At 61.8% G+C, this 51,753-nt stretch carries 43 protein-coding genes; 19 read left to right on the top strand and 24 right to left on the bottom strand.

Translation table 11 applies throughout. From position 1 onward, the window contains the following. Window positions 1-267: 267 nt before the first annotated feature. Together lpdA and HZC36_02310 are read right to left on the bottom strand one after the other, a co-directional pair. Window positions 268-1,890, bottom strand: a complete 1,623-nt coding sequence (gene lpdA, locus HZC36_02315) for a dihydrolipoyl dehydrogenase (protein MBI5705803.1) — start codon at window positions 1,888-1,890, stop codon at window positions 268-270. A 73-nt stretch (window positions 1,891-1,963) separates the two neighbouring features. Next, the gene (locus HZC36_02310) at window positions 1,964-3,898 is read right to left on the bottom strand and encodes a PAS domain S-box protein (protein MBI5705802.1); all 1,935 of its coding nucleotides are present in this window, start codon (window positions 3,896-3,898) and stop codon (window positions 1,964-1,966) included. A gap of 220 nt (window positions 3,899-4,118) precedes the next feature. Here HZC36_02310 and HZC36_02305 point away from each other — a divergent pair, with 220 nt between their 5' ends. Next, the gene (locus tag HZC36_02305; GenBank protein ID MBI5705801.1) at window positions 4,119-6,209 is read left to right on the top strand and encodes a RecQ family ATP-dependent DNA helicase; all 2,091 of its coding nucleotides are present in this window, start codon (window positions 4,119-4,121) and stop codon (window positions 6,207-6,209) included. Beyond that, window positions 6,206-7,126 carry a DNA-protecting protein DprA gene (locus HZC36_02300; protein MBI5705800.1) on the top strand — a complete coding sequence of 307 codons (921 nt, stop codon included), beginning with the start codon at window positions 6,206-6,208 and terminating at the stop codon, window positions 7,124-7,126. Before HZC36_02305 ends, HZC36_02300 begins: the two co-directional genes overlap by 4 nt. Before the next feature lie 64 nt (window positions 7,127-7,190). On the opposite strand, the gene HZC36_02295 is transcribed toward HZC36_02300, so the two are convergent. From HZC36_02295 to HZC36_02285, 3 genes are all read right to left on the bottom strand, one after another. Then, window positions 7,191-7,829: a PEP-CTERM sorting domain-containing protein gene (locus HZC36_02295; protein ID MBI5705799.1), complete on the bottom strand. Its 639-nt coding sequence runs from the start codon at window positions 7,827-7,829 to the stop codon at window positions 7,191-7,193. A 194-nt stretch (window positions 7,830-8,023) separates the two neighbouring features. Continuing rightward, a complete protein-coding gene (locus HZC36_02290; GenBank protein MBI5705798.1) occupies window positions 8,024-8,206 on the bottom strand; it encodes a hypothetical protein in 183 nt (60 codons plus the stop codon). Between the two features lie 160 nt (window positions 8,207-8,366). Further along, the gene (locus tag HZC36_02285; protein ID MBI5705797.1) at window positions 8,367-9,017 is read right to left on the bottom strand and encodes a PEP-CTERM sorting domain-containing protein; all 651 of its coding nucleotides are present in this window, start codon (window positions 9,015-9,017) and stop codon (window positions 8,367-8,369) included. A gap of 201 nt (window positions 9,018-9,218) precedes the next feature. Here HZC36_02285 and HZC36_02280 point away from each other — a divergent pair, with 201 nt between their 5' ends. Next, window positions 9,219-12,422 carry a PD40 domain-containing protein gene (locus tag HZC36_02280; GenBank protein MBI5705796.1) on the top strand — a complete coding sequence of 1,068 codons (3,204 nt, stop codon included), beginning with the start codon at window positions 9,219-9,221 and terminating at the stop codon, window positions 12,420-12,422. A gap of 390 nt (window positions 12,423-12,812) precedes the next feature. Next, window positions 12,813-13,136, top strand: coding sequence for a hypothetical protein (locus HZC36_02275; protein ID MBI5705795.1), 324 nt, complete (start codon window positions 12,813-12,815; stop codon window positions 13,134-13,136). Here the strand turns inward: HZC36_02275 and HZC36_02270 are convergent. Then, window positions 13,133-13,939, bottom strand: coding sequence for a hypothetical protein (locus HZC36_02270; protein ID MBI5705794.1), 807 nt, complete (start codon window positions 13,937-13,939; stop codon window positions 13,133-13,135). The two genes, HZC36_02275 and HZC36_02270, sit on opposite strands and share 4 nt — an antisense overlap. A 248-nt stretch (window positions 13,940-14,187) precedes the next feature. Then, window positions 14,188-14,940, bottom strand: coding sequence for a ThuA domain-containing protein (locus HZC36_02265; protein ID MBI5705793.1), 753 nt, complete (start codon window positions 14,938-14,940; stop codon window positions 14,188-14,190). Between the two features lie 260 nt (window positions 14,941-15,200). Here HZC36_02265 and HZC36_02260 point away from each other — a divergent pair, with 260 nt between their 5' ends. The 8 genes from HZC36_02260 (at window position 15,201) to HZC36_02225 (ending at window position 24,655) form a co-directional block, all read left to right on the top strand. Then, a complete protein-coding gene (locus HZC36_02260; protein ID MBI5705792.1) occupies window positions 15,201-15,791 on the top strand; it encodes a hypothetical protein in 591 nt (196 codons plus the stop codon). Beyond that, window positions 15,788-16,495, top strand: coding sequence for a L,D-transpeptidase family protein (locus HZC36_02255; protein ID MBI5705791.1), 708 nt, complete (start codon window positions 15,788-15,790; stop codon window positions 16,493-16,495). Before HZC36_02260 ends, HZC36_02255 begins: the two co-directional genes overlap by 4 nt. A gap of 374 nt (window positions 16,496-16,869) precedes the next feature. Then, window positions 16,870-19,578 carry a bifunctional acetate--CoA ligase family protein/GNAT family N-acetyltransferase gene (locus HZC36_02250; protein ID MBI5705790.1) on the top strand — a complete coding sequence of 903 codons (2,709 nt, stop codon included), beginning with the start codon at window positions 16,870-16,872 and terminating at the stop codon, window positions 19,576-19,578. Between the two features lie 171 nt (window positions 19,579-19,749). Further along, the gene (locus tag HZC36_02245; GenBank protein ID MBI5705789.1) at window positions 19,750-21,048 is read left to right on the top strand and encodes a hypothetical protein; all 1,299 of its coding nucleotides are present in this window, start codon (window positions 19,750-19,752) and stop codon (window positions 21,046-21,048) included. Between the two features lie 242 nt (window positions 21,049-21,290). Further along, entirely contained in the window at window positions 21,291-21,884 is a 594-nt protein-coding gene (locus tag HZC36_02240) for a nucleotide exchange factor GrpE (GenBank protein MBI5705788.1), read from the top strand. Next, on the top strand, window positions 21,881-23,263 hold the full coding sequence (gene glmM, locus HZC36_02235) for a phosphoglucosamine mutase (protein ID MBI5705787.1): 1,383 nt from the start codon (window positions 21,881-21,883) through the stop codon (window positions 23,261-23,263). The genes HZC36_02240 and glmM overlap by 4 nt, the downstream gene beginning before the upstream one ends. Further along, entirely contained in the window at window positions 23,247-24,005 is a 759-nt protein-coding gene (locus HZC36_02230; GenBank protein ID MBI5705786.1) for a type III pantothenate kinase, read from the top strand. Before glmM ends, HZC36_02230 begins: the two co-directional genes overlap by 17 nt. Continuing rightward, the gene (locus tag HZC36_02225) at window positions 24,005-24,655 is read left to right on the top strand and encodes an N-acetylmuramoyl-L-alanine amidase (protein ID MBI5705785.1); all 651 of its coding nucleotides are present in this window, start codon (window positions 24,005-24,007) and stop codon (window positions 24,653-24,655) included. Before HZC36_02230 ends, HZC36_02225 begins: the two co-directional genes overlap by 1 nt. A 60-nt stretch (window positions 24,656-24,715) precedes the next feature. On the opposite strand, the gene HZC36_02220 is transcribed toward HZC36_02225, so the two are convergent. The 12 genes from HZC36_02220 to HZC36_02165 form a co-directional block, all read right to left on the bottom strand. Continuing rightward, window positions 24,716-25,150, bottom strand: a complete 435-nt coding sequence (locus HZC36_02220) for a prepilin-type N-terminal cleavage/methylation domain-containing protein (GenBank protein ID MBI5705784.1) — start codon at window positions 25,148-25,150, stop codon at window positions 24,716-24,718. A 73-nt stretch (window positions 25,151-25,223) separates the two neighbouring features. Further along, window positions 25,224-26,450, bottom strand: coding sequence for a type II secretion system F family protein (locus HZC36_02215; protein ID MBI5705783.1), 1,227 nt, complete (start codon window positions 26,448-26,450; stop codon window positions 25,224-25,226). A 9-nt stretch (window positions 26,451-26,459) separates the two neighbouring features. Then, on the bottom strand, window positions 26,460-28,178 hold the full coding sequence (gene tadA, locus HZC36_02210) for a Flp pilus assembly complex ATPase component TadA (GenBank protein MBI5705782.1): 1,719 nt from the start codon (window positions 28,176-28,178) through the stop codon (window positions 26,460-26,462). Next, entirely contained in the window at window positions 28,175-29,821 is a 1,647-nt protein-coding gene (locus HZC36_02205; GenBank protein MBI5705781.1) for a hypothetical protein, read from the bottom strand. Before HZC36_02205 ends, tadA begins: the two co-directional genes overlap by 4 nt. Beyond that, window positions 29,818-30,426 (bottom strand): hypothetical protein, encoded by a 609-nt coding sequence (locus HZC36_02200; GenBank protein MBI5705780.1) that lies wholly within the window; start codon window positions 30,424-30,426, stop codon window positions 29,818-29,820. Before HZC36_02200 ends, HZC36_02205 begins: the two co-directional genes overlap by 4 nt. Beyond that, window positions 30,423-31,004, bottom strand: coding sequence for a hypothetical protein (locus tag HZC36_02195; protein ID MBI5705779.1), 582 nt, complete (start codon window positions 31,002-31,004; stop codon window positions 30,423-30,425). Before HZC36_02195 ends, HZC36_02200 begins: the two co-directional genes overlap by 4 nt. Further along, a complete protein-coding gene (locus tag HZC36_02190; protein ID MBI5705778.1) occupies window positions 31,001-31,603 on the bottom strand; it encodes a hypothetical protein in 603 nt (200 codons plus the stop codon). The genes HZC36_02195 and HZC36_02190 overlap by 4 nt, the downstream gene beginning before the upstream one ends. Then, window positions 31,572-32,735, bottom strand: coding sequence for a type IV pilus assembly protein PilM (gene pilM / locus HZC36_02185; protein ID MBI5705777.1), 1,164 nt, complete (start codon window positions 32,733-32,735; stop codon window positions 31,572-31,574). Before pilM ends, HZC36_02190 begins: the two co-directional genes overlap by 32 nt. Before the next feature lie 8 nt (window positions 32,736-32,743). After that, window positions 32,744-34,396 carry an HD domain-containing protein gene (locus tag HZC36_02180; GenBank protein ID MBI5705776.1) on the bottom strand — a complete coding sequence of 551 codons (1,653 nt, stop codon included), beginning with the start codon at window positions 34,394-34,396 and terminating at the stop codon, window positions 32,744-32,746. Beyond that, window positions 34,393-35,439: a hypothetical protein gene (locus tag HZC36_02175; protein MBI5705775.1), complete on the bottom strand. Its 1,047-nt coding sequence runs from the start codon at window positions 35,437-35,439 to the stop codon at window positions 34,393-34,395. The genes HZC36_02180 and HZC36_02175 overlap by 4 nt, the downstream gene beginning before the upstream one ends. Continuing rightward, complete coding sequence (locus HZC36_02170; GenBank protein ID MBI5705774.1) at window positions 35,436-36,110, bottom strand: hypothetical protein; 675 nt, start codon at window positions 36,108-36,110, stop codon at window positions 35,436-35,438. The genes HZC36_02175 and HZC36_02170 overlap by 4 nt, the downstream gene beginning before the upstream one ends. Continuing rightward, window positions 36,103-36,570, bottom strand: coding sequence for a hypothetical protein (locus tag HZC36_02165; protein MBI5705773.1), 468 nt, complete (start codon window positions 36,568-36,570; stop codon window positions 36,103-36,105). The genes HZC36_02170 and HZC36_02165 overlap by 8 nt, the downstream gene beginning before the upstream one ends. Window positions 36,571-36,709: 139 nt before the next feature. On the opposite strand from HZC36_02165, the gene HZC36_02160 reads away from it, so the two are divergent. Together HZC36_02160 and HZC36_02155 are read left to right on the top strand one after the other, a co-directional pair. Next, entirely contained in the window at window positions 36,710-37,456 is a 747-nt protein-coding gene (locus HZC36_02160; protein ID MBI5705772.1) for an ATP-binding cassette domain-containing protein, read from the top strand. After that, complete coding sequence (locus HZC36_02155) at window positions 37,453-38,646, top strand: ABC transporter permease (GenBank protein ID MBI5705771.1); 1,194 nt, start codon at window positions 37,453-37,455, stop codon at window positions 38,644-38,646. The genes HZC36_02160 and HZC36_02155 overlap by 4 nt, the downstream gene beginning before the upstream one ends. 221 nt (window positions 38,647-38,867) lie before the next feature. Here HZC36_02155 and fliD read toward each other — a convergent pair whose 3' ends face one another. Further along, entirely contained in the window at window positions 38,868-41,111 is a 2,244-nt protein-coding gene (gene fliD / locus HZC36_02150; GenBank protein ID MBI5705770.1) for a flagellar filament capping protein FliD, read from the bottom strand. A 26-nt stretch (window positions 41,112-41,137) separates the two neighbouring features. Continuing rightward, entirely contained in the window at window positions 41,138-42,112 is a 975-nt protein-coding gene (locus HZC36_02145) for an HDOD domain-containing protein (GenBank protein MBI5705769.1), read from the bottom strand. A gap of 395 nt (window positions 42,113-42,507) precedes the next feature. Here HZC36_02145 and HZC36_02140 point away from each other — a divergent pair, with 395 nt between their 5' ends. From HZC36_02140 to HZC36_02125, 4 genes are all read left to right on the top strand, one after another. Beyond that, window positions 42,508-43,497, top strand: a complete 990-nt coding sequence (locus HZC36_02140) for a hypothetical protein (protein MBI5705768.1) — start codon at window positions 42,508-42,510, stop codon at window positions 43,495-43,497. 19 nt (window positions 43,498-43,516) lie between these two features. Continuing rightward, window positions 43,517-44,659: a hypothetical protein gene (locus HZC36_02135; GenBank protein ID MBI5705767.1), complete on the top strand. Its 1,143-nt coding sequence runs from the start codon at window positions 43,517-43,519 to the stop codon at window positions 44,657-44,659. A 12-nt stretch (window positions 44,660-44,671) separates the two neighbouring features. Further along, a complete protein-coding gene (locus HZC36_02130; protein ID MBI5705766.1) occupies window positions 44,672-46,015 on the top strand; it encodes a caspase family protein in 1,344 nt (447 codons plus the stop codon). An 81-nt stretch (window positions 46,016-46,096) separates the two neighbouring features. Next, complete coding sequence (locus HZC36_02125) at window positions 46,097-46,954, top strand: hypothetical protein (GenBank protein ID MBI5705765.1); 858 nt, start codon at window positions 46,097-46,099, stop codon at window positions 46,952-46,954. Here the strand turns inward: HZC36_02125 and HZC36_02120 are convergent. From HZC36_02120 to HZC36_02110, 3 genes are read right to left on the bottom strand one after another with little or no spacing between them, the layout of a single operon-like run. After that, the gene (locus HZC36_02120; GenBank protein MBI5705764.1) at window positions 46,944-48,554 is read right to left on the bottom strand and encodes a methylcrotonoyl-CoA carboxylase; all 1,611 of its coding nucleotides are present in this window, start codon (window positions 48,552-48,554) and stop codon (window positions 46,944-46,946) included. The two genes, HZC36_02125 and HZC36_02120, sit on opposite strands and share 11 nt — an antisense overlap. A 12-nt stretch (window positions 48,555-48,566) precedes the next feature. Next, the gene (locus HZC36_02115) at window positions 48,567-50,261 is read right to left on the bottom strand and encodes a HAMP domain-containing protein (protein MBI5705763.1); all 1,695 of its coding nucleotides are present in this window, start codon (window positions 50,259-50,261) and stop codon (window positions 48,567-48,569) included. Then, complete coding sequence (locus HZC36_02110) at window positions 50,258-50,941, bottom strand: response regulator transcription factor (protein MBI5705762.1); 684 nt, start codon at window positions 50,939-50,941, stop codon at window positions 50,258-50,260. The genes HZC36_02115 and HZC36_02110 overlap by 4 nt, the downstream gene beginning before the upstream one ends. Before the next feature lie 158 nt (window positions 50,942-51,099). Between HZC36_02110 and HZC36_02105 the strand changes: the two genes are divergently transcribed. Beyond that, the coding region (locus tag HZC36_02105) for a hypothetical protein (protein MBI5705761.1) at window positions 51,100-51,753 on the top strand (654 nt) is incomplete at its 3' end.

The following is a 51,753-nucleotide window of genomic DNA, read 5'->3' as shown; positions in this document are numbered from 1 at the left end:
GCCCCCTCACCCGGTTCGCTGCGCTCACCGACCTCTCCCACGAGGGGCGAGGTGGTTCCGGAACTACAGACCTGAGAACCTACGAACTCCAGCGCAGGCACGGAACCGGCGGCTACCGGTCCGCCCTCCAACCGACAGACCTACTGACCGACTCAAGGGGCAAGGTGATTCCGGTCCCAAACCCTGAAACCCTGAAAACCTGAAGACCTGAGAACCTGAGAACCTGAGAACCTGAAAACCCAGACCCTCCGACCTCGGACCTCGCTCCTACGCTTTATGGATGGCATGCCCCATGGCGTCTTCGTAGGCCTCCAGCATCGCCTCGGCCATCGTGGGATGCGCGTGGATCGTCTCCGCCATCACCTCCAACGTGGCTTCCATCTTGATGGCGGCAACCCCGGCGGCGATCATATCGGTCACGTGAGCCCCAATCATGTGCACGCCCAGCACCTCGCCGTACTGTTTGTCTGCTACCACCTTGACAAAGCCATCCTGCTCGGCGATCGCCATGGCCTTGCCCAGGGGGCGGAACAGAAACTTGCCGACCGTCACGTCGCGGCCCTGCGCCTCCGCCTCGCTTTGGGTGAGCCCCACGCTGGCGACCTCGGGCACGGTGTAGACGCAGCTTGGAACGGCCCGGTAATCGAACTGCTTGTCTGCCCCCGTGAGGATGTTGGTCACAGCGTGGATGCCCTCGGCGCTCGCCACGTGGGCAAGCTGGATGCGCCCGGTCACGTCGCCGATGGCGTAAACGTTTGGGCAGTGGGTTTTTAGGCTGTCGTCCACCACTTCGACCCCGCGCCGGTGCAGCTTGACGCCGATTTTCTCCAGGTCCATGCCCTCGGTGTTGGCCTTCCGCCCGACACCCAGCAGCACCACCTGCACCTCGATCTCTTCGACCTCCGTGCCCTTCTTGACGGTGCACTTCCAGCCGTCCTTGGTCTTCTCGGCCCTCTCGAGGGTGGCCCCGGTGTGGACCTTGATGCCCTGTCGTCCCAGGAGCTTGCCCAGTTCGACGCCAAGGTCCGTGTCCATGGTGGGAATCAGGTTCGGCATCATTTCGACCACGGTGACCTTGCTGCCCAGGCCGTTGAACACGTAGCCGAACTCCACGCCGACCGCGCCGCCGCCGAGGATGAGCATGGAGGTGGGCACGAATGGAGCGGTCACGGCGTCGTCGGAGGTCCAGACGCCTTCCTCGCGGCCGCCTTCGAGGCCGGGGATGTTCAGGCGAATGCACGACGAGCCCATGGCGAGGACGAAGTTCTTGGCGGAGAGGCGCTGCTGCGTGGTGTTAGGTGTTGGGTTCTGGGTGTTAGGTTCGGAGGGTCCTTTGTCCCCTTGTCCCTCCGGTCCTCGGACCTCAGACCTCGGACCTTCCCACGGGCCGATCTCGATCGTATGAGCATCGACGAACTTGGCGAAGCCCTCGATGTGCCGGATGTTGTTCTTCTTGAAGAGGATGCCGATGCCGCCGCGCTGAGTCTGAACGATCTTGTCTCGCCGCGCCGAGAACTTCTCGAAGTTCACTTTGGCGCCGTCGGGCACTTCGACCGCGAGCTTGTCGGCGTGCTGGATGTGCTGCAAGCGCTCGACGCTGGCGATCATCGCCTTACTGGGGATGCAGCCCCAGTTCAGGCATGTGCCCCCCAGATATTCCTTCTCGACGACGACGACTTTGGCTCCAAGTTGGGCGGCGCGGATCGCGGCGACATAGCCGCCGGGTCCGGCGCCGATGACGCAGACGTCGCAATCGAAACTGTCGTTGGGCATGGGTTGAAGCTGCTCCTCAGGCGTGGGAATGCGCTCGATTTCCGACACGAGGGTGGCCATCGCCGATGCGGACCCTGCGGTGGAGGTCAGGATGTTCTGCGGCTTGGGTCGGCTCATTCGCAAAGTTGCGCCGCGGCGGCGCCGAGGCCATTTTACCTTTGCGTTCCGGGACCCCCTGCTCCAGAGGGGCTCAGGCGGCCAACAGATCGCTCTCGTCGTTACGATCTTTTCTATCGGCGAGCATCTGGAGGATAAGCTGGATTCTCGACCGGTTGGCCACAAAGAGCTTGGCCAGATGGGGGTCGAAGTGCGTGCCCGCACAGCGTTCGATTTCGGCCATGGCCTCGCCAAACGGCCAAGCGCGCTTGTAGGGCCTCTCCGAGGTGAGCGCGTCGAACACATCGCAGATAGCGACGATTCGGCCCACGAGGGGGATGTCCTTACCCTTCAGGCCGGCGGGGTATCCGCTGCCATCCCACTTCTCGTGGTGGGTGCGTGCGATGACCTCTGCCTGTTCGAGAATCGGGCCACGCCCGCCTTCGAGCATCTTGGCTCCCAGCGCCGCATGGGTCTGCATGACGGCGTATTCTTCTTCCGTGAGCTTGCCTCGCTTCAGAAGGATGGAGTCCGGAATCGCAAGCTTGCCGATATCGTGGAGCGCCGAGGCCCAGCTAAGGGTCTCGCACTCCATTTCGCTTAACCCGCATGCCTCGCCCAGTGCAGCAGCGAAATAGCCAATCCGCTGCACATGGGCTCCGGTGTCGTCATCGCGAAACTCTGTGGCGAGAGCGAGGCGTTTGACCACTTCAAGGTGGCTTGCCTCGATCTCCTCCTGGGCTTGTTTTTGGGCCGTAATATCGATTTTGACGGCCACAAAGCTTATGATTTCGCCGTGATCATCCTGGATGCCGGAGATCGACGCATGCTCCCAGAAGAGCTCGCCGCTCTTCTTCCGATTGCACAGTTCGCCTTTCCACTCTCCCCCTGACGCTATGGCACGCCACATCCCTTCGTAGATCTCATCTTCGGTCTTCCCCGATTTTAGGACCCGTGGGTTCTTTCCGAGAACCTCCTTTAGGGTGTAGCCTGTAACCTCTTCAAACGTTGGGTTCACGTATTGGATCGCGCCGTCCCGGTCGGTGATCACGACAGAAGCCGGGCTTTGCCATACGGCTCGCGAAAACTGGACCAGCTCTTCCTCGCCACGCTTCCGTTCCGAAATATCGATGATCATCCCAACCGACCGGAGGAGATTGCCCGATGCGTCGAACTCGGGAACGACGGTCCAGTCGAGCCAGCAAGCTCGGCCATCGTCATCCTTGATCGGAACTTCCTGATGAAAGGCACGTCCGGCGAGAATCTCAGTGCTGATCGCAGAAAATGCCGTTGCCTGGCCGGGGCTGCATTGAAGGTCTAGGGGAGTCTTTCCGATCACGTCTTCAAGCGAAAGTCCCCGCATGTCCAGAAACTTCTGGTTTGCGTGGCGGATTTTGAACTGTGGGTCCATGACGATTGTTGCGGCATGGTAATCCAGAGCCCTCAGAAGGAACCCTGACTCCAGGTTGGCGGCCCGGAGCTCTTCTTCTGTATCCATGAGAGCCGTGATGGCTTGCTGAATCTCCTTTGTTCGACTCGCGACGGCTTCTTCCAGGTTCCGGTTGAGCTCAGCCAGGCTGGCTTCCGCTTGTCTTGCGCGGTCGAGGGCTTCGCCAAGTTCTTCTGAGTGCCTGCGCTCAAGCGCCAGTTTCTCGTCGATCGATCGAAGGACGGTTCGCCTTAGCGATCCGGCGGAGAACACCATCGGGAGCGAGAGAAAAATAACCACACCGTCGGCAAAGCCTTCCGATGAAAATTGCCATTCCGGATCGGCTATGGCCCCCAATCCAAGGGTGAGGGCGGCAATGGCAGCCGAGATGAGGCCGGCAAGAGTTCCCCGATGAAAGGCGGCGAAAGCGATCGAGACGATGAGCAAGTGGTCGATCTGATGATCGTAGACCGTATGCTTGGACGCTACCGTACAGATGCACACGCCGATCGTGATCAACGCTCCGATCCAGTCCGTGAAGAAGCGCAAGATAGAGCTAAGTGTTTTTCGACTGAATTCCAGATTGCCCAAGGCTTTCATCGATGCCCCATTTGCGGCCGCACAGCAAGATTGATTATCGACAGAGCTATGGGTGTTCTTTACCTAGCTTGGTTCTAAAATACTGTACCAAATCACAGAAGTACGGTGCGATCGCCACATCAACGAGCTGCTGCACCGTTGCAACCTTGGAGAGATAGATCACTTGATGAGCTTTCTATGGGCCTGGAGAGCGACCCCCAATGTTGTATAATGCGGACAATTGTCTACTACAAGGGGTGGTGATGAATTTGGCCTGTTGAAGGCCGCGTCTCAGCAACTGCTGCGCGCATCGCTGGGGCCAGACGCCTCGTTTCGGCCGGGCCAATGGGAGGCTATCGAGGCGCTGCTTTCGGGCGGAAAGCGCTTGTTGGTGGTCCAGCGGACCGGTTGGGGCAAGAGCCTGGTGTACTTCATTGCCACGAAGCTCCTGCGCGAGCGCGGCGCCGGGCCAACGCTTCTCATCAGCCCCTTGCTTGCGCTCATGCGCAACCAGATCGCCATGGCACAAAGCCTGGGCTTGCGGGCGGAGTCCATCAACAGCACCAACAACCAAGATCGAGAGAGCATCGAATCGGCGCTGATCGGGGGCAAGGTGGATCTGCTCCTGGTGTCACCGGAGAGGCTCGCCGACCCGACGTTTCGTCGTGACCTCTTGCCCTTGTTTCTCGATCGTGCCAGCTTGGTGGTCGTGGACGAGGCGCATTGCATCAGCGACTGGGGACACGATTTCCGGCCCAATTACCGGCGCATCGTGAGGGTCCTGCGGGACCTGAACCGTGGGTCGTCGGTGCTGGCGACCACGGCCACGGCCAACAACCGGGTGATTGCCGACATCGAGGAGCAATTGGGCCCGGGCCTCACGGTCCACCGAGGCGGGCTCGCGCGGGAGAGCCTCCGGCTGAGCGTGTTTCGCACGTCCGAGCCCGCCGAGCGGCTGGCCTGGCTCGCGCGCTATCTGCCCAAGTTCCCGGGGACGGGAGTGGTGTACGTGTTGACGATCAACGAAGCCGAGAAAACGGCCCTTTGGCTTAGGGAGTCTGGAATCGAGGCCCACGCCTACCACAGCGACCTGGACAACGAACGGCGGGTGGAGCTCGAAAGCGAGTTCATGGCGAACGGCTTGAAGGCGCTCGTGGCCACCTCCGCTCTCGGCATGGGCTACGACAAGACCGACGTTGGATTTGTGGTCCACGCGGGTCTTCCGGGCTCGCCCATCGCCTATTACCAGCAGATTGGGCGGGCCGGCAGGTCGTTGCCCGTGGCCTATGCCGCTCTGATCTGGATGGAGGACGACGCGTCCACTTCGGTCCATTTTGCGGAGACGGCGCTGCCGGCACGGTGGCTGTTTGAGGGAATCTTGCAGGCCGCTGGGGAGTCGCCCAAAGCCCTCTCCGAACTCACGGCGCTTTTCCCAAAGACGCCCATCACGGCAATCCGTCAGGCGCTGGAGATCCTGGATGCCGAAGCGCTGATCGAGCGGACTTCTGAAGGCTGGTCCAAGGTACCGGGCGCGGGGAACCTCGATTGGGAACGCGTCGAGGCCATTCGCGCGGAGAGGTTTCACGAGCTCGAACAGATGAAGCTCTATGCCCGGTATGAAGGCTGCCGGATGCAGCTCCTGCTCGGAATGCTTGATGAAGAAGACCCACAGCCTTGCGGCCACTGCGATCGGTGCCACCCGCACGCGGAAGTCCACTTGTCGCAGGAACTGATCGATCGTGCCCGCCGCTTCCTTCACGGCACGACCTACCGGATCCAGGCAATCACGAAGCTGCCCTCCGGTGTCGATCTAGGGAGGCCCAAGAACCTCGGACCCTATGAGCAGCTCTTGGACGGTATTGCGCTGAGCTCCTACAACGAGCCTGGCTGGGGGCAGTTGGTCAAAGAGGGCAAGTATGAGTTCTTGGACTTCTCCGATGAGCTTGTTGGGGCGTCTGCCCAGGCGATTCGGGCCACCGGTCTGGGCTTTGGGTGGCTGACCTGGGTCCCCAGCTCCCAACACGGGAGCGCGTTGGAGCGCTTCGCGCGACGTCTGGCGGCGGCTTTGGGGATCGAGGCAGTGGAGGGCGTCCGCCGAAAGACGCCCAGGCCGCCGCAGAAGGCGATGGACACGAAACAGGCGCAATGCATGAACGCTTGGGGAGCGTTTGCAGCTGTGGAGGTGCGCCACGGCATCGGGCTGTTGGTCGACGACGTGGTGGATTCAGGCTGGACGCTGGCGGCAATCGGAGTCGAGCTGCGGGCCAAGGGCAGCGGCCCGATCATGCCGTTTGCGCTGGCTACGGCGAGGCCCCGGAGGTTCGTCTCGTGAAGTGCCTCCTGGTAGCCGCGCTGTCCAGCCACTTGATCGAGGGCCTGCCGACGCTCCCACCAAAGGTGCTCCGGGAACTGGTGGGTGTTGTTGCCTCGGGCGGCGACGAAGTAGACCTGCGCGGGGCCGTTCGGGGCTATGGTGCAGAAGCTAAAACAACCCTGGCCAAGAGACTAGACTCCCTAACTCTCTATGAGCATGAGATTCAGAGCCTTGGCGAATGCGGGGTGGTTCCCGTGTGCTCGTTCGACCCGTCGTTCCCCGCCAAATGGTCTGAGCGCCTTGGCACTCGTGGGCCTGCGATGATCTTTGCATCGGGGAACCTAGCGATTCTCAACAAGGCGAGCGTCGGTGTGGTGGGTTCCAGGAATGTGGATGAAGTTGGCCGAGACTTCGCTTCGGATGTGGCTCGCGGGATAGCAGAGGCAGGCTGGACCCTTGTTTCGGGGGGCGCAAAGGGGGTCGACTCCACGGCGATGCACTCCGCTCTTACGAGTGGAGGCACAGTGCTAGGAATCCTAGCTGACTCTCTCTCGCGGACCATGAAAGACCGCGACGTGGCCGATCGTCTGGAGGAAGGACGGCTTTGTCTCTGCACCCCCTATGCGCCGAGCGCGGGCTTCTCCGCAGGCAACGCCATGGGGCGCAACAAACTCATCTATGCGCATGCTCAAGCGACCGTGGTGGTTTCCTCTGATCTGGGAACTGGGGGGACATGGACAGGGGCGGTCGAGGCGCTGCGGATGGGGCTCGGTGGACTCATGGTCAGAAGTGGAGAGGAGATGCCGCCAGGAAACCGAGCTCTGATCGGAAAGGGAGCATCTCCCATTTGGTCGGCGGGTGAACTCCTGGAGTCTTTGAAGGGGCACGGTGTGCACCAACAATCCCTATTTGGCAGTGGTCAGGAACAGCCGTAGCGAAGGATCCGCTCCTTCGCTACGGCTCTTGATGTGTCCCATCTCCAGTGCAGCCAGTCAGAGTTCAGCTGCGACGACGACGCAACAGCGCCAGGCCGCCGAGGCTCAGGGTCACCAGCGATGTGGGCTCCGGGACGATACCGACGGTGATACCGTGCCAGCCTTCATCAGGCGAAACCTCCCAGATAATCGAGGAGACCGCTCCGGAGAACTGGATGGTTCCGTGGCCCTCCCTTCCCTCAAGCACGTTGCCACCCAAGTCCGTAAGCGTTCCCGATCCCCAATATCCGGAGCCATAGCTGAGAATAGTGAAGGACTGGTTAAACGAATACGTGACTGGCAGTCCGGGCTGGCCCATGCTGCAGATGGCCATGATGGGGTTCATCACGGGAGAATCGAAGTCGATCCGGTTAACGCCCGAGACGCTCTGTCCGATGATGTCTGTCGTTCCCGGCCCGTTCGACACCGTCGCGCTCGTGTATGGCGGCGGGGAGTACTGGGTCCAGTAGTAGACACCCGTGTTGTTAAGGTTGGCGAAGTAGACCTCGCCGGTGTAGTGGACGCCGATGCCTGCGATCGTCCCGTCAACATGGCCGCCGTCAGGTTGGCTGCTCCAGTTGGCGTAGGTGTAGACGGCTGCCGCAGCCTGCACCGAAAGCGCGCACAAGACCGCTGCCAGCGTGGAAAGGCGATTCACTCTCATTTCAAGCTCCCTTGAGGCCTCAGCCCAATTGACAGAGGACCCTGAATAGAGTTGTCCCGGACGCTGGGGTCTGTGACGGCTCAGAGGAGATCTAGTAGATTTGCGGGTCCTTGGAGCGCCAATGCAGCAGGGGCACACGTCGGGAAGGACGTGTGCCCCCTCAAATGGCCCAAGGCAAATGGTAGCTGGCTGCCTCAGTTCATCGCATCGGCCGACTTCGCCTTGCGCATCCTGCTCGTCTTGGGCATCGGCTCTTCGGAAAAGCTCCCTGAGCTCGATTTGTGAAAAGGTTTCCAGCCCTTCTTCTTCGCCAGGAAGAGCGCGCCCGCGGCCGCAGCCAAGGCCGATCCTGCCATCAAATAGGTCTTCTTGTTCATGATCTGGTGCCTCCTAATTCTGTTGGACGCCGTCCAGCGCCAGATCAGCTGATTCCATGGGAGTAAGGTCCCACAGCTATAGACAATCGCCAGGTTCGATTGCGGCTTGCCGCGAAGACACACCCGCAGGCACCAGGATTGGAGGCAACGGCTCGTAGCCCTATCGCGTTAGGCGCAGCCTCCCAGCTACCGCAACCCCGAGGCACAAGCCGAGGAGTGAGCTCGGCTCTGGAACGGGAGGCACGGCGCCAATCGTGAATCCATGCCAGAACTCGGCGACGTCTACCGTCCATTCGATGGACGACACATTGCCGGAGAACATGATCGTCCCGTGCCCTTCCCGCCCCTCAAGGATGTTCCCGCTTGGGTTCGTGAGCGTCCCGTTTCCGAAATACCCCTGGCCCTCGCTAAGGATCGTGAACGGCTGGTTGAAGGTGTAGCGGACCGGACCGCCATTGCGGCCCAGGCTGAGAACGTCCATGATCGGATTCCCGACCGGCGAATCGAACTCGATTCGATTGAGTGACGACACGGCTCGCAACCGGATGACGTCTCGGGTGGCAGGCCCATTGGAGACCTGGGCGCTGGTGTACGGCGGCGGCGACCCCTGGGTCCAATAGTAGGTTCCCGTGTTGTTGAGTTGGGCATCCATGTACACCCCGGCAAAGTGCAAGCCAATGCCCATCACGGTCCCGTTGACGTGAGTTGCGTCAGGAGTGTCGGTCCAGGTTGCGTAGTTGTAGATCGCACAGGATGCGATCGCAGACCCTGACAGAAATGCGCCGGCTACTCCGAGTCTCGTCGGATTCATGCTGTTTCTCCTCGGAAGCGCGCCGAGTGTGGCCCGACGGCTTCCGATAAGTATTGAAGTAATAGCTGCCAATTGTGACGATAGATGTGTGAAAGTTAGAATACAAAAATGTAGTGAATATAGTTCTCAAGAAAGTAATGATTTGATGCGAATGCGCCTGACATGAGTCCGGTTTGCTGATATGGAGGTAAACATGCCTTCATGCGACGACACCCCTTCCGCATCGTTGTCCTTGCCTGTGGACTCATCGCAACATCTGTTTCGCAGGCCCAGCTCACCGAGGCTCCCGCACGCAACCTGGTCGGCGCTCGGAACCTGGCACTCAGCCCCGACGGATCGAAGCTAGCCTTCACCTATCGAGGCGACATTTGGGTCGTTTCCAGCAAGGGCGGGAAGGCCGTGCCGCTGACCAACCATATCGAAATGGAGGACAACGCGGTCTGGTCGCCGGACGGTAAGTGGATCGCCTTTGCGAGCAACCGGTACGGAAACAACGACATCTTCGCGGTCCCCGCCGAGGGCGGTGCGGTCCAGCGCCTCACCTGGTTCTCCGGCAGCGAGGTCCCGAGCGATTGGTCGCCAGATGGCAAACGGATTGCCTTTCGCGGCACTCGCGATGCATCGGAAAACGGAATTTACGAGCTTGCCGTGAAGACCCTCAAGTTCAAGCCGCTATTCCTCGACATGATGCCCGTGAACTACCCGAGGTATTCGCTGGACGGAAAGTCGGTGCTCTACACCCGGCTCATGCAGATTCCATGGAACCGCCCGCGTTACGAAGGCTCTGGCGCAGCCCAAGTGTGGAAGTTTGATATCGCCTCCGGCAACCGGTCCAAGGTTCGCGCGAACGGGTTCCAGCATCTGTGGGTCAGCCCAGCCCCCGGTGTCGAAGCCTACTGCGTCACCGTGACCGACAAGACCCCCAGCAGCAGCTATGTCGGCAAACCGATCCCGAGGAACGTGGACACTGCCGCCAAAACGCCCAACGTTTATGCACTCGACGCCAACGGCCGCGTGAAGCGCCAAACCGAACTGGTCGGGGCTCCCGCGCGGTTTCTGACGGCGGCGACCAAGGCACCTATCATGGCCTTCGAGTCGGATGGCTCGGTCTACAGCTTGGCTCCCGGAGGCAAACCGGAGAAGCTCTCGATTACCGCGATAATCGACGACAAGACCACCAATGAAGAGCGTTTGGTGCTGACGGCGGGCGCCGAGGACCTGAGCCTTTCCCCAAAGAACGACGCGTTCGTCTTTCAGGTGCGTGGCGAGCTGTGGTCCGTCCCTGTAAAGCAGGAAAAGGGCCCAAACGCCTCGGACGCAACCCAGCTCACCGATTGGGCGGGCCTGGACGAGCAGCCATTCTATGCCCCCGACGGCAAGTCGCTGTTCTTTGTAAGCGACCGCGAGAACGCCCGCTCCCTCTACCTCCTGAACCTGGAGACCAAAGCGGCGAAGCGGCTAACGCCCAGCGACAACGACGTGTTCGCACTGCAATTCACCCCCGACAAGAAGAAGCTGAGCTTCTGGCTGGCAGGAAAGACCGGCGGCGTGTACACGATCAGCGCCGACGGCAGCGGCGCACCGGAACTGGTGCTCTCCAAGCCCGGCAATGGCCCTGGCGCCTACGCTTGGAGCCCCGATGGGCGTTGGGTCGCCTATGCCAAGGCGCTCGACCGAAGCGGTTACTACTATTGGGAGTCGGGGACCAACATCTGGGTCTACGACACCCAAGAGAAGAAGGAGTACAACGTCACCCAGGAGAACATGCCGAACGGCAACCCATCATGGTCCGCCGACGGCAAGTACCTCTATTATCGTTCCGACCGCTCAGCAGGTGGCGGCGGAGGGCGGTTTGGCGCGGCGAGCGGCGCGGCGCTCTACATTCTTCCGCTGACGAAGGAGGATGTTCGCAGCGAAGAACTTCAGCTCAAGTACGAAAAGCCGGGGACAACCCCGAAGGTCACGATCGACTTCGACGGCATCGAGAACCGCGCCAGGAGGTTCATTGGGCAGGCTCCGCAGAGCAAGGTGCTGATGGACCCCGAGAAGGGCGACCTTTACTTCTTGAGCGAGGGCGATCTATGGAAGGCCGCCTATGACGGAAACGACCTGAAGCGGATGACTTCGGGCGGAGGCGTGGCCGGGTTTGACTTCAGCCAGGACGGCAAGCAGATCTTCTACCTGAAGGCTGGCACGCTGAACATCTTGGATTTTGGCAAGCCGAACACCCCCACGACGACTGTGCCCTACAGGGCGGACTGGACCCGCGACGTGCGCAAAGAGCGCGGGGCGGCGTTCAACCAGTTCTGGCGCGAGTACAACCGGAGTTTCTACGATGGCAACTTCCACGGAAGGGATTGGGCGGCGATCAAGAAGCGCTACGAGCCACTGCTGGATTCGGTCGGCCACCGGAACGAAATGGCGACGCTGCTGAACATGATGGTCGGCGAGCTGGAGAGCAGCCACTCGGAAGCGGGCCCCGGCGCGGGCAACCCGGGCGGCTCGACCTCGGCGCATCTGGGTTTCACGGCGGACTACCGCTACGATGGCCCCGGCATCAAGATCAAGGAAGTACCCAAAGGCGTGCCCGGCAGCTTCACCAAGACGATGCTGAAAGCCGGCGAGATCGTGCTGCAGGTGAACGGAAAGGACGGGTCGATGGATGAGGCGCTCTACCGCGACGTGCTGAACGACCAAACCGGCCGCGAGATCACGCTGCTGGTGAATGCTACAGCCAGCAAGGAGGGCGCCCGGACCGTGAAATATCGAGCGATATCATCGGGCGAATACTCCGGGATCGTGCGCCGCAACCTGCTGGAATGGCGACGCAAGTTCGTCGAAGAGAAAACGGGTGGGAAGCTCACTTATGTGCACATCGCCGGCATGGGTGGCGGCAACTTCGACGAGTTCCAGCGCGACTTCTGGCAGGCGACGCAAGGCAAGAAGGGCGTGATTATCGACGTACGCAACAACGGCGGCGGCAACATCAGCGACCGCCTGATCGACGTCATCGAGCGCCAGCCGAACGCCATCTACGTGCCGCGCGACGAGGCGCCGCAGCTTGGCCCAGGCCAGACCTGGGGTCTGCCGACCGTCGTGATGATGGGCGAGACGAGCTTCAGCAACGCGGAGATGTTCCCCTATGCCATGAAAGCGCGAAAGCTCGCGACGCTGGTCGGCATGCCGACACCAGGCTACGTGATCTACACCGGCGGGTTCCCGCTGATCGATGGCACCAGCGCGCGAATGCCGGGAACCGGCGTGTACCGCCTGGACGGCTCGCCTCTCGAGGATCTGGGTGAGCAGCCCGACTTCAAGGTGGACTGGATGCCGGAAGAGTACTTTGCTGGCAAGGACCCGCAGCTCGACAAGGCGATCGAGGTGCTCTTGGGGAAGGTGAGGTAGGGGGCGATTGACGAATGTCGAATGTCGAATGAACTGCCTCAGCACCTTTAGGTGTTGAGGCAGCAAAGTGCGGGCACATCGGACTAAGGGCGGTTCGCACATGGGCTCAACGCCCATTTCTCCCCGGCTTGCCGTATGGCGCCATTGGTGATGACATGCTTGTAGGATGGAGGATCGATTGGGTGAACTTGGCCCTGTGGGGGTTAGGCCTGGTGGTTGTGGGGTTGGCCATCGCGACGATCTTTCGCAAGGCTGGGCGCTGAGGCCCTACGGGCCTTGATGTGATAGCCCAGGGCGCCAGCCCTGGGTCGGGAGCCCGTGATCTGATGAGCGCCCGGCGGCCGCAAGCAAGGGAAGGTGGGAGATGCTCGCCGGGTAAATTGGGCTGCGATGGAGCCAGAGCCAAAGGGGAGCTTCGTGGATTACCCCAGACCGGGGATGAAGCTTCACGTGCCCCTGTGGGTGAAGATCACTATCTGGGGCTCGCCGAACCGCTCGTGGGTTGTCGGTTTCGGTTGGTTTTGTGCGGGCACGGCACTGCTCTGCTCGATCTTGGCTCTGATGTTTGCGACGGCCTCCCGGTTCTCGCTTTACCTGGCATTCTTCGCAATCCTATGCGCCTTGGGTGGCGTGCCCTATTTCGCTGCTGTCCGGTGGTTGGACCGAAACGACGGTTGGCGGGTCGTGAGGCCTCCGAAGGCGCAACAGCGCTAGCTGACGAAGTCCCAAATGCCGTCCGCAAAGAACCGAATCTCCGGCGAGGGGTCGCCGTTTGAGAACGCGCCGAGCGCTGGGGCGCGGTTGGCGTCGAACAGCACCGCCTCGCCCTCGTGCATCACGTAGTTGAACGTGCCGTATTCAAAAGCGAGCTCTTCCCGGATCATCCTCAGCTCCTCCGGCACTTCATGCAGAGGCTTCCTGTGCACGACGCTCTCGGACTTAACGACGGGCTTGGGTGAGTAGGCAATCGAGCCGGTCTCCTTGCCGCCGAAGAACATCCAAGTGCGCATCTTGTACAGGTCGCCGTCCTTCTCGGGACAAAAGCGTTCGACAACGAGGTCACGGTCTGCCCAAACATCCTCGGCAACGCTGGCCGGCGACTCGAACACATCGTAGCTTGCTGGAACGCGCAGGAAACTCGGGGGTAGGTGTCCACGCAGGGCGAGATCACGTTCCTTCCGGCCACCGTAGTTGCGATCCGACTTGACGATCACTGGCCCGCAATAGCCGTCCCCTGGCCGGACCAAGTGCGTGCTCACAACTCGTTTCGAGATGTCTGCGACGTGGCCGTTGACGCAAGAGGGGTAGCGCCTCGCGAGCGCGAGATACTCAGGTGGGATCACCGTCAGGTCCACGTGGAGGATCGCAACGTCGGCCTCCACGCGTTCCTGCGGTCCGCGCACGACGACGACTTCGATGCCGCGATCAAGCCAGACCCTTGCGAACTCGCTTACGAAATAGGCGGTCTGATCGAACGCCTCGTGGCGATGAACGAGGATGGCGATGCGATGGATCATGGCAGTCCCCGTGGGTTTCGGGAACCGGCCGACCTCGAGAATGGACCGTCAAACTCGCCGGAGCAGTTCGCTTCGCTCACAGACCTCTCTCCCCAACCCCTCTCTCCTCCGGAGCAGGAGAGAGGGGCTATCGGGCCACAACTCGGACCTCGGACGGTCCTTCCGTCCCTTTGTCCCTCCGTCCCTTTGTCCCTTCGTCCCTTCGTCCCTCCGTCCCTTTGTCCCTTTGTCCCTTGGTTCCTCGGTCCCTATCCCTTCACCGCAATGGGATCCGGCGCCTGCTCCTTCGGGATGTGCGGCGCCTGGTCGATCCACCGCGGACCCTTCGGCACGACGTACTTCGCCGCGTTCTTCAGGATCAGCTTGATCTCCTTCTGGTGGTAGATCGGGTAGGTCTCGTGGCCGGGCTGGAAATAGAAGATCGTGCCCGCGCCGCGATGGAACACCACGCCCGAGCGGAACACGTTGCCGCCCTCGAAGTGCCCGATCATGATGGTCTCGTTGGGCTCGGGGATGCCGAACGGCTCGCCGTACATCTCCTCCTGCGGGATCTCGAAGTAGGGCCCCTCGATGCCCTGCACGATCGGGTGCACGGGATTGCAGATCCAGATGCGCTCCAGCTCGTCGGCCTCGCGCCAGCAGAGCGAGCACGAACTGCCCATCAGCCACTTGAAGATCTTGGAATAGTGGCCCGAGTGCAGCACGATCAGCCCCATGCCCTCCAGCACGCGGGTCTTCACGCGCTGGGCGATGGCGTCGTCGACTTTGTGGTGCGCGGCGTGGCCCCACCAGGTGAGCACGTCGGTGTTCAGCAGGACCTCTTCGGTCAGGCCGTGCTCGGGCATGTCGAGGGTGGCGATCTTGACGTCGAACGCCGGGTCCTCCTTCAGGCCGTCGGCGATGCAGCCGTGCATGCCCTTGGGATAGATGGCGGCGACCTTCGGCATCTCGTGCTCGTGGACGTTCTCGCCCCACACGGTCACGCGGATTTTGTCGGACATTGAAAGCTCCTTGGGAGCCAGGTGGTAAGGGTTTTGGGTGTTCAGGTTCTCAGGTTTTCTGGTGAGTTGCTATGGGTCTGGCTCCGCAGGTGAAAGAGTACCGAGAAGGCCATCGATGTGGCATGACCGTCTCGGTCATGTATCCCCGGACCGTCCCGGTCCGGGTAGGGAGTCGCGACCTGATTCAAGAGGGATCGGACATGACCGGGACGGTCATGCCACATACGGCCCTCGTCCATTTCCAGTGCTAACATGCACTCATGATCGCGGCGATATGGATGTGGCAAGCTTTCCAGTCCCAACCCTTGCTGGACGAGGTCCACCGCCGGATCGAGGCCGCCACATCGATGTCGGTGACGGTCACCGTCACCACTGAGGAGTTCCCCAAGCCACAAACCACCAAGTGGTGGTGGAAGCGCGGAGGCTACTACCGATACGAGTCGGCCCAGGGCATCTTCATCGGCTGCCCAACGAAGAGCTGGAGCATCAAACCCAGCGAGAAGGGTTACAAGATCTTCGAGGGAGTACAGAAGGATTGGTCGCTGTCTCGCGAAGTCGGGCTCGACTTTTCCAGCATGGGACTCCCCCCTATCGGAGAGCCGGCGAAGGTTTCCTGGCACGGCAAGCAGGCGCTCCGAGTTGAGCTGGACGGCAAGCGCTTGACCAAAGAGACCAAGATGTACGTCTTCTTCGACCTGTTGACGCACGATCCGCTCGGTGTTTCGGCAAACCTGGGATCGATCACCCAGGTGCGGCTATTCTCCGACCTCAAGACTAATCCCAAGATCCCGGAATCCATGTTCCGGTTCGTGCCGCCGAAGGGCTACAAGCTCGTCAAGGATGGAGTATGAAGGGCGGTCGTTCTGCAGTTCGGTTGGCGGCCTTGGGAGCTGTGGTTTGCGGGCTGGCATGGGGTGTGCCCCAGGGCCTGAAGTGGGCTCGGCATCGGGCAGCCGAAGCCTCCGGTCCAGCAGCTACGGCGCAAGCAACAGAACTCAAGCCGCTGGCGGCCGCTGCAGGCATCGCTTGGCCCCCCAAGCGGTTTCGACTGGTTGCGTTCAAGCAGGAGCGAGAACTCGAGGTCTGGGTCGGCGGAGAGAATGGTACGTGGACCCATCTCACCACGTACCCGATTCTTGCGGCGAGCGGGAAACTGGGCCCCAAACGCAGGGAGGGAGACAAGCAGGTCCCGGAAGGGCTCTACGCGCTGACCACGCTGAACCCCCAGAGCGCCTACCACCTCTCGATCAAGCTGGACTATCCCAACGCCACCGATATCGCCAACTCAAAGGTGCCAAGAAAGGACATAGGGAGCGATATCTACCTGCACGGGAGCAACGTCTCGATCGGGTGCATCGCCATTGGAGATAAGCCGATCGAGCAGGTCTTCGCGATGGCGAAAGAGGTGCCACAGGGAAAGCGCGACATCCTGGTATGCCCCGTGGACTTTCGAAAGCAGCCTGGCTTTCGGATCCCGAAGGAGGCGGCTTGGGTGGGTGAGATGTATGCCGAGCTCGAAAAGCAGCTTCGCGAGATGCCCCGGCTGAAGCGGTGATCGGGCCATGCATGAACAGTCTCCGTTCCCTTCTTCGTCTTTGCGTCTGCTTTGTGGACTCAGCGAGAGGGCATGAAAGCCGGATTTCACACATAGGACGCAAAGGGGACCACTGGAAGCGCAAAGAGCCGGCAATGGAAGTCGAGCGGACGTTGATTCGCCGAGTTGTGGAACCCCCAGACCAGGTATCATAGACTCCAGTGGGCAAGGCGCTCGGCCCACCACACACCGAAGTGGCGCAAGGCGCATCCGCCTCAACCCAACGCACCCCGCAGGCGGACCATGGGGCCCTGGCTACCCAAGCCAGACGGCCCAAAAATGAACCAAAGGGGCCTCGATCCGAGGCAAATCGGGCGAGGCAAGTAGGACCGCCCGTGAGCATCTTAAACCTCGACCGAATCTTCAAACCCCAGCGAATCGCCGTCATTGGTGCGACCGATAAGCCCAACACTGTCGGCTACGCCCTACTCAGGAACCTCATCAGCGCCGGCTTCCAGGGGGTCGTGTACCCAGTGAACCCGAAGCGCGAGTCGGTTCAGGGCAGCCAGGCCTATCCTTCCGTGGGTTCGCTGCCTCGGGTGCCCGATCTCGCGATCATCGCCACACCCGCTGCCGGCGTACCCGAACTGGTCCGCGAGTGCGGCAATGCCGGCATCCTCGGCGTGATCATCATTTCCGCCGGATTCCGGGAGGTCGGGGCGCATGGCCGGGACCTGGAGGCCGAGCTCCGTGCGGCATGGGAGGAGTTTCCCGGAATGCGGATCATCGGACCGAACTGCCTCGGCATCATCGTCCCGCACTCCAAATTAAACGCAAGCTTTGCCGCCGGAAACCCGCGCGAGGGGCACATCGGTTTCGTCTCACAGTCCGGCGCGCTCTGCACGTCCGTACTCGACTGGGCCATCGCCGAAGGGATCGGGTTTTCGCACTTCGTGAGTCTCGGCAACGCGCTGGACGTGGGTTTCGGCGACCTGATCGACTATTTCGCCGATGATAGGCACAACCATTCGGCGATCATGTACATCGAGTCCTTAGGCGACGCACGCAGTTTCATGAGCGCCGCCCGAGGCTATGCGCGAAACCGCCCGATCGTCGCCTATAAGGCAGGTCGCTTTGCAGAGAGCGCCAAGGCCGCAGCCTCGCATACCGGCGCGATGGCGGGTGAGGACAGCGTGTTCGACGCGGCATTCCAGCGAGCCGGCATCGTGCGAGTTTTCGATATCGCCGACATCTTCGATTGCGCCGAGCTTCTGGGCCGAAGAAAGCAGGTGCGTGGGCCCAATCTTGCCATCGTCACCAACGCGGGCGGACCCGGCGTGATGGCCACCGACATGCTTCTCTCGCTGAACGGGCAGCTTGCGGAGCTCCATCCAAGCACCATCGAAGCGCTGGATGCAGTGCTCCCTTCGGCGTGGTCGCATGGCAATCCGGTCGACGTCTTGGGAGATTCGGGACCGGAGCGCTTCGCCGAGGCCGCGAAGTTGGCTCTGCACGATTCCGGAGTCGACGCGGTTCTGGCGATTTTAGCGCCGCAAGCGGTGACCGACCCAACCAAGACAGCCCAGGCACTCGCGACTCTCACAGCCGATGCCAAGAAGCCCGTGCTCGCGGCGTGGATGGGCGGCAACATGATGGCCGGGGGCATTCAGCTTCTGAACCAGGCGGGCGTGCCAACCTATTCCACCCCTGAAGCGGGTGTGCGGGCGTTCATGAATCTTTATTCGTATGGGCGCAACCAGGAGATCCTGCACGAAACACCGCGAGACATCCCGATGGACTTCGCTCTCGACAGGCGCCGCCTGCGGGACCTCTTCGACATCATCCTCATGGACGGCGAGGAAATCCTGACGGAGACCGTCTCGAAGGCGCTTCTCGAGGCCTATGAGATCCCTGTCACGAGGCCCGTGGCGGCGCGAAGCGCCGATGAAGCCTCCGACGCGGCCCGCCGAGTCGGGTTTCCGGTGGTGCTCAAGGTGCTGAGCCCGCAGATCACCCACAAAACCGACGTAGGCGGCGTGGTCCTGAACTTGAAATCGGAGGCGGAAGTGCGCGAAGCGTTCGATCAGATCGTCCAACGAGCTAAGGCCGCTCGCCCCGAAGCCGACGTCCAGGGCGTGACCGTTCAGGCGATGGTGAAGTCGAAAGATGGCTACGAGCTGATCCTGGGCGCTAAGAAGGACCCGACTTTCGGTGCTGTGATTATGGTGGGTACCGGCGGGGTTGCCGCCGAAGTGTTCAAGGACAAGGCGCTGGGGCTCCCACCGCTCAACGAGAGCCTGGCGCGGCGGATGCTCGAGAGCCTGAAGTCCTACCCGCTGCTTTGCGGCTATCGGGGAAGGCCCGGCGTGAACATGGACCGCTTGATCGAGACGCTGATGCGGTTCTCTTACTTGATCGCCGACTACCCTGAGATCAAGGAGATTGACATCAACCCGCTGGTCGCAACGCCTGAGGGCGTGATCGCTCTCGACGCCCGGGTCGTCATCGACCGCGAACTGGTGGGGAAGGCCGTTGGCAGGCATAGCCACCTGGCAATTTCGCCCTATCCTGACGAATGGATCCGCCGCATCAAGCTGAAAGACGGCACGCCGGTGCTCTTGCGGCCGATCAAGCCCGAAGATGAACCAATGTGGCACGACATGCTGGCCAAGGCGAGCCAGGAATCGCTACGGTTCCGGTTCAGGCACCTTTTCAAGGGAACCACCCACGAGATGGCCGCGCGCTATTGCTACATCGACTACGACCGCGAGATGGCGATCATTGCCGAAGTGGAGGGTGACGAGAGCCGAGAGATGATCGGTGTCGGGCGGATGGTCGCGGACCCCGACATGGTGTCGGCAGAGTACGCGGCGTTTGTGGTGGACGAGTGGCAGGGCAAGGGGCTGGGCGGCCAGTTCACAACCTATATTGAGGAGATCGCGCGTGCGTGGGGTGTGAAGCGGCTGGTCGCCGAGACCACCCCCGACAACGTCGCGATGCAGGCGACGTTCCGCAAGTACGGGTTCGACCTGGAGCCGCGCGTCGAGGACGACGTCGTGCTCGCTGTCAAGGACCTGAGGGCCGTGGTGGTGCTGAGCGGGTGAGAGGGTGAGAAGGTGAGAAGGTGAGAAGGTGAGGGGGGCCCCTTGTCCCTATGTCCCTTTTGTCCCTATGTCCCTGTGTCCCTCGGCCCCTTTGTCCCTCGGTTCCTTCATCCCTGCATCGCCGCACATCTGCGCTTCGCTCCACAACTTGCCACTGGGTAATCTCACCCCATGCTTGTGGCCCTCGCGACGCTGGTCATCTCCTGGCAGACCGGACCCCAAGCGTCTCGCTTCGACTTTGGCGAGCGCTATCAGGAGCTCGACGTCGCCTGGACCCTTTGCGTCGATCCCGAACGGCGGTTGAGGGCGGTCCCTGAGATCCGGCGTGCGATGGGATATGCCGACACGGGTAAGTTCGCGGAAGGCTGCCAGGCGCTGGACCTTTCGGTGGCGATGCTCGAAGGGCGCGAGATTCGGCCCAGCGATGCCGTGACCGTGCGGTTCGCGCCGGCGTGGTCAAGCCCAGGCGCGAAGGCCAATCTGAGCGCGGGCTGGGCCTATACGCCCGCCCAGGTCCAACCGGTCGAACTTCGGGTGGCGAACCGCCGCGTAAGTCTCGTGCCTGGCCGGTCCCTGAACCTTCTCGTGGACCTTCAATCCACGAACCCCGAGCTCAAGTTGCACCCGGAGTCGGGGTACCTGCTTCCGGTGCGCCTTGGAGAGAGCCCGGAGAGCGCCTACGTTTCCATCGTCAAGCGGTTCAAGGAAAGAGTCACAGCCCTTGCCAAGATGAAGAACCCTCTCTCGCGAGCTCTTGGCAGGCGCATGGAGCAGGGAATGGCTTCGGCGCAGAGGGAGTGGACCGAACCGCCGTATATCGATTGGCTCTTCACGGCGGAGCGCCTGGAGGAAGGCAGAGCCAGGCTCTCCGAACTTGAGCAGATCGGTTTTGTTGACCACATGGGATGTACCTTCCGCGTGGCGTTCCCGAAAGAGCTGGTCTCAAGGGTGCAGGCGCGGCAGCCGGCGCGCGTGGTGCTCGCTTGGGCGGGAAAGGACGGCTTCGAGGACCGGTGGTTCAACGCCTATGGGCAGGGCGGCATCGTCAAGGAATGCCTCGATCGCGGATGGGTGTTTGTGGCGATTCGGAGTGGCGCAAAGGCGTTCCAGGCCGCCACAGACTGGCTCAGCAAGGTGCGAGGACTGGACCTTTCGGAGATCTACTCGATCGGCCACGGGGCGGGGGCAGCGTCTGCTTTGAGGAGCTTCGTAGGGGATTCGCAATCCTCGCGAAGGGCGTCGGGGCTCGCGCTGATATCACCTAGGTTGCCCCGCAGCGTCTCGATTCCTTCGGTCCCGGGGATTTTCGTGGCCGTCGGAATGGAGGACTCGGGCTTGGACCCGACGATTCGGGCGCTCAAGCTCGGAGCGGGTTCCTCGGTTCGGGAGTTGCCCGGGTGCGAGGGCGAGATGGCCGTGGCCGAGGCGGGGCAAGCCGCCATAGCGTTTTTCGCCTCGATTTTGACTTGAGCCGACGCGCACACCTCGGCAACCCCTTGTTCTCGTTTGACTCCAGCAAAAACGGTAAGCAAGCCGTCTTGGCGCTCTGGGACTCCAGTTGGCAAGCCTCGATACCCATGAGGGAGGCCTGGGCTACACCGGTCTCGGCCCTCCCCGGAGGAGCGCCCTAAAGCCCTTTCTGGCCCCTTAAGCCGCTCCCTGCGCGGGTACAATCTCCGCGTTTTCAAACCCTATCCAAAGGAGATTTTGGCTTGTCAAGAGGTCGAGCAGAAGGACGCTCACACCACCACGAAAAGAGCGCAACGGAGCCCGTCGGGCCCGTCGATGCGCCCCAGGAATTTGAAAACGGCGAACCCCAGGACCCCAACCAGGCCGCCCTCGACACGATGTACCAGGTGATGGCCAAGCTGACCGAGGAGCGGGACCTGGCGAAGGACCAGCTCCTGCGCGCGATGGCGGAAATGCAGACCCAGCGGCGGCGCCTGATGGCGGAGAAGGAAGCGTTTGCCAAGGTCGCCAACGAAGACCTGATTCGGGACCTCCTGCCGGTGCTCGACAACTTCGAGCGAACGTTGGCTGCAGCAAAGACGGGCGCCAGCCTTGAGGCCCTGATCGAGGGGGTGTCTTTAGTGGACAGGCAGCTGCGCACCGTGCTGGAGACCCGCGACTTCAAGCGCATCGCCACTGAAGGCGTGCTCTTCGATCCCAATCTTCACGAGGCGGTGGTGGCCGAGGAGACCGAGGAGCACCCTGAGGGCACGATCTTGCTGGAGCTCTCACCGGGCTATCAGCTCGCCGAAACGGTGATTCGGCCCTCAAAGGTCAAGGTCGCCAAAGGCCCATGAGCCGCAAGCACTTTGGCACCGACGGCATTCGCGGGGTCGCCAACGTCAGCCTCACTCCCGAACTCGCGTTCAAGCTCGGACAGGCGTCGGGGCGGTTCTTGGTTGGGTCGGGAATGACTCCGAAGGTCGTCCTCGGCCGGGACACGCGCAGAAGCGGGCCGATGCTCTCCGCATCGCTTGCCGCGGGATTCTGCAGCGTGGGGGTCGACGTGGACGACATCGGGGTGGCGCCGACGCCGGCGGTGTCCTACGTGGCTCGAACGTTCGATTTCGGGCTCGGCGCTGTGATCTCCGCCAGCCACAACCCGGCGCCTGACAACGGGATCAAGCTCCTGGGCCATGATGGGCGAAAGCTGACCGACGCCCAAGAACTCGCCATCGAAGGCCTGATGGAAGGTCCAGCGGACGCAAGGCCATCGGGCGCGGGGATCGGCGAACTGAGCCAGGACGCCTCCCCCCTTGCTTCCTATGAGGCCTATCTCATCGGGTTGCTGCCCGAGCGCCTCGATGGCATGAAGATCGCCATCGACGCGGCGCACGGGGCTGCATGTGCGATCGCGCCTCACGTGTTCCGGTCGCTCGGGGCCGAGGTGCTGCTGACCGGAGCTGAGCCGAACGGTTTGAACATCAACGCAGGGGGCGGCGCGACCAAGCCCAACACGATCTGCGATTTCACCGTGGCGAGCCGCGCGGACATCGGGATCGCGTTCGACGGCGACGCCGACCGAGCCATCTTCAGCGACGAGAAGGGCACCCTGATTAACGGCGACCGAACCATGGCGATCTGGTGCGAACACTGGAAGCGTAACGGAGAGCTCAGCCCAGCCATCGCCGTGGGCACCGTCATGAGCAACGGCGGGTTCGAGCACTTCTTGTCTGGGCTGGGCATCAAGCTGGAGCGGACACCCGTGGGCGACAAATATGTGGCCGAACGCCTGCGCGCGACGGGGGCGCGGGTTGGCGGCGAGCAAAGCGGGCACCTGATCTTCCCCGAATTCGGCCCTACGGGCGACGGGCTGATCTCGGCGATCGAGCTGCTGCGCGTCTTGCGAAGAGAAGGACGTTCGGCATCGAGCTTCTGTGCGGAATACGACCCTTGGCCCCAGGTGCTTATCAACGTGTCCATCCGATCCAGAGAGGGCTGGGACCAGGGACCGCGGGTCTCGATGGCGCTTTCGGACGGCGCGGCGGCGCTCGAAGGGAATGGCAGGCTCGTGGTGCGCCCAAGCGGGACCCAGCCGATGATCCGTCTGATGGTGGAGGCCGAAGACGTCTCGCTTCGAGACGCCGTGGCCCAGTCGATTCTCTCCGCGATGAAGGAAGAGCTTGGCGGAGAAGTGTACAGCGAGGTGGACCTCACCTATGCGCTTGGCGATTAACGTCGGCAACACCAACACGGCGTTCGGCCTCTGGCAGAAAGGCTTGTGGCTAGGGACGGGCTCGGTGGCGACTCACCCCCTAACCACGTTGAGCGGAAGGCTCCTCGCGATTCTCGACCTGGCACTGGAGGGCCGCCAGGTTGAGGCGGTGGGTCTTGCTTCCGTCGTGCCAGATGCCGACCTGGCATTGCCGGAAGGCCTGAGTTCCATCACCAATGGCCCCTTTAGGCAGTTGTCTGGAACCGCGCCTTGTGGCATCCAAATCCGCTACAAGACCCCTGAAACCCTCGGCGCCGACCGCATTGCCGGTGTTCTTGGCGCGCTGGAATTGGGACCGGGTCCCTGGATCGTCGTTGACTTTGGCACCGCGACCACCATCAACGTTTTCGACGGGGCATTCCTGGGCGGCGCCATTCTCCCCGGAGCAAGAACCGCCGCCGAGGCGCTCCTTCGAGACACGGCGATGCTTCCAGACTTCGACCTGGAACTCCCGCCCGGCGCGATCGGGCGCAGCACCGCCGAATGCCTTCAGGTCGGGACGGTTCTGGGACATGCCCACGCCGTGGACGGCCTAGTGATCGCGATGTCTGGCGAGCTGAGCGCCGCGCCTCGGGTCCTGGCTACCGGCGGGCTCGCCGCGACCTTCGCACCCCATTGCAGAACGGTTGAAAAAGTCGAACCCAACCTGGTGCCGATGGGCATTCTTCGGTTCCTCAACCGGACCATCGAGGACGCTCGCTGATGTGGTCTGTCACGGCCCTTGTGGCCATGATCGCATCTCCCCTCATCGTCATCGATCCCGGGCACCCTTCTGAAAACGGGGTCGGCACGCGCGGCCAAAAGCTCACCGAAATCCACGTGGCGTGGATGGTCGCGAACGAGCTGCGTGTAGAGCTTCTGGGACGCGGCTACCGTGTGCGCCTGACCAAATCGAAGGAACAGGAGAGTGTCACGAACCGTCGGCGCGCCGAGTTTGCGAATGCCGCCAAGGCGGACCTGATGCTGAGGCTGCATTGCGATGCGGCCTCAGGGTCTGGAATTGGAGTCTATTACCCGGCTGAAGCCGGAAAGGCAGGCGGCCAGAAGGGGCCGTCCGAGCAGGTGCGAAAGGAAAGCGGCGTGTTGGCCAAGAAGCTGCACACCGCCCTTACGGAGAAACTGAGAGGACTCCACGCCGATCGGGGACTGATGACCGACCGTCAAACGGCCATCGGCAGGCGGCAGGGCGCTCTGACAGGTTCAATCTTCTCCAAAGTCCCCGTGATCCTGGTGGAGCTCTGCGTGTTGACCAACCCGAAGGACGAAGCCTGGGTGGCCTCGCGTGAGGGGAGGGCCAGACTCGTGGCCGCACTCGCGCTGGGCGTAGAAGCGGCAGCGCCGATCCCAAAATAAAAGGACCGTCCACGGAATTCCGTGGACGGTCCAGCTCCGTCGGGCTTGCGAAATCGGTGATTACCAGCCGGAGTACGCCGTGCCGTCTGCGGCGTTCCCCGACGCCGACGAAGTCACTTTGCCCACCGTTCCCGCGGTCGTGGAGTAGTTGAAAGCTGCACCCGAGACGGGGTCATTCTCAATCCTCTCGACATAGGGGCCCTTGTAGTCGGCTGCCGTAATCGCGTAGTCATTCCCTGACGAGTCCTTACCCTTGGCCGGCGCCGAGGTCCCCGTAAGGTCCGAAAGCGCGGCGGGATAGCAGCCCGTGTCGGTCTTGAAGAGGTCGATCGCCGATCGATACATCTTCAGGTTTGACTTGAGAGCGGACTCCTTGCTCCTCGCGCCGGAGTTTGCGAACTTGGGAATGGCGATTGCGGCAAGCACCGCAATGATGATGATGACGATCAGCAGCTCGACGAGCGTGAACGCCTTGAACTTGGACTGTATAGCCATGTTTCTGTACCTAACCTCGCAGCGATCCCAACGGACCAGGATCCTTAATGCTATTGTCGGCAGACCTGAGCGATTACTTTATGTTTTGTACAACGGAGTAGATCGGTGAGATGATCGACACGGTAATGAACCCGACCACGCCGCCCATCAGGGCGATCATCACGGGCTCCACGACACCGACCAGGGCCTTGATTCGCGCGTCGACTTCTTCTTCCAAATGTGCGGCGTGCGCGGCGATCAGCGGAGCCAGCCGGCCCGTTCTTTCGCCCACGCTCACAACCTGGACGAGCATCGGGGTGAAGGCGGTGGAGGACGACATGCTGTCCGCCAGGGTCGCGCCGTGTTCGACGCTATCGCGGACGGAGGTCAGCGCGTTCGAGATCATTGCGTTGCCGGAGACGCGGGCGCCGTGTTCCAGTGCCGACATGAGCGAAACGTTGCAGGAAAGCAGCGTGCCGATGGATTGGAACGACCGGGAAAGAGCCAGCTTTCGTGAGAGGTCGCCGATCAGGGGGGCCTTTAGGATCATTCGCGAGAGCGTGGCCTTGCCCGCAGGGGTCTTCATTACGGTCCGAACAGCGAAGAAGACAGCAACCAAACCTCCGAGTACGAAGAGCGGATGGGAGCGAAGATACTCGCCGACGCCCAGCAGAAACGTCGTGGTCGCAGGCACATCCGCCTTCATCGATTTGAAGATGCCCCCGAACTTCGGAAGAACGAAGCAGAAGAGCACGACCATCGCGAGGAACGAGATGCCCGTGAGCACTACTGGGTAGAGCATCGCGTTCATGACTTTCCGGCGAAGCTCCGCAGAGCGTTCCACGTAGGATGAAGCGCTATGCAGCGCACGATCGAGGCGGCCGCCTTCTTCGGCGACCTGAACCAGTTCGCAGACGATGTCGGGAAAGAGGCCCTGGACGTTCCGCATCGCGTCGGCGAGCCCCGCGCCTTGCACGATGTCCAGGCGCAGCTTGTGGAAGCCCTCTCTGATGATCGGCGAGGATGAGGACGCAGCCACTGCCTCCAGCGCCTCGACGAACGGCACGCCGGTTTCCGACATCACGGCCAAGTCTCGCAGCGCGGCGGCAACCTCAGCTTCTTTGGCCTTCTTTGCTGGCTTCTCGCCTGGCTTTGGGGCTTCCGAGGTGCCTTTTGACCGTAGCGTCAGCGGGAAGACCGCGATGATCGTCACGTCCTTGGCTGCCAGCTTCCTCTCGGCTTCCTCCATCGAGGCCGCCTGGATCTCGCCGGAGACCTTGGCTCCGGACAAATCGACTCCTTTATAGCGATAGGCTTGCATAATTATCTCTTAGGCCTCTGCGGTTCCACGAATGACCTCTTCAATCGTGGTCAGCCCTTCCAGAATCTTGTTGGCCGCATCTTCGCGCAGGGTCTGCATGCCCTCTTTCGTGGCGAGTTCTCGAACCTCTGTGGCGTGCGCTCCCGAGAGAAGCAGCTTGCGAATGGGAGGCGTCATGTCCATCACTTCGTAAATTCCAAGCCGCCCTCTGAATCCCGTCTTGGAGCACGCCTCGCACCCTCGGCCCCGAGCGTAGGTGGCGTCCATCGGCAGGCCAAGCCGAGCGATGGCTTCCGGGCTGGGTTTGTACTTCTCCCTGCACTTCGGGCACACCATCCTCACCAGTCGCTGGGCAACGCTGCACGTCACGCTCGAAGCCATCAGAAACGGCTCGACGCCCATGTCCGCCAGGCGCGTCAGTGAGGCGGCCGAATCGTTGGCGTGGATGCTGGAGAGCACTAGGTGGCCGGTAAGGGAGGCTTCCACAGCGATGGAAGCCGTTTCGGCGTCGCGGATTTCACCGACCAGGATGACGTCCGGGTCTTGCCTGAGAATTGAGCGCAGTCCGGTTGCGAACGTGACCCCCGCTTTGGGGTTGACGTTGCCCTGAACAGTGCCATCGATCTGATATTCGACCGGGTCCTCAATCGTGATGATGTTACGATGGATGGCGTTCAGGTGGTTCACGCCGGCGTAGAGCGTGGTGGTCTTTCCGGAGCCCGTGGGCCCACTCACCAGTACGCAGCCCTGGGGCTCTTCAATTCGCCGAACGAACGTCTTGAGCGCCGTGTCGGCGATCCCCAACTTGTTTATATCGAGCAGCGCAGCGCTCTTGTCCAGGATTCGAATGACCACGTTCTCGCCGTAACTGCAAGGGTAGGTGGACACGCGAAAATCGAAGGAAGCGCCGCTGGCAATGAGAGTGAATCGCCCGTCTTGTGGCATCCGGCGCTCGGCGATATCGAGTCCCGCGATGATCTTGATGCGGGAGGCCAAGGCGTATTGGAGGTCCTTTGGGACGGACATGACCTCTTGAAGCAGGCCGTCCACGCGAAAGCGTACGCGCACGCGGCGCTGAAACGGCTCGATATGGATGTCGCTGGCCCGCATCGTGATGGCGCGCGTCATCAGAGCGTTCGCCAGCTTGACGACGGGGGCGCCTTCTACGACCTCCTTGAGCTCGATGACGTTGACCTTGTCGTCCTCGTCCTCGTCCTCTGCGCCGGCTCCCGAGATCTTGACTCCTTCCGATTCGACCCCGCGAATCGCTTCACCGATAATCTCGCCGAGGTCATCGTAGGCGCCGTAGCTGCGATAGATCGCATCGCGGACGTCCTCCTCGGTGCAAAGCACCGGGTCGACGTCCACTTGTAGTGCCGCCGTGAGCTCGTCGATCGCTGAGAGGTCGAGCGGGTTCACCATGGCGATCGTGGCCGCCACTTCGGTGAGTTCGATCGGGATGGACAAGAGGCGCAGCGCAACGGCGTGTGGAATGCGCCGCGCGACGTGGCTGTCAAGGTCCATTCGGGCCAGGTCCAGGAACGGAATGCCCATCTGCAGGCCGAGACACTTCAGCTTCTGCTTCTCGGTGACCTTGCCCAGACGCACGAGGAGCGAGCCCAAAGGCTCGGTGGTGTCGGTGCGTGAGCGGAGGATATCCTCCAGCTCGTCCCGCGAGACATAGCCCTCTTCGACAAAAATGTCGCCTATTGAGCGATCGAGATTCATTTGCCTTGGCCGGGAAGGATGGTCGGCGTGATCGAGATGATCACCTGCGACGAGGTTTTGGTCTTCTTGCGATGCGTGAAAATCTCGCCAAGAAGGGGGATTTTGGAGAGCAGCGGGGTCCTCTCGACCGAGGTGACGTCCTCGTCCTTCAGCAGCCCGCCCATAACGACGGTTTCGCCAGACTTGAACCGCAATGTGGTCTGGGCCTCCCGCGTGGCGATCTGAGGATAGCTGGCGCCGTTCACCTCCAGATACCCGGTGATGGTCGAGACCTGGGGATACAGCGCGAGCGTGATGGTGCCGTCTTCCGAGACTTGGCAGCTCAACTGAAGGTAGATGCCGACCTTCTCGGTTTCCTTGGAGAAGATCGGCGCGTTGCTCTGTGAATAGCCCACGAGCACCGGGTAGTTGATCTTGTCTCCGATCAAGATGAAGGCAGACTCGCCGTCCAAAACCGACAAAGAAGGTGAGGCTAGGAGCTTAGCGGCAGAGCTCTTTTCCAGGGCCCTGATCTGTGCGGTAACGGATTGGCTCGCCCTGGAGATCGAGCCGAAGTTCACTCCGTTTGGGGTCGATTCGCTAAGGTTGATATCCGAGAAGCTCCAGGGTCCGAGCCCAACATCCCGGAGCGCGTCGTTAGTGATGTCGTGGATCGAAACTTGGATCACGACCTGTCGCCTCGCAAGGTCGATGCGCTTCAGGACGTCCTCGGCAAGGGCCACGTCTTCGGGAGCCCCGATCAGCACCAGCGACTTGCTCTTGCCGGCCTCATCGGTCCGCTCAACAGCCGTTCCCGAGACACCCGTCGCGGCGGCGGACTCACGCGCCGAGAGGGACGGGCTAGTGTATTGAGGTCCTGGGATGACGGTGAGCCTCTCCTTGGCGAACGCCTTTCCCAGCACATCCGCGGCTTTGTCTGCCGTGATGTTGCTCATCGTGACGAGCTTGGTGACCGGCTTGGGCGGCTCGGGCTTAACGGGTTCCGCGACCTTCGGGGGGTCCGGGTTCGCCAGCGCCCACTCTGCAGGGTAGGCCGATTTCAGCTTGGCCTCGGCTGCGACGGCGTAGGTGTCGCCGACCTTGAGGTACCGCAAACCGGTCAGCGCGCAGACGTGCTTGAGCATCTCGATCATCGGCACCTGCGAAAGTCGCAAGGTGAGCTTTTGGTCTGGAGGCGCAAGCAGAAGGAGGTTGGCCTTCGTTTCGTCGCTGATCAGCCGAAGCACCTGGCCCAGATCAAAGTTCGCGACGTTGACCGTACACGGGATATCTTCGGGGTTGGAGGGTTTGGGCGCCTTGACGTTGCCAGGGTCCTCGAGTTTGGGAGTGGGCTTCGCGGCCCCCTTTGCAGTTCTGTTGCGGCCTTCGATCGCGTCGACGATGCCCGCTTGCGCCGCCTTATTCGGGGCTACCTGCTGAACCGGCTTTTTGGGGGCGATCTCGGGCTTGGCCTTGACCGCCGCTTGCTTGGAAGAGGCCTTTACAGGAGGCTTTGAGGCCGTCTTCTGGGCTGGCTTGCTCTTGGCAGCTGGCCGCGCCACGACCGTTACTTTCGCCGTCGGGGCCTGTCCCTGGAGGACGGTGAACGGGCTTGCAGTTGCAATCGCGAGCACCAGGCTCGCCAGCGCGCATATTTGTTTCATAGGTTCGTCTTTCCTCCGACCGTCACCCGCGCCCGGTCCTTGCCGCGTGCGAAAACCACCTCGTTCTCCGCGATCTTCAGCACGGTCCAACCGTCTGCCACCTTCGAGCCTTTCTTGTGGGGCGCGGCGTCAGAGCCGTCCACCGAAAGGAAGGCGGTACGGTCTGTCACCGCCAAGATCGCCTGGAGCTCCACCGTGGATTCGGGCTTCTTTTCAGATTGTTGGTTTTCCCCGGCATTCTTTACAGGATCGGTATGAGCTTCGCCCGGCATGCCGAGGGGCGGTATCCAGGGTCCAGCCGAGGGCAGCGTCCCGCCCATCGCCGGTGGCGGACCGGAATTGCCTCCAGGAGGGCTCGCCTCCGGTGGCGCGCTCTCGGGTTGCTTGGCGGCGTCGGCTTCATTCGAAACGCCCGTGAACGGATCGGTGGATAAAGACACGGGAAGCGCGTTTGGGGCCGAGTTCGCCGACGATTCCGCCTGGGCCGCGCTGGGCTGCTGTCCCGCGCGATTGCCGGCAGGAAGGAACTCGATGACGGCAAACCCAACCGCGCCAAGGGCCACCATGAACAGCAGGTTCTTCTTGTTCGCGCCACCTTTCGTCATGCCTTGCCTCCCGGTTCTTTGGTGATGAGTCTCAGGCTAACGGCGCAGGACACCTTGCGGGTGCCTCGATCGGAGCTCATCGGCCGAAATTCGATGGTGTTGAACTCGAAGGGCACCTCTCCCGAGGAGACCTCTTTGAGCAGGGCGACGACGTTTGGCGCAGGCCCTCGAACGGTGAGGGTCACGTCGATCTGCTTCCAATCGTTCGCCGGAGTGTCCTTGGCAAAGCGGCTCAGGTAAGCATTGAGCTGAGCCGCCGCTTGGAATTCGGAAAGCGTGCAGCCCCATCGGTCCGAGGACGACGTGATGGCGTTCTGGAACGCACGGATGATGTCGAAGCCCCTTGGAATCGAGGGCGTTGCGGAGTTTTCGGCCTTTGAGATCGACTCTCTGGCAGTATCAATCTGTGCCTGAAGGTTCTTTGCCGCGAGGATAGCATCGCTCGCCGCGCTTCGGCTGGAGAGTGCCGCAAAGGTCCACCAGCCCACGATGCACCCCACAAGCACCCATATTCCCGCGAGGCTCCCTCCCAGAAGCTTCCACGTCTTGGGCCGGCTCAGAAGCGAGTGCAGGATCATGGCCCGACACCCCCTTTATGAACGAACTCAAAGGCCACTCCCGAAGGTCCCATGGCCTCGCTGTGCCGGGAAGACGACAAGACCGTCGACAGGGTCTTCGGGAGCTTGCCGACGGACTCCAGCATGGACTTCAGCGCTGAAAACGACTCCGCTTCGACCGAAACGTGCGAGGTCGCTTCGCCGCCGGAGGCTTCAGCCTTGAAGCTCAGGACGCTGGCCCCTGAGGGCGTGGAGTTGAGCAGCCCAACGGCCAAACCCAGGAACCTAAGGTTTTGACCCCTCATCGTGCCCACAAGCTCCGAGTCGGCCACCCTCGGCACGCTGGCATCGCGCATCGCGCCAAGAGACTCCAGCTCCTTCGTCAGGCCCTGAGCCCGTTGAACGGCCTTGCTCTTGAGGGCCGTTTGGCTCGCCTGCCATGCATAGAGCGGCGGCAGCACGAAGGATGAGGCCACCAGCGACGCGGCGATCAGCATGGCGCGCTTCCGGTTCGCTCGCACGATGCGCACGATCTCGCCGTTGCGCTGCGTGAGCAGGTTCGCCTCGACGTTGAAGGTGCGCTTCTGATCAGCGCGTCCAAACAAATTCTCTTGAAGCATGGTTCGAACTCCGTTTGGACACGTCGATGTCCAGGCTGGACAAGGCAAGGCCAAGCACCACGGTATAAGCCTCTTGCCGGTTGACGACGCTCTCGAAGGCCTCGCGTTTGAAGCGGCCCACCATTCCGGCGAACGGCCGCGCCTGCTCCACGTGGAGCCCGAGAGCCTGGTGCAAATACTCGGCAAATCCGCGAAGGCCCGAGAGGCCTCCGCAGACAATCACATGGTCGAGGATTCCTGCATAGCTGCGCTCCGGATGTAGCGACCGAAAATAGCGCAGCAGCCTGAGGAATTCGAGCGTGAGCTTGTCGAGGTCGGTGTGGATGTTTGCGCGGACCGGCTGGCCTTCGAGCTGAAGCGTCAGCATGCCGTCCGGTGCGAGTTCGGCGCCCTCACGGCCCAGCGCCTCCTCGACGTCTTCTATGGCTATTCCGGTGGCAGAAGCGATGCCGCTCGCGATCCTGCCGGTGCCAAACCGGATGCCCCTCATGAACTGGAGCTGGCGGTTCTGAACCACGTACATGTGTGTGTTCGCGCTCCCAAGATCGATGATCGTGACCGACGCGTCGCGATACAGCGGGCTCTTCTCGTTCAGCTTGTGCCCGATCACCCGTAGGATCGCCTGGGCTTCCAGTTCGGCCGAGACAGGAACGATTCCGGCGTGTTCGAGCACCTCGGCCCGGGAGTCCACGACGTCCTTCTTGACCACGATGGCCAGAGACGGGCCCACTTGCCCTCCGGGTTCCACGGCGGGTTCGGTGGCCTCGATGTAAGCGTCATCGACTGGAAATGGCAAGTGGCGTTTCACTTTGAAGCGCGCTGCATCGCGAAGGTCATCCCCCGTGAGCGGCGGAAGGTTGACCCACCTGAGGGTCGCCAGATGGCTGGGCACGGCGACGACCGCAAACGGGTGGCCGATACCACTTTCGCGCAACTTTTCACGGAGCGCAGTGCCGACCGCCTTGGGGTCCTGGATCACCCCGTCAAGCGACCAGAGCCCGTCGAATGGAAACGTGGCTGCTGCCTCCACGTTGACGCGGTCGGCGACTTGGCGCACAAGCAACGCCTTGATCTTTCGACTCCCAAGGTCGATGCCAAGGCCGCGATGGTCGTAGCTGCCGTGCTGAATCATGGTGTCGGTTAGGCGGCCCTTCGCTCCTGGACAGGAGCTTCTTTCAGGTAAATGCTTTGGAACCGGTCAGAAGGCAGAACGTGTTTGAGCGCCTCCACCACCACGGGGTCAAACTGCGTCCCCGCGCCTCGGCTTAGCTCCGCCAACACATCGGACAGCGCCATTTCGCCTCGATAGGGGCGTGTCGAGCTCATCGCATCAAACGCGTCGGCAATGCAGACGATGCGGAGGGACAGGGGCAGCTCGCCTCCTTTTAGGCCGTCTGGGTACCCGCTCCCATCCAGCTTTTCGTGGTGGTTGCGGATGATCATGAGAATGCCCTCAGAGAGCATGAGGGGCTTGCAGATCTCGTACCCGATGACCGGGTGGAGCTTCATCAGGGCGAACTCTTCGTCCGTCAGTCGAGCTCGTTTGTTCAGGATCGCATCGGGCACGCCGATCTTCCCGATGTCGTGGAGCACCGTACCGATGCGAAGCTCCTCCATGGCCTCAGGCGAGAGTCCCATCCGCTCGCCAAGAAGCATGGAGACGTCACACACGCGTTGGGAGTGCCCCTGCGTGTATTCGTCGCGGGCTTCAAGTGCGGTCGCCAGACTCTCAAGAGTGCGCACGAACGTTTCGTGGCGCCGCTCCTCCATCCTCGCGTTGGCTACGGCCACGGCGATGAGGGCACTCAAGGTCCTCAGGAGGTCCATGTCGTCGCCCGAGAACTGATGGCCCCGAGTTCTGCTGAGCATGGTGATGACTCCAAGAACTTGTTCATCAGAACCGCGGGAAGCGGTGCTCGTAGCACGGGTGACCAGTGGGACCGAGATGGCAGCGTGAATGCCCGTCATGACGCCGTCGTAACTCTGATGCTCTATTGAATCGTCCGAGACGGACACCGGTTGGCCCGTGCGCGCAACAAATCCCGAGAGACCAAACCCGACATCGAGAGTCTCAGGAAACTCGAACTCGCCATCCACCCCATAGGCTGCCTCGGCGACCAGAGGCCCCTTGCCCTCGTCGTCGAGCAGCAAGACATAGCCACAGGAAGCGCCTACTTCGTTGACCGCGGTCTTCAGGGTGTGGACGACTGTGGCTTTCAGCGATCGCGTCGCAGCGAAAGCCGTGCCGCAATCGAGGACGGCGGATAGTCTTCGGTCTCGTGAATGCAGACGGTCTTCTTGGGATTTGTAGCCCGCCAACAGCAGGCCGATGCCTCCGAGAATGCCGAAGAGTGCCACCGAGATGGCGAGGTCTTTGAGCGGCAGAGCGCCCGTGAGAAAAGCGACCACCTGAACCGCCGTCATCAAGCCCACCAGCATGGCGGCGCTCGACCGATTCCTGCTTGAGAGAGCCTCAGCCAAAATGATGGGGATTCCCAAGAGCCAAAGCCTTTCACCGGCCAAGGTCGGCGCGAGGCTAAAGATGGTTACACCGACACCGTCGGCGATGCGAAGGCAGGCTGCAAAGAGCCTTGCTCCATCAAGGTCTCCCTTGCTGGATCGAAGATAGATGGCAAACCCGATGTTGGAGGCAAACAGCATGCCGGTCAAGGCGCCGATAAAGGGGTTGCCCAGCTTGTCGTACGTCAGAATCAGCACACCCGCGAGCAGCGCCCATCGGATGTGCAGGTTTGGGGTCAGCCAACTGGCTTGGGTCGTAGGCTTCCAGCTCATGGCCAGTACCTCGGGAGCTTCAGGTCGTAGCCAAGCTGCTGGCTCTTGAGGACGCGGTCATCGTAGGTGATGTTCAGGGGCCTGTGAAAGGTCATGTTTCCTGTGGTGGCCAGCACGGTCTTAGGAGCGTTCAGCGTGGTTGCTCCCGAGGAGATCGTTATATCGTTTCCAGCCCAGTAAAGGCCCGACACGTTGAGGACTGTTCCCAGCACCGAGATCTTCCCGGTCGCAATCACCGAGAGCGCGGCGTTGGAGTCGAAGTAGGTCACGTCGGCGCCGATCGTGACGTCACCGTTGACGAAGATCGTTCCCTTGTTGCGGACGACACCTGAAATCGTCAGCGCGCCCGTTCGGGAGTAGAGTTCAGGTGAGGCTGCAAAAGTGATTCCGGCGAGTGTGCCGGTGACGAGGATTCGGTTTGCGGCGGCTGTGTAGTTCGTCGTGGTCACCGTGCCCTCGGCAGGGATTGCCGCGACAACCTTCGTTGTTCCACTGACAGTTAGGGAGCCGGAGTTCTTGAGGCTTCCTTCTAGCTCAACGTTGCCTCCAACCCCGCAGACCAAGTTGTGGGTGTCGATGTCTCCACCCGATGCGACGCTTCCAGCAGGACTTGAGCCAACGGTGAGCTCCTTCTGTGCGTCTATCTTCTTGGCACTGTAGAGGGCAAAGTGAAAGGGCCCTCTCTCGTAAGGGTTGCCGATGACGAAGGTGCGCGCATAGTCCTTGCCTCCGACTCTGCCGCTCACGGTGACCTTGTAGCTTTTTGCCAGCGTGGCGGAGTTGTCGATGGTGTTGGCCGTCCACGTGACGCCGCCGATCGTGTAAGGCGTGTTCGATCCCAGGCTCAACGTGCCATCGTTGAATGACTGCTCGACCCTAGCCAAAGCTCCTTCGATCCCATACCTGGCCTTCACCTGATACTCTCGATTGGACTCCTGTTTGGAGTTTTGCGAGGTTAGGTTGGCCATCGTCAGGACGGCGGTTGTCGCCGCGATCGCGAGGAGCAGAGTGAGGATGAGGGCGCTGCCGCGTTGGTGTCTCATAGTCTTGCGTTCCTTGCCATGACCATTCGGCTGATGGAAACCTCATACTTGTCGGCCGAGCTCACAGCCGTGCTCGCCTGATGATCGCTGCCCGCTAGGGTCGAGGCCGTAACCGTGAGCGTCAGGGCTTTCTGTGTGTCGTCGATCGAAAGGGTCCAGGTTGAGATAAGGTCGAATCGGCTCTTGGTGGTGCCGGGATAGTGCTCCCAGCTCCACAACACATCGGCTGCCGATGGGGTTGTGTCGTCCGAACGCACCGCCATGTGGATCTGCTGGCCTGTAGCGGACGGCGCGCCCGCTTCATTGCCAAAGTAGAACCAGATCCGCGAATAGGTGTTGAACTTCTCCTGACTCAGCCCGATGACCTTCTCCGGTTCGTACCACTCGTAGATCCCGTCGCCATTGGCGTAGCGCCCGGTCGCCGGCATGATGCACTTGATGGCCGTCCCGCCGCCCAGAGACTGCAGCGAGACGTCGGTGGCGTTCGCGATGGTAGTGGTCAATGACTCGACAACCGTGGAAGCCTGGTAGACGGCGGCGGCCTCGGTGTAGGACCTTGCGGTCCTGGAAGCCACGAGCGAATAGAGGCTTAGCAGCGTACCGATGACCATGCCGGCCAGCACGACCGCAAGAACAGCCTCAACGAGGGTGTAGCCCCGGCGCCTAATCACAGGGGCACCTCATCGTGGTCTCGACCGCCAATGATGTGGAGCCTGTCGCGGTTTGGGAAGCGGGCGTCCAGTCGGCACTGGCCGAGACTCTGTAGACGTCCGTTGCGCCGGCCTCCAGGGTGACCGTCCGGGTGATTTTCAGCGTGGCGCCGAAGTTTCCGGCGGTAACCGACGGAAGGTGATCGCCGGGCAAAGCTTGGCCGGAAGCCACGGGCGAGCTCCCTGGCGTCATGGTGATGGTCCGTGTGCCCTCGACGAGCACGCCTTGACGTGCCGATACCCGGGCGCATTCGACCTGGTCGACCGCCGCATTGAAAGCGATGGCCCGCAAGTTGGTGTTCCTAATCCGCTGGACCGAGGTCGTGGTCGCTGCCAGAATTCCGCCCGCTGTGGACGCTGTGATCACGATGGCGACGATCAGTTCGGCCAACGTTGTGCCGGCATGTAGGCGATGGCGCAATCGCATAGCCTATGTATCGGCATTTATGTCAGGATTCGGCAGTCCGCCCTTTTGAAAGCGGGTTCGGGGCCTCCGGTGTGCCAGAGCGTAGATCGTTCGGCCCATCCACCGACGCATCGAAGCGGCATACTTAAGGCTCATGGTTCACACAAAGGGCCTTCGAAAGGACTTCGTCGACAACAAAGGCAAGGTCGTCCAGGCGGTTAAGGACGTAAGCTTCACCGCTCATCCCGGGCAGGTGTATGGGTTGCTCGGCGTGAACGGGGCAGGGAAGACCACCGTTCTGCGCATGCTCTCGACGGTTCTGACGCCCACCGCCGGCACAGCGTCTGTGGCAGGATTCGACGTCGCCTCCCACCCCGAGAAGGTCCGAGCTTCGATCGGCTTCATGTCCACTTCCACCGCGATCTATGGGAGGCTGAACCCCAAAGAGTTCCTCAGGTTTTTTGGCGGGCTATACGGGCTGGAGGGCACCCGGCTACTGGAGCGGGTTGAAGCAGTCATGGACCGTCTGTGCATCCACGAGTTCGCCGATCGCCTCTGCGACAAGCTCTCGACGGGGCAAAAGCAGCGAGTTTCCATCGCGCGGACGATCCTGCACGACCCTCCTGTGTTGTTCTTCGACGAGCCCACCGTGGGGCTGGATGTTGTGACCAGCCAGACCGTGCTCGAGTTCATCGAGGAGGCACGCGGCCAAGGCAAGACCATCGTCTTCAGTACCCACATCATGAGCGAGGCCGAAAGGCTCTGCGACGACGTGGGCGTGATCCACGAAGGGGAGATTCGAGGCAAAGGCTCGGTACCGCAGTTGCTTGAAGAGACCGGCGCCCAGTCGCTCGAAAAGGCCTTTCTGAAGCTGGTGGAGCATGGGCAGGTGGCGGCGTGAACCCCTCGTTCCACGTGTTTCTCAAAGAAGGGCGCGAGATGCTTCGCGACAAGCGCGTCGTCCAGTCGGCGCTCTTTGGGCCCGTTTTCCTGGTCATCATGTTCGTGATGCTCTTCGGCTTTCTCCAGTCCACGGTGGGCAAGAAGGAGGGCCAGAAGATCCACTTCGTCAAGGTGAGCCCGGAGCCGTCGCTCCTCAAGGACCTGCGCGAACAGAGCAAGGCGAACCTGATCGAAGTGGCCTCCGCCAAGGCGGGCGAGGAGATGGTCCGCAAGGGTGACGCGAAGGTTGTGCTGGTTTTTCCGGCGGATTTCGACGCCGCGATTGCACGTGGCGAGCTCGCACGGTTCAAGGCGATCTTTGATAAGGAGCAGCCGTCGTCTCAGATAGCCCTCGCGAAGGTGCAGGAACGGGCGCTCGCCCAAGGCAAGATCATTACGGCATCGGCGCTCGCCAAGCACAATCTGCCCGTCGCTCTGGCAAACCCTATCCTCATCGACCCTCAGCCGGTCGAGCGGAAGGGTGGCGGCATGGGGGGCTTTCTTGCCGGGATGATGCCCTACCTGATCGTCATCTGGGCCTTCTACGGCGGGTTCAGCCAAGCCTCGGACTTGGTCGCGGGCGAAAAGGAACGATCGACGCTGGAGACTCTGTTCATCTCTCCGGTCTCGCGGCTTAAGATCGCCCTCGGGAAGTTCTACAGCCTGACCACGCTCTGTTTTGTCAGCAGTGTGTCGTCGCTCGTTGCGGTGATCGTAACCGCCAGTTTGCCGATGGCGATGACCAAGAAGCTCTTCGAGAACGGCGTCCAATTGACGGCGCTCGGTGTGTTCTCTATCCTCACGGTCATCATCCCTTTATCGATGATGTTCGCCGGGATATTGCTCGCGGTGAGCGCCTATGCGAGGAACACCAGGGAGGCGCAAAGCCACCTCACGCTCGTGAGCTTCATCGTGCTGATGCCGGCGATCTTTAGCCAGGTGATCGGCTATACGGACTTCGCAAAGGCGCTTTGGGTGAGCTTCGTTCCGATCCTGAATAGCGCGAGCGTACTCCGCTCGGCGATGCTCGGGAACTTCGAACTGGTTCCGTTCTTGGTGACTCTTGGAGTGAATTTGGTTCTCGCCGCAATCGCGCTAAGGCTGGTAGTCATGATGTTTGGGAAGGAACGGGTGCTGTGGCGGATATAGGGGTTAGGGATTAGGCATTAGGCATTGAGGCATTGGGCGTTAGGGGTTGTGCGCCATGAGTTGGGCCGGAGTCTCCTCCCCCAACCCCCTCCTCAGTTTCGCTACGCAAAACCAAGGAGGGGGCTCCAGGATACGGTCGCCATTCACCCTGGCCCTAATGCCCAATGCCTAATGCCCTAAAGCCCTAATGCCTCAATGCGTAATGCCTAATGTCCCAGGCATTATCTGTTGATCGCCGAGAGGCTGTTCATCTGCTGCTGGAGCTGGGACATCGCCGCTTCCATTGCCGCAAACTTCTGCTTGAGTTGCTGCTGTTTGAGCGTCAACCGCTCTTCGAGGTCGCTGATGGTTTGGTCGATCGTGTCAATTTGGTCCTGCAGCGACTTATCGTTCGTTGTGAAGAAGCCCGTGATGCTGTCGGTGAACGTTGAGACGGTCTCCTCGATCAGCGCCGCCGTTCCCTTTGTAAACGTCAGACTTCCCACGTTGCCCGTGGCAGTACCCGTGTAGAGGATCTGCAAACCGTCGGTCGTGTCGTTGCCCGAATCTCCGGTCAGGTACTGGCCGTTCCCCGTCGCCGTCTCGCCGTTAATCGTTCCGGCTACATCGACGCCGGTGACAGCCGCGCCCGCACTGGACGTGCCAATGCCGCTCGAGTTGGCCGCCGCGGCGACATTGCTCACAACCGCGAAGTTGCCGTTGGCGCCGTACTTCTTGCTCGTGAGTTTCAGCGAGCCGCTCTCGATGCTCGCAAGCAGCAAGTCCTTCAACTTCTCGTCCGCGTTGATCAGGTTGACAATCGCGGTTTGGCTCGATCCGCTAGGCACCGTCATCACGTAGTTTGTGCTGCCAAAGAGGCTCCCACTAAACGTTAGGTTTTCGCTGGTTGCGGTGACTGATGTCTGAGCCGCCTCGGCCGTGTAGGACCCTTTCGTCGCGACTTGCGATATGGAGATGTCGTACTGTCCCACTCCAGAAGCCACGGACTTTGAGGTGCTCGACACGTATTGCAGGCTGGATACCGTGGTTTGCCCCTTGGCGATGAACACCGCGGCCACGGCCGACGGATTTGTGGCAAGTGCCTTGTCCAATGCAGCTTCATCAAGCTTCAGCTTGCCGCCATCGCCAAACGAGAACCCAAGCTGCGCCACGTTGTCATAAGCCGTAGTGAGTCCGTCAACATCCGAAAAGATGAGGTTTGAAAGCGTATCCTCCACCTGCTGCACGAGCGAATCGCCGAAGAGCTGCCCGGCTGCATAGGTCTCCTTGTCAAAGCTCGTGTTCGACTTGATGAAATCGATGATCCCGTTGTAGGCGTTGACATACTCCTTTACCTTGTCCTTGACAGCCGTGTTGTCTTGGGTCAAGGTCAGGACCGAGGCTTCTGGGGTGGTGACGTTGGCTTTGAGCAGGTTCAGCGTCACGTCCGGAATGACTTCGGTGACCGAGTTCGTGCTGCTCGTGAGGCTCACACCATCCAGCGTAAACTCCGCGTCCTGGGCCGCGATCAACTGGTTGCCATAGCCTTTCTGCAGGATGCCGAGAGCGGCCAGGGCCCCGTCCGTGTCGACAAAGGTTGGAGTCGAGGCGCCGGTGATGTCCAAATAGTAGGAGGTGACACCATCGGTTTCTTCCGAGCGGACGCTTGCCGTTGCCCCGGTTCCTGCGGCGTTGATCGTGTTCACCAGGTCAGCGAGGCTCTGGGTTTGCAGGTTTACCGAGACCGAGACCCCATTGATCGTGAATCCTGCGCTGGAGAGCCCCGTCGTCCCCCAAAGCTCTCCGATGGCGGTGGTCGAGCTCTCAAAGCCCGCGGATGTCGCGCCGTTGGTGATGGCTTCGCGTATGGAGGCGCTTCCGCTCGCCAGGCCAAGCGTCGAGGCGACGGTTCCGCTCGCGTCCGAGATCTGGACCTTGTTGTCGGCGCCCGGATCGCCGGATGTCAATGTCAGGTACGCGGCGCCGGTGCCTCCGTTGATGACGCTTGCAACCACGTTTGCCTGCGCGGAGTTTATCTTTTGCGCAAGAGCGGTCAAGGAATCGGAGGCTTCGACGGTGACCCCTTTGCCGTTGATCACGAGGAGCCCGGACAGGCTGAGGGCGCTGGAGACGTCCGTCTGAGCGGTTGTCGAGATCTTGTGCGATGTGGCTAATTTGGATACCGTAAGATTGTAGGTACCGGCGGTCGCATTGGTGCCTGCGGAGAGCGTCGCGACCTCTTCGTCGGAGGACTTGGCAGAAACGGGCGAAAAGGCCTGAGCCGAGTTCAAACTCATGGCCGCTCCGCTCATCGTCCCCATCAGACCCTTAAGCTGCTGGAGAAGCGTTTGCCGGCTGCGAATCTGCTGCTGCTGGTTCTGGAGGCGGCCGATCGGCTGCGCTTCGATGGTCAGCAATCGCTGGATGATGGAATCGCTGTCGATTCCACTGCTCAGGCCGCTAAAGGTCACGCCGGAAATGCTCATGCTGTTTTCTCTCTGCCTGCCGAGGGCTAAGCCGCTTCGCTCATCACCACGCCCTCACAGGCCTCGACCTTTTCTTTGACCACCTGCGCAAAGGCGGCTAGACTCTCGTCGCTGAAGTCTGCCCACTGAGCTGCGGCAGGATCCATCGGGATGGACGGGGCTTGCTCTTCGAAGGCCAGCTCTGCGGCTAGGTCCGCCAGGTGAATGACGAGGAGTCCTGGGGCGGTTGAGGCGTCGAACGGGCCGTGGTGGTCGCGGATGCAAGCCGTCAGGTGCGGAGGGAAGTTCCAGTTGATGGCGAGTTCCTCGCCAACCTCCATGTGGGTGACCCCAAAGGTCTCAAGCTCGACGTCTGGCAGGGGGCGGCCATCGCGTTCCGCCCGGCTGGCGACATCGAGGTGGGTGTCGGTGAAGTTCGTAAATAGGAAGAGCCTCCCAACGTCGTGAAGGAGCCCTCCAACGTACGCTTCCTCGATGGCTTTCGCGGGCATCTGCTTCTTGCGAGCCAGCTCCTGGGCGCCGATGGCCGCGCCAAGACTCTGTCGCCAGAACCTCTGGTGCAAGGCCCGCTGACGTGAGGTCGTCGCCTTGATCATGCTGAGCGATGCGATCGAGAGCGCCAGATTGCGAACTTGCTGCATCCCCACGATGACAATAGCTTGGCTAAGGCTGGACACCCTACCCGAAAGCCCGTAGTACGCCGAATTGACCACGCGCAAGACCTTGGCTGAAAGCGCCTGATCGGTCGCAATCATCTTTTCGAGTTCGGCGGCGCTGGTGTTCTCTTGTTCTGAGCAGTGGAGGATGCGCATGAGCACGGCCGGAGGGGCAGGCAGGTCCTGGATGGATCGCCTGACCAGGAACCGAACCGAGTGGGACCTCCATTCCTGAAGGCTCTGCTCCTCGTTCACGTCCGTTGCCTGTGGTGGCGCGTCGCTCGGAGCTTGCCTGTCGGCCAGCCGGCTTCTTAATTCGACAATGTTGGACGGGTTTTCTTGCATGCAGAGTTGACCTCCGGGCGCTATTGCCCCCTCGTCAAGCGTGCGAGGCTCCTTCTCTATCTTTGGCAGGGCGACTGCCCATCCTGAGAGACTGAAGGGCCAATATCTCGCCGAAAGGGACTGCGCCGAGACATTTGGCGCCGGTGTGGCCTCGGCAGCCCAGGGAAGTCCTGGACTCCGATCTCACAAGGTTGCCTGGGCTCATGGGCGAAGACAACGGATCGGAATGCTCTCCCGAACCGTCTATCTACAGAGTGCGCGGATTTCGCGGCCAGGCTGCATAGGCCGTGCTCTCTTTGTGCTTGTGCGCTGTGGAAGTTTGACCCGGCGCCCCAGAATAAGGGACAATAGGAGTCTCAAGCCAAGCGTGCTGGAATGAAAAGGACCGGAGAAGGATGAGTATTGGACAGCTTAGGGCAGCCATAGCGCTGATCGGGATGGCAATCGCGTGCAGCGGAATTTGCCAGACGCTAACCGTAACCTCCCCGACGGAAGGCGCGTTCCTCGGCCAATCGAACCAGATCAAGTTCACCGCCACGGGTGTAAACGTCGAGGTTCTAATCAAGGCAAAGGTCGAGGGTCCAGGTGGCGGCATCACCAACATCGAAGGGAACTTCACGCCGAACGCCGACGGCAAAGTGGACAATAATCTTGCCCTGAACTTTAGCGAATCGGCCCCTGAGGGCGCCTACAAGATCACCGTCACCGGAACCCGAAAGGACACCAACGTAGTGTTTGGCACAGCGGTTATCAACGTGACCGTGGACGTGCAAAAGCCCAAGTTCCTCCAGTTCAACCCCACCAACAACGCCTTCGTTCGCGGGATCGTGCCGATCATCGTCAAGGTACTTGAGGGCAACTTCAAGGACTATCGCGTCCAGATCAACAACCAGGACATCCCGAACAACACGGGCACGACGTTAACCAACGGCACCTTCACCGTCAGTTGGGACACAAGCGGCATCATCAACGACGGCAACCAGACGATTTCGATTCGCCTTCGAGACGAAGCCCAGAATGAAGCCACCCAGTCGGTGACCGTAACCATCGACCGCATACCGCCATCCGCCACCATCGTTCAGCCATTGGCCGGAGTTGCCCTCAGGCCCAAGTCCAACGTCTCTGTCGCCGTGGATGTGCAGGATGGCAGCGGCTCAAACATGGACTTTACGGGGGTGGACGTGGTGGCCCGCACGCTGGATGGCGCGTACTTGGGCCGGGTGTCTCGGTCCTCGTTCAAGAACGCCGGCGGCAACACGATGCGATGGTCGGGAAGGCTGCGATGGACCAAGTCGCTTCCCAAAGAGTTCAAGATTGTGGTAAACGTTCGAGACAGAGCCGGAAACGTCGGAGCCCAACAGGAGTTGACGGTCCGATACAAGTAGGTTCGATTAAGGAGTGAAGATGACACCCGCAAGGATGCTGAAGGTAGTCCGATGGCCCCTGTTGGCCTTGCCGTCTGTGGCCGCAGCCCAGATACCCGATATGGTGACCGCCTTCGACGCGGGTGGCCGCGCGATGGGCGCTGGCAGTTCTTTCTATGCGACCGGCGCCGACTCGATCAGCGCCGTGACAAACCCTGCTGGCTTAGCCTATGCTCGCAGCAAAACGTTTCAGATCGCGGCCCGAAACTTTCCTAAATCGAAATCCACAGTGACCGGGTCGCTGACCGATCTTCGTTACGACACATCCAATGAGGCCGGCGATCGCGCCCTTTCCCACATCGGCGCCGTGTTTCCCCTTCAGTCCCAGGGCGGGAGCGACCGTGGCACATTCAGCATCGCCTACACGGTGACCGGCTGGTTCAACGACGTCTCGCGCGGCAGCAACCTTACCGGCGGCATCGCGAACTACCTCGATTTCACCAGGGCGAAGACCAGCCTGTTGTCGTTCTCCTATGGCCGCGCCGTTGGCGACTCCGGCCTGTCGTTCGGCATTGGCGGCATTTACGCGATCCAGAACGTCCGCAACTTCCAGAACATCACTTTCACTGACAACAACATCCCGCCGCAGACAAACAACTCGGACCAGACGGGCGGTGGCCTCGGAGCGGTTGCGGGCTTGCTCTTCACCCCGCCGAGCCAGCCCAACTTGTCGTTTGGCGCAAGCGTTCAAATGCCGATCAATGTGAGGAGCAATGCCGCGGCTCTGGGCCTCTATCACAAGATCCCTGGCAGGTTCACTTTAGGGGCTTCGATGGCGAACGACGGTCTTCGCGGCGGCAAGGACTCCCTCATCTTTGGTGCTCAAGTGGACATGTTCTTCGATGGCAACGACAGCGACCGCATCGACCGCAAGAGCAACTACACGTCGTTCGGGACGGGCGTGGAATACATTTACGCGCGCGGCGTCGGCGTTTTCCCGATACGGTTGGGCTACCATTTGACTCCGGCCGGGGGCGACCATTTCACAAGGCGTAGCGGGCTGACTTACGGCATCGGCTATCGCCCCAACGAGGGGAACTGGACCCTCGATCTCAACTTTGCCCGGCCAAACGGCGGCGGCATCGACACCAGCTTGCTGTTCGGATACCGCTTCGGGGGATAGGAAATCGAATCAATGCGACGTTTGTGGGTATTACCGCTCTTCATCGCCCTTGTGCCGGCTCTCGGCTTGGGGCAATCCTGGCGCACGGCCTATGAGGCCGGGCTCGCGGACGCGCGTTCTGGCTCTTGGGAGAAAGCACGGGAATCGTTCAAACAGGCGGCAGCCTATCGCGCCGAGGACGTTTCGGGCCCCACCGTGTTGCCGGGACCCGCGACGGAGCGCCAGCGATGGCGCAACGGAGCGCCCTATTCGCCCAACTTCCTGGCGGCCTACTGCTCCTATCGGATCGGCCAGGCAAGCGTGGCGCAAGACGCCAAGATCAAGAGCCTCAACACCTCTGCAGATGAACTGAACACCCTGCTCGCGAAGAACCAGGTCAGCTACGAGGCGGTTTACTTCCTCTCGCAGATCTACACTCAGCTCGGCAACATGCAGAAGCGAACCGAGCTGGATCAGCGATTGCAGTCCGCCGGCACGCTCTCGTGGAAGGTGGACACCGAGCCCGTGGCGCCCGAAGACCTCGCGGTGGTTGCCCAGATGTCGGGCAAAGCGGCCCCTGGCGGCACGGACGTGCGAACGACCAACCCCGGCGCGGGAACGCCCCCGGTGCAGCCGGGCGTGACGATTCCTTCGGGTCCGATGACCCGGGTCCCGACGGTGCTGAACAAGTTTGCGCTCCTCATCGGCAACACTGAGAGCCGGCTGGAAGGCGCGAAAATCCCGTTTGCATCTGAGGACTCGATGCTGGTCCGTGAGTCTCTCGTGACGAGCGCCGGTTACGCCGAATCGAACGTGGACATGGTCCAGAACGCGACGGCGGGCCAGATGATGGCCGCCGCCAAGGCGCTGGCCGAACGCATTCCCGACGGGGCGACCGTGTTCATCTTTGTGGCCGGGCCGGGCGTGAACATCAACGGCAAGGACTACCTTGCCGGCGTGGACACAGAGCTCGCGACCGATACCCGCTCGATGGTGGCCAAGTCCGACCTCTACGCCCCGTTCATCGCCAAAGGCGCCCGCGTGTTCGCGTTCTTCGAGGCCAACCGCCCCGTCGTGGCGGGCCGCTACTTCGGGATGGAAGTGCCCATGTTCGGCAGCATCTCGCAGACGCAAGGCACCATCCCCGGCGAGCAGGTTCATTCCCAGGTTTTCAATGGCAGGACCGTTGGCGTTTTCGCCAACGCGCTCAGCGCCGTGATTGGTGATTTCAGGTCCAACCGTATTCCGATTCACGAGTTCGGTTGGCAAGTGTTTTATAAGATCCGGAAGGGAGATACTGGAGATGTGCCGGGCGCCAGTAGGCAGACACCCACGTTGCCCGTGCTAACGAACTTGGCAGCCGACGCCCGCTTCTAGCCTCTTGTCAGGGGTTGGGCGTTTCGGACTGATCGGGCCAATCCCCGAGGGTTAAGCTCTCCATGCTGGAGTGCCGGACAATTGAATCAGCTCGACCTGAGACCCGAATGCGTGCGTTTGATCAAGGCCCTTAGTGGTGACCGGGCAGACCGCTTCGTCGAGTCCAGCCTGCTGCCAGCCCTTGGCAAGGCCGTCGGCATCAAGGACCCGAGCATCGAAGAGGTTCTGGAAGAGCTGCAGAGCGGCTACAAGTGCCTTTGCGCCGTTTTCGCCCACTACGCGTTCGCTCGGCGTGGCAAGGATAGAAACCACCTTTCCGAAATCGCGCTTGAGGCGCTGAAGCGCACGACAAGCGAGGACGAGTTCGGACTGTTTCTTTCGCGGTCCGACGCTTCAGTGCTTTGGGACAACTTCGTCGTCGTGGCAAAGGAGATGGGCCACAAACCCATGGAGCAGCTCAACCGGGGCGTCGTTGCCGGCATGGCGGAGCTAGCCCAGGAGATCTTCGAGATCGACCAGCGCGGGAGCATCGCGGCGTGGATCATCGACGGCATTCGCAAGACGGGCCGTCTGGAGCCCCAGTTCTTTCGCATTGTGGACGTGCGCGGCGTGGGCCCGAAGCTCACCTCCCTGCTGCTGCGAGACATCGTGCACCTCTCGGGGCTCGAAAACTCGGTCGAGACTGCGGACCGCATTTACATTCAGCCGATAGACAAGTGGATACGCCTGCTCGCGCCCTACGTGATCGACGAGGAGGATGCTGACTCCTATGCCGACTGGATTCTCGCCGGAAAGATCTTCAAGTATGCGCGACGGGCCGGCGTGAGCCCGGTGCGATTTAACATGGGCGCGACCTGGTTCGGTATGCGCGAGGTCCGCGTTCAGGAGAACCTCGAGCGGCTCGTGAACCACCTGGTCTCGGGCAAACCTACATCCTGAACATGCTGAAGCCCGCAGGCGGAATCGGAGCGTATTGCGCGGCCTCGATCCCCAGAGCCACCACTCGGCGCGTGTCCACAGGGTCGATCACCCCATCATCCCAGAGTCGCGCGGTCGCGTACAGGGCCGAGGACTCCTCCGAGTATTTGGCAAGGATGGGGGCCTTGAAGTCAGACAATTCCTGGTCCGACATCGGCTGACCCTTGGCTGTGAGCTGGTCCTGCTTCACCGTCGCGAGCACCCCGGCGGCCTGCTCCCCGCCCATCACGGAGATGCGCGCATTCGGCCACATCCACATCTGTCGCGGCTGATAGGCGCGCCCGCACATCCCGTAATTGCCGGCCCCGTAGCTTCCACCGACGACTACCGTGAACTTGGGAACGTTGGCCGTGCTGACCGCCGTGACCAGCTTCGCGCCGTTCTTGGCGATGCCCTCGTTCTCGTATTTGCGTCCCACCATGAACCCCGTGATGTTCTGAAAGAACACGATGGGTACGCCGCGCCGGCAACACAGCTCGATGAAGTGCGCGCCTTTGAGGGCAGACTCGCTGAAGAGGATTCCGTCGTTGGCGAGCACCCCGGCAAGGTGCCCGTGGAACCGAGCGAAGCCGCAAAGCAGGGTCGTCCCGTAGTTGGCCTTGAACTCTTGGAAGCGGCTGCCATCGATGAACCTGGCGAGCACCTCACGCATCGGCATCGGCTGGCGCGGGTCGACGGGAACAAGAGAATAAAGGTCTTTGGGATCAAACGCAGGGTCCTGGGGGTCGGAGGAGTCGAGTCCCCACAGGCGGGGCCGTGAGCCGAGGCAGGCGACGATGTTGCGCACGATTTCGAGCGCGTGAGCGTCGTCTTCGGCGATGTGGTCGGCCACGCCGCTCAGGCGCGTGTGCACGTCCGCGCCGCCGAGGTCCTCAGCGGTGACCTCTTCGCCCGTCGCTGCCTTGACCAAGGGTGGCCCGCCCAGGAAGATCGTGCCCTGGCCGCGCACGATAACGGTCTCGTCGCTCATGGCAGGCACATAAGCGCCGCCTGCCGTGCAGGAACCCATCACAGCGGCGATCTGCGGGATGCCGCGAGCCGACATCAGGGCCTGGTGATAGAAGATCCGCCCGAAGTGGTCGCGATCGGGGAAGACTTCGCTCTGCAGGGGCAGGAACGCGCCGCCGGAGTCCACCAGATAGATGCAGGGAAGGTGGTTCTCCAGCGCGATTTCCTGAGCCCTAAGGTGCTTCTTGACCGTGACAGGGAAGTAGGTGCCGCCCTTGACCGTCGCGTCGTTGGCGACGATGACGCAGGGTCGGCCGTGGATCGGCCCGATGCCGGTGATGATGCCCGCGCAGGGCGCTCCGCCATCATACATGCCGTGCGCGGCCAGTGCGCTGAACTCCAGAAACGGGGCGCCGGGATCGATGAGCGCCTCGATTCTCTCTCGCGCGAGCAGCTTGCCGCGAGACTTGTGCTTGGCGACCGCCTCCTCGCCCCCGCCCAGCTTTGCGACGCGCAGCCTTTCGCGAAAGTCTGCGACGAGCGACTCCATCGCGTCGTGGTTTTGCCGAAGCTGCTCGTCTTCGAGGTGTAGCCGGCTGCCGAGGGTTTCCATTGTGGGCAGATATTACCGGGGAAGCCGAACTGTGGCGGACAGGCCGCCCAGCGGGGACCGTGAAAAGGTGAGCGAACCTTGGTGCGCCTCGGCGATACTCCTGCAAATGGCGAGCCCGAGGCCGAAGCCGCCCTCCGATCGTGCCCGCGACTTTTCGGCCCGGAAGAAGCGCTCGCCAAGGTGCTGCATCTGCTCGTCGTCCACACCCTCGCCCGAGTCCGACACGGTGACCTCCACGTAGCCTTCGGCTTCGGCGACGGCGACCTCGATCCTGCCGTCTTTGGGCGCGTGCCGGGCGGCATTGCTCAGGAGGTTTTCGAACAGCCTGACCAAAGCCAGTTCGGAGCCCAGCACCGAAACGGCCTCCATTGGCATCGTGACTTCGATCGGGGCGCCCTTGCCCTGATAGGCCGCAACCGAGGTCTCGATCGCGTCGCGAAGGTCGAGGGACTCCCGGTCCAGCGCAATGCGCCCGCCATCGGCGCGAGCGAGCGTCAAGAGGTCCTGAACGAGCACGCTCATGCGCTCCGCCGCCGCGTCAATGCTCTCGATTGCTTGACGGTAGTCCGCCGCTTGCCGTTCGCCCCCGGTGAGCGCCAGGCTTGTGTTGGCTTTAATAGCAGCGAGCGGCGTTCGAAGCTCGTGCGAGGCGTCCGCGGTGAACCTGCGCTGCAGCTCGATGGCGTCCTCCAATTCACGGAACGCCCGTTCGAGCCGTCCGAGCATGCCGTTGATGGTCTGGCCCAGGGCTGCGAACTCGTCCGCGCCCCTGGTCTGGAGGCGCCCCGCCAGGCTCTGGGCCGTGATGGTTTCTGCCGCAGCGGCCATCTCGCCGACGGGCCGCAGCGCCTTCCTTGTGACAAAGAAGCCGGCCAGAGCCACGAGCAGCAGCGAGAGCGGCGTGAACGCCAAGAGGGTGCGATTGATCCCGTTGATCGCGCGGTACGTCGCGGAAAGTGGGTGCGCGAGTTGGACCACGCGGTCTGGGCTTTCTTGCGGGAGCGGGCGCGTGTAGATGCGGTACGACTCGCCCTGAAGGTCCACGGTGGTTGTGGATTCTTTTCCCTGGAGGGCGTCCTGAAAAGCCGCAAAGTCCCAGGCGGGGTCCGAGCCCCTAACCTTGGCGGTTTCCAGGTCGTTCAGAAGCCGGGGCCTTAAGGTGTCGGTCGGCTGAGGCTGGCCGCCCTGGCGCTGCATTCCCGGTCCACGTTGTCCCATTGGGCCGGCCAACGGCCCATTCGCTGGAGGCATTTGGCCCGGGGTCGTTCCGTCTGCTTGTGGGGGCGCAACCCTTCTCTGCCCGCGCCTAAGTCCCTGTCCTGGTCTGCTTTGAGTTGAGATCTGCCCGCCCTCTTGAGCCTGGTGAGGCGGTTCCCCGGGCTGAGGACTAGGCACGCTGCCCGGATATGGCGGCGGGTTTTCGCCCCGTCCAAGGCCCGCGGGGTTACCTGGGGGCTGTCCAGGTTGTGATCGGCCTGGGCCCATGCCTGGGGCCATCCCGGAGGCGGGCCCCAGCATCGGCGGCATCATGCGGCCGAAGCCGGACCGCTGGAACCGGTCGGCACGCTGCCTGAGCTCACGATCCGCGCCCTCGAGCAGGTCGGTCCTGGCCTTCCATGAAACGCCCAGGCCCAGCAGGGCCACGAGCACGCCGGCGGTGGCGACGTTCCAGAGCGTCAGGCGCGTCGAGACCGACAGGCCGCTCAAATGTCCGCCCCTCCATCTGCGCGAAGCGAATAGCCGACGCCGTGAATGGTGTGAATCAGCTTCAGGTCAAACTCGGCGTCCACCTTCTTGCGAAGCAGCCGAATGAAGGCGTCCACAGTGTTCGAATAGCGGTCGTCGGCCATCCAGACCCGGTCCTGAATCACCTCGCGGGTCAGCACGCGCCCCTCGTTGGCCGCGAGCGCCTCCAGAAGGTCGAATTCCCTTGGCGTCAGCCGGATGTCCTTTCCGGACCGCGTCACGGTTCGCGCGCCGGTGTCGATCTCCAGATCGGCGGCGCAAATCACGCGGCTCTTGTGGAGTTTGTCGCGGCGCAGGAGCGCACGCACTCGAGCCAGAAGCTCCGGGAAGGCGAAGGGTTTGGTGAGGTAGTCGTCCGCACCGCAGTCGAGCCCCTTGACCCGCTCATCGAGAGCGTCGAGCGCGGTGAGCATGAGGATCGGCATGGGGTTGCGGTCCGCGCGGATTCGTTCGCAGACCTGCCAGCCGTCCATTTTGGGGAGCATGAGGTCGAGGATCATCAGTCCTGCCGTGCGGCCCTCAGCGGCTTCCAATCCATCCAGGCCGTTGTCGCAGACAGCGACCTCGTAGCCGGCCTCGCGCAGCCCGCGCTCGATCACCGACGAGATCGCCGCTTCGTCCTCGACCACCAGGATCTTCATGGGTTTGTCCAGCATACGCCAGACCCTCCAACCTTAGGATGCCTCGCACTGGATGAAAATGGCGTGAAAGTGGGGCTTTTCAGAGTTCTTTCATTTTGATGTCGTTGAATGGGGTGCAAGAGGCCAGAGCACCGGCCTTTTCCGATAGAGGTGAGACGATGAAAACCAAGATGACAGCGCGAACCCTGACGATGGCACTTGCGGCCATGGCGGTGGCGACGGCGTTTGGGCAAGGCGACGAGATCGCCCCAATCCAGATTGGCCAGCCAACACCGCCTGTACAGGCCCAAAGCGCGCCCGGTCCACGACTGGAAATCCGACTCAGGGTCCTACGCGAGGGCCTGCAGTTGACCGATGAGCAGGCGGCGAAGGTGCGGGCGATCCTGGAGGAGACGCGAAAGTCCGGCCAGGCGGTTAGGGCGCAGCAAGACCTGAAGCCCGAGGAGCGCCGGCAGAAGCTGGACACCCTGCATGAGGCGGAGCGCGAAAAGCTCCTGCAGGTCTTCACCGAGGAGCAGCGCGAGAAGTTCTCAAAGATGCCGCCCGCAGCCGCGCCCCAGGGACCCGTTGGCGAGGGTTTCCCCGTGATTCCGATTCCCGGACAAAGAGGTCCTGGCGCCCAGGGAGCGCGCGTTCCCGGCCAGCCCGGTGTGCCTATGCCTCCGATGCAGGGCGGTCCCGGTTTTGGCCATCAAGGTGGACCGGGCTTGGGACCCCAGGGAAGACGCGGAACCCAGGGAGGTCCCGGCGGACCGGGCTTTGGTCCTCCGGGTCGGAGAGGCCAGGGTCCCCAAGGAGGAATGATGCCCCCG

The organism is Armatimonadota bacterium (assembly GCA_016223145.1).
GTDB lineage: Bacteria > Armatimonadota > Fimbriimonadia > Fimbriimonadales > Fimbriimonadaceae > Nitrosymbiomonas.
The sequence above is the reverse complement of the archived record's forward strand: the minus strand, read 5'-3'. Positions and strand labels throughout refer to the sequence as shown.

Bases quoted from the DNA above. Each gene is read 5' to 3' on its own strand.
- HZC36_02120 (MBI5705764.1), bottom strand. From the start codon at position 48,554: ATGGAAACCCTCGGCAGCCGGCTACACCTCGAAGACGAGCAGCTTCGG.
- HZC36_02280 (MBI5705796.1), top strand. From the start codon at position 9,219: ATGCGACGACACCCCTTCCGCATCGTTGTCCTTGCCTGTGGACTCATC.
- lpdA (MBI5705803.1), bottom strand. From the start codon at position 1,890: ATGAGCCGACCCAAGCCGCAGAACATCCTGACCTCCACCGCAGGGTCC.
- HZC36_02205 (MBI5705781.1), bottom strand. From the start codon at position 29,821: ATGAAACAAATATGCGCGCTGGCGAGCCTGGTGCTCGCGATTGCAACT.
- HZC36_02285 (MBI5705797.1), bottom strand. From the start codon at position 9,017: ATGAATCCGACGAGACTCGGAGTAGCCGGCGCATTTCTGTCAGGGTCT.
- HZC36_02310 (MBI5705802.1), bottom strand. From the start codon at position 3,898: ATGAAAGCCTTGGGCAATCTGGAATTCAGTCGAAAAACACTTAGCTCT.
- HZC36_02215 (MBI5705783.1), bottom strand. From the start codon at position 26,450: ATGCAAGCCTATCGCTATAAAGGAGTCGATTTGTCCGGAGCCAAGGTC.
- tadA (MBI5705782.1), bottom strand. From the start codon at position 28,178: ATGAATCTCGATCGCTCAATAGGCGACATTTTTGTCGAAGAGGGCTAT.
- HZC36_02225 (MBI5705785.1), top strand. From the start codon at position 24,005: ATGTGGTCTGTCACGGCCCTTGTGGCCATGATCGCATCTCCCCTCATC.
- HZC36_02230 (MBI5705786.1), top strand. From the start codon at position 23,247: ATGCGCTTGGCGATTAACGTCGGCAACACCAACACGGCGTTCGGCCTC.
- HZC36_02220 (MBI5705784.1), bottom strand. From the start codon at position 25,150: ATGGCTATACAGTCCAAGTTCAAGGCGTTCACGCTCGTCGAGCTGCTG.
- HZC36_02265 (MBI5705793.1), bottom strand. From the start codon at position 14,940: ATGTCCGACAAAATCCGCGTGACCGTGTGGGGCGAGAACGTCCACGAG.
- HZC36_02130 (MBI5705766.1), top strand. From the start codon at position 44,672: ATGCGACGTTTGTGGGTATTACCGCTCTTCATCGCCCTTGTGCCGGCT.
- HZC36_02180 (MBI5705776.1), bottom strand. From the start codon at position 34,396: ATGAGCTGGAAGCCTACGACCCAAGCCAGTTGGCTGACCCCAAACCTG.
- HZC36_02135 (MBI5705767.1), top strand. From the start codon at position 43,517: ATGACACCCGCAAGGATGCTGAAGGTAGTCCGATGGCCCCTGTTGGCC.
- HZC36_02160 (MBI5705772.1), top strand. From the start codon at position 36,710: ATGGTTCACACAAAGGGCCTTCGAAAGGACTTCGTCGACAACAAAGGC.
- HZC36_02270 (MBI5705794.1), bottom strand. From the start codon at position 13,939: ATGATCCATCGCATCGCCATCCTCGTTCATCGCCACGAGGCGTTCGAT.
- HZC36_02295 (MBI5705799.1), bottom strand. From the start codon at position 7,829: ATGAGAGTGAATCGCCTTTCCACGCTGGCAGCGGTCTTGTGCGCGCTT.
- HZC36_02145 (MBI5705769.1), bottom strand. From the start codon at position 42,112: ATGCAAGAAAACCCGTCCAACATTGTCGAATTAAGAAGCCGGCTGGCC.
- HZC36_02190 (MBI5705778.1), bottom strand. From the start codon at position 31,603: ATGCTTCAAGAGAATTTGTTTGGACGCGCTGATCAGAAGCGCACCTTC.
- HZC36_02140 (MBI5705768.1), top strand. From the start codon at position 42,508: ATGAGTATTGGACAGCTTAGGGCAGCCATAGCGCTGATCGGGATGGCA.
- HZC36_02200 (MBI5705780.1), bottom strand. From the start codon at position 30,426: ATGACGAAAGGTGGCGCGAACAAGAAGAACCTGCTGTTCATGGTGGCC.
- HZC36_02195 (MBI5705779.1), bottom strand. From the start codon at position 31,004: ATGATCCTGCACTCGCTTCTGAGCCGGCCCAAGACGTGGAAGCTTCTG.
- HZC36_02290 (MBI5705798.1), bottom strand. From the start codon at position 8,206: ATGAACAAGAAGACCTATTTGATGGCAGGATCGGCCTTGGCTGCGGCC.
- HZC36_02245 (MBI5705789.1), top strand. From the start codon at position 19,750: ATGCTTGTGGCCCTCGCGACGCTGGTCATCTCCTGGCAGACCGGACCC.
- HZC36_02275 (MBI5705795.1), top strand. From the start codon at position 12,813: ATGGAGCCAGAGCCAAAGGGGAGCTTCGTGGATTACCCCAGACCGGGG.
- fliD (MBI5705770.1), bottom strand. From the start codon at position 41,111: ATGAGCATTTCCGGCGTGACCTTTAGCGGCCTGAGCAGTGGAATCGAC.
- HZC36_02175 (MBI5705775.1), bottom strand. From the start codon at position 35,439: ATGAGACACCAACGCGGCAGCGCCCTCATCCTCACTCTGCTCCTCGCG.
- HZC36_02110 (MBI5705762.1), bottom strand. From the start codon at position 50,941: ATGAAGATCCTGGTGGTCGAGGACGAAGCGGCGATCTCGTCGGTGATC.
- pilM (MBI5705777.1), bottom strand. From the start codon at position 32,735: ATGATTCAGCACGGCAGCTACGACCATCGCGGCCTTGGCATCGACCTT.
- glmM (MBI5705787.1), top strand. From the start codon at position 21,881: ATGAGCCGCAAGCACTTTGGCACCGACGGCATTCGCGGGGTCGCCAAC.
- HZC36_02255 (MBI5705791.1), top strand. From the start codon at position 15,788: ATGAAGGGCGGTCGTTCTGCAGTTCGGTTGGCGGCCTTGGGAGCTGTG.
- HZC36_02260 (MBI5705792.1), top strand. From the start codon at position 15,201: ATGATCGCGGCGATATGGATGTGGCAAGCTTTCCAGTCCCAACCCTTG.